Source organism: Arthrobacter sp. P1_D4 (genome assembly GCF_056406115.1).
On record NZ_JBFUAU010000013.1, the window covers coordinates 1 to 55,316 of the forward strand.

General features: G+C 67.2%; 54 protein-coding genes, 1 tRNA gene, 1 other RNA gene and 1 riboswitch (1 of these 57 running past the window's edge). Of the genes, 30 read left to right on the forward strand and 26 right to left on the reverse strand.

Annotated features, from left to right (window positions below):
• The first annotated feature begins 110 nt into the window (after positions 1-110).
• The 3 genes from AC1D0A_RS13390 (at position 111) to AC1D0A_RS13400 (ending at position 1,859) form a co-directional block, all read left to right on the forward strand.
• Positions 111-365: a hypothetical protein gene (locus tag AC1D0A_RS13390; protein WP_476946015.1), complete on the forward strand. Its 255-nt coding sequence runs from the start codon at positions 111-113 to the stop codon at positions 363-365.
• A gap of 130 nt (positions 366-495) precedes the next feature.
• Positions 496-1,044 carry an RNA polymerase sigma factor gene (locus tag AC1D0A_RS13395; RefSeq protein WP_476946016.1) on the forward strand — a complete coding sequence of 183 codons (549 nt, stop codon included), beginning with the start codon at positions 496-498 and terminating at the stop codon, positions 1,042-1,044.
• Entirely contained in the window at positions 1,041-1,859 is an 819-nt protein-coding gene (locus AC1D0A_RS13400) for a hypothetical protein (protein ID WP_476946017.1), read from the forward strand. Before AC1D0A_RS13395 ends, AC1D0A_RS13400 begins: the two co-directional genes overlap by 4 nt.
• Before the next feature lie 108 nt (positions 1,860-1,967).
• Here the strand turns inward: AC1D0A_RS13400 and AC1D0A_RS13405 are convergent, their stop codons facing one another.
• The 4 genes from AC1D0A_RS13405 to acs are packed head-to-tail and all read right to left on the reverse strand — an operon-like array spanning position 1,968 to position 7,231.
• On the reverse strand, positions 1,968-2,462 hold the full coding sequence (locus AC1D0A_RS13405) for a CoA-binding protein (RefSeq protein ID WP_018776128.1): 495 nt from the start codon (positions 2,460-2,462) through the stop codon (positions 1,968-1,970).
• Positions 2,462-3,802 (reverse strand): O-acetylhomoserine aminocarboxypropyltransferase/cysteine synthase family protein, encoded by a 1,341-nt coding sequence (locus AC1D0A_RS13410; RefSeq protein WP_476946018.1) that lies wholly within the window; start codon positions 3,800-3,802, stop codon positions 2,462-2,464. Before AC1D0A_RS13410 ends, AC1D0A_RS13405 begins: the two co-directional genes overlap by 1 nt.
• Complete coding sequence (gene sfnG, locus AC1D0A_RS13415; protein ID WP_476946019.1) at positions 3,802-4,995, reverse strand: dimethylsulfone monooxygenase SfnG; 1,194 nt, start codon at positions 4,993-4,995, stop codon at positions 3,802-3,804. The genes AC1D0A_RS13410 and sfnG overlap by 1 nt, the downstream gene beginning before the upstream one ends.
• Positions 4,996-5,005: 10 nt before the next feature.
• Complete coding sequence (gene acs, locus AC1D0A_RS13420; protein ID WP_476943341.1) at positions 5,006-7,231, reverse strand: acetate--CoA ligase; 2,226 nt, start codon at positions 7,229-7,231, stop codon at positions 5,006-5,008.
• Positions 7,232-7,539: 308 nt separating this feature from the next.
• Between acs and AC1D0A_RS13425 the strand changes: the two genes are divergently transcribed.
• The 12 genes from AC1D0A_RS13425 (at position 7,540) to AC1D0A_RS13480 (ending at position 16,994) form a co-directional block, all read left to right on the forward strand.
• Positions 7,540-7,965: a CoA-binding protein gene (locus AC1D0A_RS13425; protein ID WP_028277991.1), complete on the forward strand. Its 426-nt coding sequence runs from the start codon at positions 7,540-7,542 to the stop codon at positions 7,963-7,965.
• A 97-nt stretch (positions 7,966-8,062) separates the two neighbouring features.
• A riboswitch (SAM riboswitch) is annotated at positions 8,063-8,153 on the forward strand.
• A 139-nt stretch (positions 8,154-8,292) separates the two neighbouring features.
• A complete protein-coding gene (locus AC1D0A_RS13430; protein ID WP_308197249.1) occupies positions 8,293-9,102 on the forward strand; it encodes a methionine ABC transporter ATP-binding protein in 810 nt (269 codons plus the stop codon).
• Positions 9,095-9,760 carry a methionine ABC transporter permease gene (locus tag AC1D0A_RS13435; protein ID WP_018776122.1) on the forward strand — a complete coding sequence of 222 codons (666 nt, stop codon included), beginning with the start codon at positions 9,095-9,097 and terminating at the stop codon, positions 9,758-9,760. The genes AC1D0A_RS13430 and AC1D0A_RS13435 overlap by 8 nt, the downstream gene beginning before the upstream one ends.
• A 46-nt stretch (positions 9,761-9,806) precedes the next feature.
• On the forward strand, positions 9,807-11,249 hold the full coding sequence (locus tag AC1D0A_RS13440; protein ID WP_476946020.1) for an LLM class flavin-dependent oxidoreductase: 1,443 nt from the start codon (positions 9,807-9,809) through the stop codon (positions 11,247-11,249).
• A 32-nt stretch (positions 11,250-11,281) separates the two neighbouring features.
• Entirely contained in the window at positions 11,282-12,151 is an 870-nt protein-coding gene (locus AC1D0A_RS13445) for a MetQ/NlpA family ABC transporter substrate-binding protein (protein WP_223914529.1), read from the forward strand.
• Positions 12,152-12,178: 27 nt separating this feature from the next.
• Positions 12,179-13,441, forward strand: coding sequence for an acyl-CoA dehydrogenase family protein (locus AC1D0A_RS13450; protein WP_476946021.1), 1,263 nt, complete (start codon positions 12,179-12,181; stop codon positions 13,439-13,441).
• 61 nt (positions 13,442-13,502) lie between these two features.
• Positions 13,503-13,913: an MmcQ/YjbR family DNA-binding protein gene (locus AC1D0A_RS13455; protein ID WP_243181448.1), complete on the forward strand. Its 411-nt coding sequence runs from the start codon at positions 13,503-13,505 to the stop codon at positions 13,911-13,913.
• Complete coding sequence (locus AC1D0A_RS13460) at positions 13,910-14,464, forward strand: DUF1990 family protein (RefSeq protein ID WP_476946022.1); 555 nt, start codon at positions 13,910-13,912, stop codon at positions 14,462-14,464. Before AC1D0A_RS13455 ends, AC1D0A_RS13460 begins: the two co-directional genes overlap by 4 nt.
• 14 nt (positions 14,465-14,478) lie before the next feature.
• Positions 14,479-15,081 carry a tetratricopeptide repeat protein gene (locus tag AC1D0A_RS13465; protein WP_243181450.1) on the forward strand — a complete coding sequence of 201 codons (603 nt, stop codon included), beginning with the start codon at positions 14,479-14,481 and terminating at the stop codon, positions 15,079-15,081.
• 79 nt (positions 15,082-15,160) lie between these two features.
• Positions 15,161-15,478 (forward strand): putative quinol monooxygenase, encoded by a 318-nt coding sequence (locus AC1D0A_RS13470; protein WP_079555298.1) that lies wholly within the window; start codon positions 15,161-15,163, stop codon positions 15,476-15,478.
• Between the two features lie 141 nt (positions 15,479-15,619).
• Positions 15,620-15,913 (forward strand): DUF503 domain-containing protein, encoded by a 294-nt coding sequence (locus AC1D0A_RS13475; RefSeq protein WP_028277999.1) that lies wholly within the window; start codon positions 15,620-15,622, stop codon positions 15,911-15,913.
• A gap of 139 nt (positions 15,914-16,052) precedes the next feature.
• Entirely contained in the window at positions 16,053-16,994 is a 942-nt protein-coding gene (locus AC1D0A_RS13480) for a hypothetical protein (protein WP_476944387.1), read from the forward strand.
• Between the two features lie 141 nt (positions 16,995-17,135).
• On the opposite strand, the gene purL is transcribed toward AC1D0A_RS13480, so the two are convergent.
• The 3 genes from purL to purS are packed head-to-tail and all read right to left on the reverse strand — an operon-like array spanning position 17,136 to position 20,477.
• On the reverse strand, positions 17,136-19,469 hold the full coding sequence (gene purL, locus AC1D0A_RS13485) for a phosphoribosylformylglycinamidine synthase subunit PurL (RefSeq protein WP_243181452.1): 2,334 nt from the start codon (positions 19,467-19,469) through the stop codon (positions 17,136-17,138).
• A complete protein-coding gene (gene purQ / locus AC1D0A_RS13490; protein WP_026539321.1) occupies positions 19,466-20,224 on the reverse strand; it encodes a phosphoribosylformylglycinamidine synthase subunit PurQ in 759 nt (252 codons plus the stop codon). The genes purL and purQ overlap by 4 nt, the downstream gene beginning before the upstream one ends.
• A gap of 1 nt (position 20,225) precedes the next feature.
• The gene (purS, locus tag AC1D0A_RS13495) at positions 20,226-20,477 is read right to left on the reverse strand and encodes a phosphoribosylformylglycinamidine synthase subunit PurS (RefSeq protein WP_018776110.1); all 252 of its coding nucleotides are present in this window, start codon (positions 20,475-20,477) and stop codon (positions 20,226-20,228) included.
• 275 nt (positions 20,478-20,752) lie between these two features.
• Here purS and AC1D0A_RS13500 point away from each other — a divergent pair, with 275 nt between their 5' ends.
• Together AC1D0A_RS13500 and AC1D0A_RS13505 are read left to right on the forward strand one after the other, a co-directional pair.
• Positions 20,753-20,938: a hypothetical protein gene (locus AC1D0A_RS13500; RefSeq protein WP_028278002.1), complete on the forward strand. Its 186-nt coding sequence runs from the start codon at positions 20,753-20,755 to the stop codon at positions 20,936-20,938.
• A gap of 330 nt (positions 20,939-21,268) precedes the next feature.
• Complete coding sequence (locus tag AC1D0A_RS13505; RefSeq protein WP_476946023.1) at positions 21,269-24,385, forward strand: S8 family serine peptidase; 3,117 nt, start codon at positions 21,269-21,271, stop codon at positions 24,383-24,385.
• Between the two features lie 111 nt (positions 24,386-24,496).
• On the opposite strand, the gene AC1D0A_RS13510 is transcribed toward AC1D0A_RS13505, so the two are convergent.
• Genes AC1D0A_RS13510 through AC1D0A_RS13525 form a run of 4 tightly spaced genes read right to left on the reverse strand, consistent with a single transcriptional unit; the run spans position 24,497 to position 26,920 of the window.
• The gene (locus AC1D0A_RS13510) at positions 24,497-24,877 is read right to left on the reverse strand and encodes a serine protease inhibitor (protein ID WP_476946024.1); all 381 of its coding nucleotides are present in this window, start codon (positions 24,875-24,877) and stop codon (positions 24,497-24,499) included.
• Positions 24,874-25,854: a 3-methyladenine DNA glycosylase gene (locus tag AC1D0A_RS13515; protein WP_476946025.1), complete on the reverse strand. Its 981-nt coding sequence runs from the start codon at positions 25,852-25,854 to the stop codon at positions 24,874-24,876. Before AC1D0A_RS13515 ends, AC1D0A_RS13510 begins: the two co-directional genes overlap by 4 nt.
• The gene (locus AC1D0A_RS13520; RefSeq protein WP_243181456.1) at positions 25,823-26,404 is read right to left on the reverse strand and encodes an SSI family serine proteinase inhibitor; all 582 of its coding nucleotides are present in this window, start codon (positions 26,402-26,404) and stop codon (positions 25,823-25,825) included. The genes AC1D0A_RS13515 and AC1D0A_RS13520 overlap by 32 nt, the downstream gene beginning before the upstream one ends.
• Positions 26,405-26,431: 27 nt before the next feature.
• Complete coding sequence (locus tag AC1D0A_RS13525; protein WP_243181530.1) at positions 26,432-26,920, reverse strand: MarR family winged helix-turn-helix transcriptional regulator; 489 nt, start codon at positions 26,918-26,920, stop codon at positions 26,432-26,434.
• Between the two features lie 118 nt (positions 26,921-27,038).
• On the opposite strand from AC1D0A_RS13525, the gene AC1D0A_RS13530 reads away from it, so the two are divergent.
• Both AC1D0A_RS13530 and AC1D0A_RS13535 read left to right on the forward strand, forming a co-directional pair.
• Entirely contained in the window at positions 27,039-27,263 is a 225-nt protein-coding gene (locus AC1D0A_RS13530; protein ID WP_028278007.1) for a hypothetical protein, read from the forward strand.
• A 143-nt stretch (positions 27,264-27,406) separates the two neighbouring features.
• The gene (locus AC1D0A_RS13535; RefSeq protein WP_476946026.1) at positions 27,407-27,601 is read left to right on the forward strand and encodes a hypothetical protein; all 195 of its coding nucleotides are present in this window, start codon (positions 27,407-27,409) and stop codon (positions 27,599-27,601) included.
• A gap of 162 nt (positions 27,602-27,763) precedes the next feature.
• Here AC1D0A_RS13535 and AC1D0A_RS13540 read toward each other — a convergent pair whose 3' ends face one another.
• The 4 genes from AC1D0A_RS13540 to ffs all read right to left on the reverse strand — a co-directional run bounded on the left by AC1D0A_RS13540 (position 27,764) and on the right by ffs (position 33,388).
• The gene (locus tag AC1D0A_RS13540; protein ID WP_476946027.1) at positions 27,764-29,065 is read right to left on the reverse strand and encodes an aspartate kinase; all 1,302 of its coding nucleotides are present in this window, start codon (positions 29,063-29,065) and stop codon (positions 27,764-27,766) included.
• Positions 29,066-29,539: 474 nt separating this feature from the next.
• Positions 29,540-30,139: a recombination mediator RecR gene (gene recR / locus AC1D0A_RS13545; RefSeq protein ID WP_018774392.1), complete on the reverse strand. Its 600-nt coding sequence runs from the start codon at positions 30,137-30,139 to the stop codon at positions 29,540-29,542.
• 50 nt (positions 30,140-30,189) lie between these two features.
• Positions 30,190-33,264 carry a DNA polymerase III subunit gamma and tau gene (locus tag AC1D0A_RS13550; RefSeq protein WP_476946028.1) on the reverse strand — a complete coding sequence of 1,025 codons (3,075 nt, stop codon included), beginning with the start codon at positions 33,262-33,264 and terminating at the stop codon, positions 30,190-30,192.
• Between the two features lie 27 nt (positions 33,265-33,291).
• Positions 33,292-33,388: signal recognition particle sRNA small type (ffs, locus tag AC1D0A_RS13555), an RNA gene on the reverse strand.
• Positions 33,389-33,841: 453 nt separating this feature from the next.
• On the opposite strand from ffs, the gene AC1D0A_RS13560 reads away from it, so the two are divergent.
• Positions 33,842-33,926: transfer RNA gene (locus AC1D0A_RS13560), tRNA-Ser, on the forward strand.
• A gap of 281 nt (positions 33,927-34,207) precedes the next feature.
• Here AC1D0A_RS13560 and AC1D0A_RS13565 read toward each other — a convergent pair.
• Positions 34,208-35,119, reverse strand: coding sequence for an oxygenase MpaB family protein (locus tag AC1D0A_RS13565; protein WP_243181458.1), 912 nt, complete (start codon positions 35,117-35,119; stop codon positions 34,208-34,210).
• Positions 35,120-35,335: 216 nt separating this feature from the next.
• Between AC1D0A_RS13565 and AC1D0A_RS13570 the strand changes: the two genes are divergently transcribed.
• From AC1D0A_RS13570 to AC1D0A_RS13585, 4 genes are all read left to right on the forward strand, one after another.
• Positions 35,336-36,838, forward strand: a complete 1,503-nt coding sequence (locus AC1D0A_RS13570; protein ID WP_476946029.1) for a M23 family metallopeptidase — start codon at positions 35,336-35,338, stop codon at positions 36,836-36,838.
• 137 nt (positions 36,839-36,975) lie between these two features.
• Complete coding sequence (locus tag AC1D0A_RS13575) at positions 36,976-37,461, forward strand: glutathione peroxidase (RefSeq protein WP_028278012.1); 486 nt, start codon at positions 36,976-36,978, stop codon at positions 37,459-37,461.
• Positions 37,462-37,681: 220 nt separating this feature from the next.
• Complete coding sequence (fdhA, locus tag AC1D0A_RS13580) at positions 37,682-38,893, forward strand: formaldehyde dehydrogenase, glutathione-independent (protein ID WP_028278013.1); 1,212 nt, start codon at positions 37,682-37,684, stop codon at positions 38,891-38,893.
• 243 nt (positions 38,894-39,136) lie between these two features.
• A complete protein-coding gene (locus AC1D0A_RS13585) occupies positions 39,137-40,078 on the forward strand; it encodes a phosphodiesterase (protein WP_243181460.1) in 942 nt (313 codons plus the stop codon).
• 43 nt (positions 40,079-40,121) lie between these two features.
• Here AC1D0A_RS13585 and AC1D0A_RS13590 read toward each other — a convergent pair whose 3' ends face one another.
• Both AC1D0A_RS13590 and AC1D0A_RS13595 read right to left on the reverse strand, forming a co-directional pair.
• Positions 40,122-41,660, reverse strand: a complete 1,539-nt coding sequence (locus tag AC1D0A_RS13590) for a stealth family protein (protein WP_243181461.1) — start codon at positions 41,658-41,660, stop codon at positions 40,122-40,124.
• Positions 41,661-41,849: 189 nt separating this feature from the next.
• Positions 41,850-42,764 carry a Cof-type HAD-IIB family hydrolase gene (locus AC1D0A_RS13595; RefSeq protein ID WP_476943188.1) on the reverse strand — a complete coding sequence of 305 codons (915 nt, stop codon included), beginning with the start codon at positions 42,762-42,764 and terminating at the stop codon, positions 41,850-41,852.
• Between the two features lie 195 nt (positions 42,765-42,959).
• Between AC1D0A_RS13595 and AC1D0A_RS13600 the strand changes: the two genes are divergently transcribed.
• Positions 42,960-43,259: a type II toxin-antitoxin system VapB family antitoxin gene (locus AC1D0A_RS13600; protein WP_026266597.1), complete on the forward strand. Its 300-nt coding sequence runs from the start codon at positions 42,960-42,962 to the stop codon at positions 43,257-43,259.
• Positions 43,252-43,929, forward strand: coding sequence for a LytR C-terminal domain-containing protein (locus AC1D0A_RS13605; protein WP_243181463.1), 678 nt, complete (start codon positions 43,252-43,254; stop codon positions 43,927-43,929). Before AC1D0A_RS13600 ends, AC1D0A_RS13605 begins: the two co-directional genes overlap by 8 nt.
• A gap of 33 nt (positions 43,930-43,962) precedes the next feature.
• Here the strand turns inward: AC1D0A_RS13605 and AC1D0A_RS13610 are convergent, their stop codons facing one another.
• A complete protein-coding gene (locus tag AC1D0A_RS13610) occupies positions 43,963-44,601 on the reverse strand; it encodes a TetR/AcrR family transcriptional regulator (RefSeq protein ID WP_476946030.1) in 639 nt (212 codons plus the stop codon).
• Positions 44,602-44,771: 170 nt separating this feature from the next.
• Between AC1D0A_RS13610 and AC1D0A_RS13615 the strand changes: the two genes are divergently transcribed.
• From AC1D0A_RS13615 to AC1D0A_RS13625, 3 genes are all read left to right on the forward strand, one after another.
• A complete protein-coding gene (locus AC1D0A_RS13615; RefSeq protein ID WP_476946031.1) occupies positions 44,772-45,740 on the forward strand; it encodes a helix-turn-helix transcriptional regulator in 969 nt (322 codons plus the stop codon).
• The gene (locus tag AC1D0A_RS13620) at positions 45,733-46,596 is read left to right on the forward strand and encodes an SDR family oxidoreductase (RefSeq protein WP_476946032.1); all 864 of its coding nucleotides are present in this window, start codon (positions 45,733-45,735) and stop codon (positions 46,594-46,596) included. The genes AC1D0A_RS13615 and AC1D0A_RS13620 overlap by 8 nt, the downstream gene beginning before the upstream one ends.
• 187 nt (positions 46,597-46,783) lie before the next feature.
• Positions 46,784-47,764 carry an aldo/keto reductase gene (locus tag AC1D0A_RS13625; protein WP_476946033.1) on the forward strand — a complete coding sequence of 327 codons (981 nt, stop codon included), beginning with the start codon at positions 46,784-46,786 and terminating at the stop codon, positions 47,762-47,764.
• A 56-nt stretch (positions 47,765-47,820) separates the two neighbouring features.
• On the opposite strand, the gene AC1D0A_RS13630 is transcribed toward AC1D0A_RS13625, so the two are convergent.
• Entirely contained in the window at positions 47,821-49,071 is a 1,251-nt protein-coding gene (locus AC1D0A_RS13630) for an MFS transporter (protein WP_476946034.1), read from the reverse strand.
• 74 nt (positions 49,072-49,145) lie between these two features.
• Here AC1D0A_RS13630 and AC1D0A_RS13635 point away from each other — a divergent pair, with 74 nt between their 5' ends.
• Positions 49,146-49,688 (forward strand): ArsR/SmtB family transcription factor, encoded by a 543-nt coding sequence (locus tag AC1D0A_RS13635; protein ID WP_243181468.1) that lies wholly within the window; start codon positions 49,146-49,148, stop codon positions 49,686-49,688.
• A gap of 51 nt (positions 49,689-49,739) precedes the next feature.
• On the opposite strand, the gene AC1D0A_RS13640 is transcribed toward AC1D0A_RS13635, so the two are convergent.
• The 6 genes from AC1D0A_RS13640 to AC1D0A_RS13665 all read right to left on the reverse strand — a co-directional run.
• Positions 49,740-51,062: a nicotinate phosphoribosyltransferase gene (locus tag AC1D0A_RS13640; protein WP_243181469.1), complete on the reverse strand. Its 1,323-nt coding sequence runs from the start codon at positions 51,060-51,062 to the stop codon at positions 49,740-49,742.
• Between the two features lie 130 nt (positions 51,063-51,192).
• Entirely contained in the window at positions 51,193-51,927 is a 735-nt protein-coding gene (locus AC1D0A_RS13645; RefSeq protein ID WP_476943184.1) for a DsbA family oxidoreductase, read from the reverse strand.
• A gap of 55 nt (positions 51,928-51,982) precedes the next feature.
• Entirely contained in the window at positions 51,983-52,519 is a 537-nt protein-coding gene (locus AC1D0A_RS13650; protein WP_243181471.1) for a GNAT family N-acetyltransferase, read from the reverse strand.
• A gap of 121 nt (positions 52,520-52,640) precedes the next feature.
• Entirely contained in the window at positions 52,641-53,489 is an 849-nt protein-coding gene (locus tag AC1D0A_RS13655) for a sugar phosphate isomerase/epimerase family protein (protein ID WP_243181472.1), read from the reverse strand.
• Between the two features lie 91 nt (positions 53,490-53,580).
• Positions 53,581-54,801, reverse strand: coding sequence for a substrate-binding domain-containing protein (locus AC1D0A_RS13660; RefSeq protein ID WP_243181473.1), 1,221 nt, complete (start codon positions 54,799-54,801; stop codon positions 53,581-53,583).
• Positions 54,801-55,316, reverse strand: the 3' portion of a protein-coding gene (locus AC1D0A_RS13665) for an ABC transporter permease (RefSeq protein WP_243181474.1). Its footprint extends 594 nt past the window's final position; only the last 516 of its 1,110 coding nucleotides appear in the window; the start codon falls outside the window, past its right edge — the gene reads right to left on this strand; it ends in the stop codon at positions 54,801-54,803. The genes AC1D0A_RS13660 and AC1D0A_RS13665 overlap by 1 nt, the downstream gene beginning before the upstream one ends.

Below are 55,316 nucleotides of genomic sequence, written 5' to 3' on the forward strand. Positions count from 1 at the left end.
AGAATGGCGGCGCCGACAGCGATCTTGGTGGTCTTGCTAACACTCTTCATTACAGACGTATATCCTTTGTTTTTTTGGTTTGAAGGCGGGCTGAGGCCTCATGGGGGCAGTTGACAGCCCACTCTCGCCAGAAAAGGCTGGCCGGAGCCACCGTCAAGGGCGACGCCAGCGTCAAGGGTGCTGCCGGCGAGGCACGCGCCAACGCCAACATCCACGCCGCAGTTCCGGCGACCCCGGCGACACCTGCCGTCCCCGGCGCCAAGGGCGTTCCGGCAACCCCCGCTATTCCGGCAACCCCGGCTGTTCCGGCCCAGCCGTCCGTTCCGGCCCAGCCGTCCGTCGAGCTGCCCCAGCACGACAAGTAAATTCCGGCTGTTTGGCCTGGACCCGGCATGGGTCTGAAAGCAAGGAGGGAGCCCTCACTTTGGAGGGCTCCGGGGTGCGGCCGCTAGACTTGCGGGGGCCGCACCCCAGCAGTAACGGAAGGACAGCCTCTTGGCACAGCAGCTAAGCGATGACGAATTGTCAGCCGCCTTAGCTGGTGACCCTTCAGGTTTCAGCGCGGTGTACACGGTTATTTCCCCGGCCGTGCTGGGCTACTTCCGGGCCCGGGGCGTGGACGACGCCGAGGCCCTGACCCAGGATGTGTTCGTGGACGTCCTGCCAAAGCTGGCCAGCGTCAGCGGCGGCCACGCAGGTCTAAGGACCTTCATTTTCTCCGTCGCCCACGCGCGGCTGGTCGACTACAGGCGGCGGGCAGAACGCACTCCGCATTTGGCCGAATACGATCCCCTGAACGACGCCCGGTACTCGGCATCCGCCGAGGACGAAGTGCTCGGATCCCTGGGCGGTATCTCGGACACTCTCGCGAGGCTCAATGAGGAGCAGCGCGAAGTTCTGGTCCTGCGGATCGTCGCGGACCTTTCCATCGAACAGGTGGCCGGCATCATGGACAAGACGCCGGGTGCCATCAAGCAGCTTCAGCGCCGCGGGCTCAGTGCCCTGCGCGAACTCGTAACCGAAAAGGACCACGCAGCATCATGACCGGCACCCGCGACCCCCAGCAGGATGGCACCATCCAGGCGATGCTGGGCGACTCCGGCCTCGAATCCGCGGCCGAGCTTCGGAGCGCGCTGGAACAGCTCCGCGCCGTGGTCCCGGATGCGGCTCCCGCGCCCCGCGCCGACCTCGCGGCCCTGCTCGCGGCAGGGACAGCCGGAGCAGCCGGTCTTGCCGCCGCCCCTGACACAGCCACGACGACGGCGCTGCCCACCGTCGCGTCCGCGAAGAATGACGCCGACGAATCGCTGCCGGCCGGGGTCACCAGCTTGGCCGAGCGCCGCCGCCGGAAGCGCCGGCTGGCAATCGTCGGTGGCGCCGTCGTGGGTGCCATGACCCTTGGCGCCGGCGCCGTGGCGGCATCCAGCGAGGACTTCCGGCACAGCGTCAGCCACACCGTCGGGGTCATCTTCCAGACTCCGGGCCACGGTACACCGGTCCCCGAGCATGTCCAGCCGTCGCCGTCCACCATCCCCGCCCTTCCCGCGCCCGCCGCCACGCCGGGTCACGGCACGTCCGGAACACCGGGTGCTGACCAGTCCGGAGCATCGACACCCACCATCTCCAGCGCCCCGGGCGCCCCGGCGGCCGGACACGCGCCCCCTGCCACACCGCCCGCCGTCGGCCGCGACGGCATCCTGCCGACCCCCGGGCAGCGGCCCGGGGCGCCGGGGCTGCCCGGATCACCCGATCTTCCGGGCGGCGGCGGAAACGCAGGCAAGGATCTGCCGCGCGTTCCGGGCCACATCACGCCAACCCTGCCGGGCGTCGTTCCGACCAAGGCCCCCGGCCAGCCATAAGCCGCCCTTGAATTCCTTTGTTAACCCGGTTGCGCTATCACTTAGGGCGGTTCTGAGCGCTCAGAACGACCCAAAGTGATAGCGCAACGGGTTGGTTGGCGGCTGGAGTTAGGCCAGGACCTGCCGCTTGGAAGAGATGACGCCAGTGTCGAACCCGGCCAGGTGCAGGCCGCCGTGGAACCGGGCATGCTCAATCTTCACGCAGCGGTCCATCACGACGTCGAGTCCGGCGGCCTCGGCCTCCTTGGCAACGTCCTCGTGCCAGGAGCCCAGTTGCAGCCAGAGGGTCTTGGCGCCGGCGGCGATGGCCTCGTCCAGGACGCCGGGCAAGTCGCCGTGCTTGCGGAACACGTCCACAATGTCCGGGCTTTCCGGCAGGTCCGCGAGCGACGCATACGTCGGCTGACCCAGGATTTCCTTCACCACAGGGTTCACGAAATAGACCTTGTACCGGGTGGAGGACTGCAGATAGGTGGCCACGAAATAGCTCGCGCGCGAGGGCTTGTCGGATGCTCCCACAATCGCGATCGACTTCGCCTGCCGCAGCAGGTTCAGGCGCTCCGGCGCCGAGGGGCCGGTCCAGGTCCGTTCTTCAACACTCATCAGTTCGCTCCGATCGTGCAGGCTTCAGCCTCTGCGGATGCATCCGGGGCTGCTGCTTCCGAGGCGGCGTCCAGCGCCTGGTCCAGGTCCCAGAGGATGTCATCGATGTCCTCGAGGCCCACGGAGATGCGGACAAGGTCCTCGGGGACACCTGCCGACTCGAGCTGTTCGGGGCTCAGTTGCTGGTGGGTGGTGGACCCGGGGTGGATGACCAGGGTCCGGGAGTCGCCCACATTGGCCAGGTGTGAGGCCAGCTGCAGGGACTCGATGAACTTCTGCCCCGCGGTCCGGCCGCCCTTGACGCCGAAGGAGAACACCGAGCCCGGACCCAGCGGCAGGTACTTCTGCGCCCGCTCGAAGTGCGGGTGCGAGGGCAGTCCGGAGAAGTTCACGTAGGCCACGCGCTCGTCCGCTTCCAGCCATTCGGCCACGGCCTGGGCGTTCTTCAGGTGCTCGTCGAGGCGCTGGGGGAGCGTTTCCACGCCCTGCAGCAGCTGGAACGCCGACTGCGGGGACAGCGCCGGTCCGATGTCGCGCAACTGTTCGCAGCGCAGCTTAGTGAGGAACCCGTACTCGCCGAAGTTCCCCCACCAGGAGACGTTGCCGTAGGAGGCCACGGGCTCGGTCATGGTCGGGAAGTTGCCGTTGCCCCAGTCGAAGCGGCCGCTTTCGACGATCACGCCGCCGAGGGTGGTGCCGTGGCCGCCGAGGAACTTGGTGGCGGAGTGGATCACGATGTCCGCCCCGTGCTCGATCGGCCGCACGAGGTAGGGCGTGCTCAGGGTGGCGTCGACGACGAGCGGGACGCCGGCGTCGTGCGCCACCTTCGCGAGGGCCGCAAGGTCCTGGACCTCCGAGGACGGGTTGGCCACCACCTCCACGAAGATCGCCTTGGTGTTCCCGCGCACCGCGGCAGCGTAGTCCGCCGGATCGGTGCCGGCGACGAATGTGGTGTCCACGCCGAAGCGGCGCAGTGTGACGTCCAGCTGGGTCACCGTGCCGCCGTAGAGCTGGGAGGCGGCCACGATGTGGTCCCCGGCCTGGGTCAGCGCGGCAAAGGTGATGAACTCCGCCGCCATCCCCGACGACGTCGCCACGGCGCCGATTCCGCCCTCCAGGGACGCGATGCGCTCCTCGAACGCGGCCACGGTGGGGTTGCCGATCCGGGAATAGATGTTGCCGTATTTCTGCAGCGCGAAGAGGTTCGCGGCGTCCTGGGTGTCCTTGAACACGAAGGAGGTGGTCTGGTAGATCGGCACGGCGCGGGCGCCGTGCTCGGCGTCGGGGGTGCCGCCGGCGTGCAGCGCACGGGTGCGGAAACCGAACTTGCGGTCGGCCATTAGGCAGCCACCTCAACGTTTGCCACCGGGGTCCGGGACAGGTCCAGTTCGGTGCCGTTCTTCCGGGCCAGATCCGCCTCGAGTTCGCGGACGATCGGCAGGATGTCCTGGCCGAACGCGGCGACTTCCTCCTGGAAGTGCAGGTAGCCGGTCAGGAACAGGTTCACGCCGATCTTCTTGTACGCCACGATCCGCTCGGCGATCTGCTCCGGGGTGCCGATCAGCTGCGTCTTGAAGCCGTCGTTGTACTGGACCAGGTCCTCGAAGCTCGAGTCGGCCCACATGCCCTTGCCGTCCTTGGTGGACGCCCCGGCTTCCTGGACGGCGGCGCGGAACCCCTCCACGGCGGGCTTGTGCGCCTTCTCGACGATCTCGCGGAGGGTGTCGCGGGCTTCCTTCTCGGATTCCCGGGCGATCACGAAGCCGTTCAGGCCAAACTTGGGGGAGGGGAGGGCACCTTCCGGGCCGCGACCGGCGGCACCTGACGCCGCCACCACACCGGCGATGTTCTCCTTGAACCCGTCGAGGTCCTTGCCGTTGGAGAAGTACCAGTCAGCCACCCGTCCGGCGGTGGCCTGCGCGGCCGTGGAGTTGCCGCCGAAGAAGATCTCCGGGTGCGCCCGGTCCGGCACGTCCACCGGTGCCGGGTTCAGGGTGAAGTCGGTGATGTTGTAGTACTTGCCGGACTGGCTGTAGTCCTGCTCGGTCCAGAGCCCGCGGAGGACCTTGATGAATTCCTCGGTGCGGACGTAGCGCTCGTCGTGTTCGAGCCATTCGAGGCCGAAGTTGGTGAATTCGTCCTTGAGCCAGCCGGAGACGATGTTCACGGCGGCGCGGCCGTTGGAGATGTGGTCCGCGGTGATGATGTACTTCGCCAGCACGCCGGGGTGCCACATGCCCGGATGGACGGCGGAGATCACCTTGAGGCGCTCGGTGGCGGCCAGCAGCGCCAGGCTGAACGAGGTGGCCTCGTGCTGCTTGTCCGCGCCGTAGGAGGCGGCGTACCGGGTCTGGGTCAGGGCGTATTCGAAACCGGAGTTCTCCGCGATCCTGGCCAGCTTCTTGTTGTATTCGAAGTCCCAGCCGGTGCGCTGTTCGATGGTGGACACCACCAGGCCGCCGGAGACGTTGGGGACCCAGTAGGCGAACTTGAGCGGTTCGGACAGACGGGCGACGTTGCTGATCTCAGTCATGGGTGTTCCTTTACTTCCGGGTGGGGCTTGCTGTTGCCAGGAATTCCGCGGCGCGGTCGCGCAGCACATCCTGGATGCCCGCGATGGATGGTTCGTTCTGCAGCGAGGTGGTGTCGCCGAGCGTTGTGCCTTCGAACAGCTGGGTCAGCAGCCGGCGCATGATCTTGCCGCTGCGGGTTTTCGGCACGTCGGGAACGACGACGACGTCCCGCGGCTTGGCGATCGGCCCGATCTGCTTCGCGACGTGCGCCTTCAGCACACCCTGGATGTCGGGGGTGGCCGCCGAATCCTTCAGCACCACGAACGCGACGATCGCGTGGCCGGTCTTCGGGTCCGCGACCGGGCAGACGCCGGCCTCCACCACGTCCGGGTGGGTGACGAGCGCCGATTCGACCTCGATGGTGGAGAGCAGGTGTCCGGAGACGTTGAGGGTGTCGTCCACCCGCCCGAGGATCCAGATGTCGCCGTCGTCGTCATACTTGGCGCCGTCACCGGCGAGGAACCAGCCCTGCTCGGCGTATTGGCGCCAGTACGAATCGAAGTAGCGGCGCGGGTTGCCCCAGACCGTCCGGGCGATCGCCGGGCCGGGGGAGTCCACCACGATGAAACCCTGGACGCCGGGCGGCACCGTATTGCCGGCGTCGTCCACGATGCGCGTGCTGACGCCGGGCAGCGGGCGGGCCGCGCAGCCGGGCTTGAACGCGGCGTCCGTCGGTGCCGGGGAGAGGATGGTGGCGCCGGTTTCGGACTGCCACCACGTGTCCACCACGGGGGCGGTGCCGGCGCCGATATTGGTCCGGAACCAGCGCCAGGCCTCGGGGTTGATGGCCTCGCCCACCGTGCCGAGGAGACGGATGGAGGAGAGGTCGTACGTGTCCGGGACGCCGTCCGGGAACCAGCCCATGAGGGAGCGGACCAGGGTGGGCGCGGTGTAATACTGCGTGACCCCGTACCGTTCGATGATCTCAAAGTGCCGGCCCGGGTGCGGGGTGTTGGGCGTGCCCTCGAAGATGACCTGCGTGGCGCCGTTGGAGAGCGGGCCGTAGAGCTCGTAGGTGTGCGCGGTGACCCAGGCGAGGTCGGCCGTGCACCAGTGCACGTCCTTCTCCCGCAGCGCAGGGTCGGGGTTGCTGAACAGGTGCTCGAAGCTCCATGACGCCTGTGTGAGGTACCCGCCGGAGGTGTGGACCAGGCCCTTGGGCTTGCCGGTGGTGCCGGAGGTGTACATGATGAACAGCGGCGTCTCGGCGTCGAACGCCTCGGCTTCGTGAGTCTCGGAGGCCCGCCCGACGGCGTCGTGCCACCACACGTCGCGGCCGGCGGTCATCGGGACGGTGTCCAGCTCGTCCGCGGGAGTGGTCCGGTTGACCACCAGGACGTGTTCGATGGCGTTGTCGCCGGCGACGGCGGCGTCCGCGTTGTCCTTGACCGGCACGGCGGTGCCGCGGCGGAACTGGCCGTCGGTGGTGACCAGGAGCTTGGCGCCGGTGTCCTCCACCCGGAACTTCAGGGCCTCGGCGGAGAACCCGCCGAAGACCAAGGAATGGATCGCGCCGATCCGGGCCACTGCGAGGGTGATGATCACGGTTTCGGGGATGACGGGGAGGTAGATGACCACCCGGTCGCCCTTGGTGATACCGAGATCCAGGAGGGCATTGGCGGCTTTGGAAACCTCGCGCTGGAGTTCGGCGTAGGTGACGGCGCGGCGGTCGCCGGGCTCGCCCTCAAAGTGCAGGGCCACCTTGTCTCCACGCCCCGCCGCTACGTGGCGGTCGACGCAGTTGTAGGCGACATTGAGCCTGCCCCCTTCGAACCAGGTGATCTGCGGTCCGGTGCCGGCCACGACGTCGGCAGGGACCCGGCGGTGCGCGGTGTGCCAGGGCTTGGTTTGCTCCGTTGCGCCGCCAGGCAGGTCCGCCCAGTCGAGGCGGAGAGCCTGGGTTTCCCAGAACGCAACCGTCTCTGCCTGGACAGTACCCGCGGTCGCGGCGGCGCCGTGCCGGGGAGGGTGGTCTCCGGAGGTGGTGCTGCGGTGACGCGCCGGCCCGTCGGCGGGGACGCCGTGCACTGCGCCGTCCGTGGGCTCGTTCAGGGACCATCCCGAAGAGCCGCGAGAGGAGCCGGGCGCGTCACGCAGCCCTGCTTCGTTCGCCGTCGCGTCCGAAGTGGTTTGTGGGAATGCCTCGGACGCAGTCCGGGCAAAGGTGGGCAGAGCGGAAGAATTCTCAGGGGTCATTGCTGCACTCCATCGGTCCTGGCAGTAGCACCCCTTGGTTGCTCCGGCGCCCTCGAATATCACCGAAGGAGGGCGGAGCGGTTGCGTGGGAATGGTCGTCTCACGTCACCGGGGGGTTGCTGCGGCGTCATCGATCCAGGTCTCTCGGCCGCTCGGGATGGTCACTACCTACTAGAACTTCAGATGCACGATTCCGCAAAATCGGCGTGCGGGAGCGCCGTAATATTCGTTCACCCGGCATGCGTCCGGCCCAAATCATTCATTTATTCGGCAATTGTCCGGAAAGGTCGCAGGAGTATGGTTGATGCATGGCCCATGTTAACGATCCGGCAGTCATTGACCGCCTCATGCGAACCAAAGGCACGTGGGCGGTGGTCGGCCTCACCACCAACGAATGGCGCTCGGCGTATGAGGTCTCCCTCTATGTCCGGGACCGGATGGGCATGGAAATCATCCCGGTCAACCTGCCCGGCGACGACGTCCACGGCGAGAAGGGGTACCGTTCCCTGACTGACATCCCGGCGGAGAAGCACCCGATCGACGTCGTGGACTGCTTCGTCAACTCCCACAGGGTGGGCGCAGTCATAGACGAGGCCATCGCGGTAGGTGCCAAGGCCGTCTGGCTGCAGCTGGGCGTCTTCGATGACGCCGCGACGGACCGCGCGAAGGCCGCCGGGCTGGACGTCGTCGTGAACGCGTGCCCCGCCCGCGAAGGCTGGCGCGTGGGCATCTGACGGCCCGGGAATGACGATCAACAGATCGGGAAGAGTCGGTTACAAAATGTGACCGGCTTTTTCCGTATCCGGCCTCATGCCGTGTGAGATGGACTCGTAACCATCCCGAGCGGCTGAGAGATCTGGCTCCGTGACGCCGCAGCAACCCCCTCCTTTGAGGACGGTGCTACCGCCAGGACCGATGGAGAACCACTGTGTTCTGAGGCTCCCCGGCTTCGCTCAGCGCTGCCCGGAAGCCAGGACCCAGGGCTTTCCTCGGGCGAGCCCGGAGGAAATCATGAACACGCAGACAGCGGCAGCGCCGCGGCCCCGAGCAGGTGGGGGCCTGTGATCGAGATCCAGAACGTCAGCACGTCATTCGCCTCGGCCGCGGGACCTTTCACGGCCGTCGATGACGTCAGCCTGCACATCAGGCGGGGCACCATCCAGGGCATCATCGGGTTCTCCGGCGCCGGCAAATCCACGCTGCTGCGCAACATCAACCTCCTCGAGCGCCCGACGTCGGGCCGCGTCCTGGTGGACGGCGTGGACCTGGTGACCCTGTCCGACGCCGAGCTGCGGACCAAGCGGCACGACATCGGCATGATTTTCCAGCACTTCAATCTCCTCAACAACCTCACAGCCCAGGAAAATGTGGAGCTGTCCCTGAAGTTCGCCGGCGTGGGGAAGGCGGAACGCCGGCGGCGGGCCGCCGAAACCCTGGAAATCGTGGACCTCGCCGACAAAGCGGGAACGTATCCGGCCAAACTCTCCGGGGGCCAGAAACAGCGGGTGGCGATCGCCCGCGCCCTCGCCACCGGGCCCAAAGTGCTGCTCTGCGACGAGCCGACGTCGGCCGTGGATCCCCGGACGACGTCATCGGTCCTGCAGTACCTGGCCGACGTCAACGCCGAATTCGGCATCACAATCGTGGTGGTCACCCACGAGATGAATGTCATCAAGGCCATCGCGGACAACGTCGCGGTCATGGAAGAAGGCCGGGTCGTGGAGCAGTTCGACCTCGCCGAACTCCAACGCCCCGGCTTCCACCCGGCGACGTCGATCGGCCGCTACCTGGTCTCCGATGAGATCCAGCTGGACCGCTCCGGGAGGGGCGCCCACACCACAGCCGCGTCGGAGGGCCTGATCAATGTTTGACCGCATCCTGGAAGTCCTGCCCGAAATCGGCGTCGCCATGGGGCAGACCCTCACCATGCTGCTGGTGGCCATCCCGCTGGCGGTGCTGCTCGGGACACCGCTGGGTGTCCTGCTCTACACCATCGGTCCCAACGGGCTCAAGCACAGGCCAAAGCTGCACCGGGTCCTGGACGGGCTGGTCAACCTGCTCCGCTCGTTCCCGTTCCTGATCCTGCTGATCGCAATCATTCCCGTGACTAGGTTCATTGTCGGCACGACCATCGGCACGGCCGCCGTCATTGTCCCGCTGACCCTCAACGCCATTCCGTATTTCGCCCGCTTCGTGGAACAGAACCTGAGCCAGCTCGGCGGCGGAGTGGTCGAAGCGGCACGGTCCATGGGCGCCAGCCGGTCCCAGATCGTCCGGGACGTCCTGATTGTGGAGGCGAAGCCCGGACTCGTCAGCTCCATCACCATCATGACCGTCAGCTTCATCTCCTACTCGGCGATGGCCGGCCTGGTGGGCGGCGGCGGAATCGGCGACTTCGCCATCCGGTACGGCTATTACCGCTACGAGACACCGCTCATGATCACCGCCATAGTCCTGATGATCCTGCTGGTCACCATCGTTCAGCTGGGCGGATCCTATGTTGCCCGGCGCCTGGACAAGCGCCTCTGAGCGCCGGCAGCACCATCGTCCCACCTCCCACAGCGGAAAGCACCCCATGACTTCAACACCCAGTACCCGTTTCGACGGACCCCGCCCCCGCCTGCTGATCAGCGCCTTCGTGATGAACACGTCCAGCCACATCATGGGCGGCCAGTGGCGGCGCCCGGAAGCCCAGCAGCACCGGTTCAACGAACTCCAGCTCTGGATCGACCTGGCCCGCCAGCTCGAAGACGCCAAGTTTGACGCGATCTTCTTCGCCGACGTCGTCGGTCTCTACGGCGACTACGACGGCGGGTGGGCATCGCTGCTGAAAAAGGGCCTGCAGGTGCCGTCCAACGACCCCCTTATCCTGCTCTCCGCGCTCGCGACCGGAACGCGGGAGATCGGACTGGCCGCGACGTCGTCGGTGATTCAGAGCCACCCGTTCCAGTTCGCCCGGCAGATGTCCACCCTGGATCACATCAGCGACGGCCGGGTGGCCTGGAACATCGTCACCAGCGTGCTGGAAAACGCGCACCGGAACTTCAACGCCACCGAGCTGACCAGGCATGACGAACGCTACGACTGGGCGGACGAATACGTCGAGGCCGCCTACAAATTGTGGGAAGGATCCTGGGAGGACGACGCGCTGCTCCGGGACAAGGCGACCGGAGTCCACGCGGACCCGGAGAAAGTCAGCAAGATCTACCACCGCGGACCCCGGTACTCGATCGACGGACCCCACCTCGCGGCCCCTTCGCCGCAACGCACCCCGGTGCTTTTCCAGGCCGGGAGCTCCGGCCGCGGCCAGCAGTTCTGCGCCGCCAACGCCGAGGCCACCTTCACCCTCGCGCCGAGCACCGAGGTGGCCGCGAAGTACACCGCGGCAGTCCGGGAACAGGCCGTTGCCGCCGGCCGCCATCCGGATGACGTGAAGTTCCTCCAGGGCATGCACTTCGTGGTGGGCGGCACCGAAGCCGAGGCGCACCGCAAGGCCGATGAGCTCGAGGACAGCCTGGACATTGAGGCCCTGCTGGCCCACGTGGGCGGCGGGTTCGGCGTCGACCTCGGCGGCCTGCCGCTGGACACCCCGCTCGGGGACCTTGAAACGGAAGGCAGCCAGGGACATCTCACGGCCATCCGCGCCTCCGTCCGCGGCGGCAACCCCACCCTCCGCGACATTGCGCTCTACCGCAGCCGGGCCAACCGGGTGGTGGGAACGCCGGACCAGATTGCCGACCGTCTCGAGCAGTGGCAGGACGCCGGAATCGACGGCATCAACATCATCAACCAGACCATCCCCGGCTCCTACACGGACTTCATCGACGGGGTGCTGCCGGAACTGCGCAGCCGCGGCCTCGCCCAGACCGGCTACGCGCCGGGAACCCTGCGCGAGAAGCTCTTCGGCGCCGGGCCGCGGCTCAACGGACGCCACCCCGCCGCGGCCTTCCGGGGAGCCTTCACCGAATTCTCCGCGGCGGCCGAAAACCAGCCCGCCAGCGTTACCGCCCAGTCATAGCTCAGCGCGAACCACCACAAAGGACCAAGACCATGCAGCGTAGAAATTTCCTCAAATATGCCCTCGCCGGCGCCGGTGCGGTCTCCGCCGCGGCACTGACCGGCTGCGGCCTCACCAACCCCGGCGGTGCCGGCGCCAGCGGCGGCAAGACGATCAAGATTATCGTCACCGAGTCCGCCCCGTACCAGGAACCGACCAAGCTGGCCCAGAAGCTGCTCGCGGCCCAGGGCTGGACCCTGGAGCCCACGTACGTCACGGACATCATCCAGCCCAACCTGGCCGTGGCCAACGGCGAATTCGACGCCAACTTCTTCCAGCACAACGCCTACCTGAAACAGTTCAACCAGGACAAGGGCCTGGAGAACGTGGGACTGTTCTACGTCTACAGCGCCCCGGGCGGCATCTGGTCTGACAAGTACAAGTCCCTGAACGAGCTCCCGGACGGCGCCAAGATCGGCATTCCCGTGGACCCGGCGAACAACGGCCGTGCCCTGTTCATGCTGCGCGACGCCGGGCTGCTGGAGCTCTCCGACGCCACCGTGATCCACACCTCGCAAAAGAACATCACGGCCAACCCGAAGAAGCTGCAGTTCGTGGAAGTGGACCAGCAGTCGCTCGCCAAGACCCTTCCCGATGTCGATGCAGGCTTCCTGGTCGCCCGGATGGCCGCCGATGCCGGGCACAGCAAGGACGACGCACTGGCCTTCGAAACGGATGCGGATCAGGTCCCGTTCCGGATCGTGGTTGCCGGGCGGAAGGATTTTGCCGGGTCGGAGAAGGCCGCGGCCCTCAAGGCCGCCTTCCAGTCCCCGGAGGTCAAGGCCTGGTTTGCCAGCTACCAGAAGGGCATCCTGCCCACCCCCTGGGACCAGGACCCCGCCGCCGACGCCGCCAAGCTCTAGCCCGGCCACCAGCAACCAAGGGAACGCATGTCCTACGCAGCAGAGACCACAGCCCCCGCAGCACACTCAGCACCACCAGCACCGTCGGCCGAAGCCGCCTACGAGAGGTTGGCGCGGCGTTTCCGGCCCGTCTTTGCCCGGATCGCGGAGGGCGCGCTGGCCCGCGAACAGGACCGGGTCCTGCCCTTCGAACAGGTCCGCTGGCTGAACGAGGAAGGCTTCGGCCGGCTGCGGGTGCCCACGGAACACGGCGGCGACGGCATCGGCTTCGAGCCCTTCTTCCGGCTGCTCATCGAACTCGCCGAGGCGGATTCCTCCGTGGCCCACCTCTACCGCTCGCACTTCGCGTTCGTGGAAACCGTCGGCCTGGAATCCGAGGGCTTCCGGAACCGCTGGTACCCGAAAGTGGTGGCCGGCGAGATCTTTGGAAACGCCGCCACGGAGAAATCCGGCAATGTCCTCGGCACCACCGGAACCAAGCTGACGCGCCACGGCGGGGACTGGCTCCTGAACGGCAGGAAGTACTACACCACCGGCACCATCTTCGCCGAGTGGATTGCCGTCATGGCCAGCACCGAGGGCGTGGAGGGCCGCCAGTACGCTGTGGTCAGCACCACCCAGCCCGGAGTGGAAATCCTCGACGACTGGGACGGGTTCGGCCAGCAGCTGACCGGCACCGGCACCACGATTTTCCGGGACGCCGTGGTGCCGGACACCAACATCATCCGGCGTTCGGAATCCACCACGCACGAGCCGGCCTTCTTCCAGCTGGTCCTGCTCGCCGTCCTGGCGGGCATCGGCCGGGCGGCGCTGGCCGACGCGCGGGCGCTGGTCCGCGACCGCAAGCGCACCTTCAACACCGGCTCCGGCGAACTGTTCCGCCACGACCCGCTGATCCTGCAGCTCGTCGGCCAGCTCTCGGCCAAGGTCTTCGCGGCGCAATCCGTGGTGCTGGCCGCCGCCCGGGAGCTCGACGCCGGCGCGGACCAGAACATGGACCTCACCCCGGAACAACGCTACGTCCGCGGCGAGATCGCGGTGGAAAAGGCGCAGCTGCTGGTGCCCGAACTCGTCCAGTCCGCGGCCCAGCAGCTCTTCGACGCCACCGGGGCATCCGCCACGTCGAAGTCGAAATCGCTGGACCGGCACTGGCGCAACGCCCGGACCGTTTCCACCCACAACCCCGCCGTGTTCAAGGCCCGCACCGTGGGCGACTACGAAGTCAACGGCACCACTCCCGAAGGGCTGCACAGCATCGGCGACGCCCGCACCGCCGCGCAGGCAGGGTGAGGCAGGCCGCAGCCGGATAGCCCGCGCGGCCGGGCAGGCCGCAGCCGGATAGGCTCGTGCCATGGACGTTGCCACCCTCCGCGAGATCTGCCTGAGCTTCCCCGGTGCGTTTGAGGACTTTCCTTTCGGCCCGGAGACATCGGTTTTCAAGGTGCGGGCACGGATAGCCGGCGGCACGAGGCAGGACGCCAAGATGTTCGCGGCGTCGGCCATGGACCCGGCCGACTGGTCCGTCAGCCTCAAATGCGAGCCGGCCCTGGCCGAACAGCTGCGGGCCATCCATCCGGAAATCACCGGCGCCTGGCATATGAACAAAACGCACTGGAACGGGGTCCGGCTGGACGGATCGTTGCCGGACGACATGATCCGGGACATGGTGGAGGATTCGTACGACCTGGTGGTCGCCTCGTTCAGCCGGAAGCAGCGGGAACAGCTGGGCTGGGCGGGACTCGCCAGGGGCGAGGACGCATGAGCGGTGATCCCGGTGCCGGCGCGCGGGACGGGCTGAACTATCCGCGCATTGGCTCCACTGAGCACGGCCAGGCGCCGGCGGGCTTTCCCTGCCTGGTGTCCCGGGCATACCTCGGCGACGGCCCGGCTTTGTACCGGAGGGTGGCGCAGGGGATACTGACCTGGCAGCTGCAGAAACGCTCCGGGCTGCGCGTCCACACCGACTCCGACGCCGTCGCGCCTGGCGCGCGCGTGGTGAGCGGATTCGGCGTCGGACCCTTCCGGATCAACGCGCCCTGCGAGGTGGTGTGGGTACGCCGGCCCGTGCCCGGCGACGGGCCGCAACGAGCCGGGTTCGGGTACGGCACACTGCCCGGTCATCCCGTGCGGGGCGAGGAGGCCTTCGAAGTGGAGATCGACGCCGCCGGGCGGGTGTTCCTGAAAATCACGGCCTTCAGCCGGCCGTCCAACTGGTTCTACGCGACCGGCCGCGCCCTCACGGGACGGGCACAACGGCATGTCACTTCCCGCTACATTGGGAGTGCACACGAACTGGCCGCAGGTGAAAGCTGATCAGGAGCCGAAGGATGCTGGAACAGAAAACCCTTGACCAATTGTGGAACTTCGACGACCCCGCCGGGTCCGAAGCCCGGTTCCGGGCGGCGGCCGCAGATGAACGCTACGACGCCGACGAACGTGCCGAGCTCACTACGCAGCTGGGACGGGCCATCGGGCTACAGGGCCGCTACGAGGAAGCCGACGCCTTGCTGGATGCGGTCGATGCCGACGAGCCCACCGTGGCCGTCAGGGTGCTGCTGGAACGCGGCCGGGTGCTCAATTCCAGCGGCCACCCCGAGATGGCCGTGCCGCTGTTTGAACAGGCGGCCGAACTGGCTGACTACCTGGTCGAGGAATTCCTGGCCGTTGACGCGCTGCACATGCTCGCCATCGCCGACTCCGCCCACGCCGAGACCTGGACCAGAAGCGCGCTGGAGTACGCCTCCACGGTCCACGATGAGCGGACCAAACGGTGGGTGGTTTCGCTGCACAACAACCTCGGCTGGACGCTGCATGACGCCGGCCGGTGCACCGAGGCGATGGTGGAGTTCCAGCTCGCCGAACAGTGGGCCGACCGGATCGGCACGCCGCGGCAGCAGGAACTGGCCCGCGAGGCCATCAAGGCCTGTTGACGCGCCAACTGCCATGTGACCCGGCATTGTCATGCTGGAAGAATGGAACCTCCGGAAAACCAACGAAAGGCTTCAGCCCATGATCTTCATCGTCGTCAAATTCAAGGTCAAGCCGGACTGGTCGGAGCGCTGGCTGGGACTCGTGAACGATTTCACCCAGGCCACCCGCCAGGAGCCAGGCAACCTGTGGTTCGACTGGTCCCGCAGTGTGGAGGACCCCAACGAATTCGTCCTGGTTGAGGCCTTCAAGGATGACGCCGCCGGGGCCCACGTGAACAGCGCCCACTTCAAGCAGGCCATGGCGGACATGCCTCAGGCCCTGGCCGAGACGCCCCGGATCATCAGCCGGCAGCTCGACGGCGACGGCTGGGACCGGATGGGCGAGCTCACCATCTAACCCCGTCTCACCCCGTCGATTGCTCCGTAACGGCCCTTTTGAGGCCTCAAAACGGCCGCTACGGAGCAATCGACGGCAGGGTTCCCTGGCCGAGCTTGCGAGGCGAGGGGGCCGGTGGCGAGCAATGGATAGGCTTATGGCATGTGGATCGGCTGGATTGAGTTCGACATCCTTCTGGGCGACGTTCACAGCCTGAAGGAGAAGCGCTCTGTGGTGCGCCCGCTCCTGGCGGAGCTGAAGCGCCGCTTTGATGTCTCCGTGGCCGAGGTCGGCGATCATGAGCAGCACCGGCGCACGCAGTTGGGCGCCGGCCTGGTGGCAGCAGACCGGGCACACGTCGTGGAGGTGCTGACCGGCGTCGAACGCTTCGTGGCGGCCCGGCCCGAACTCGAACTCCTCAGCGCACGGCAACGGGAGCTCCGCAGCGACGACTGACCCCGCGGATTGCTCCGCCAACCCCCGTCGATTGCTCCGTAGTCGCCCTTTTGAGGCTCCATAACGGCACTTATGGAGCAGTCGATGGGCGTTGTGGATAACTTCTGCAGCGTCGACGCCGAACTGGTCTGATGAAGCCATGAAGACCGCGCGTCCGCTGCCGGACGATTTCCAGCGACGACCCTTTACCGTCGTCGAAGCGGCAGCGGCTGGTGTGTCACTAAAAAGGCTCCGCCACCAGTCCCTGGCCGCGCTGGGCCGGGGAATCCGTGTGCAAAGCCCGACGCCGGGGCTTCCCTTGTGCGTGCGAGTGCGGCCTTTCATTGAGGTCAATGAGCGATGCGCCGCGTCGCACCTCACCGCGGCGGAGCTTGGTTCGCTTCCGGTGCGGCAGCAGAAGGAGGCACCACCGATGTACCACGTGATCAGGCCCGAGGGCGCGGCCCATCTCAACCGGCCACACGTCATCGTCCACCGCATGAAGCTCTACGACGACGAAATCACGCTGCTGGACGGGATCCCCATCACCACCCCGGAGCGGACATGGCTGGATCTAGCCGAAATGTTGACCGTAGACCAACTCGTTGTGGCCGGCGACAGCTGCGTTCGGATGCCCAGACCTGAGCTCGAGGGCAGGGAGGCGCCGCTCTGCAGCCTTCAGGACTTGCAGCGGATGATCGACCGCCACAAGGGAAAACGCGGAATCCGCAAGGCGAAGGAAGCCATCGCCCTCATTCGCGTGGGCTCCGATTCGCCGCAGGAGTCGTTGCTGAGGCTGGCCATAGTCCGGGCCGGCCTTCCGGAACCAGAGCTGAACGTTCCGATCATCGACGATGCAGGAACCCGGCACCACGAACCCGACCTGTCCTATCGGAAATACAGAATCGGCGTCGAGTACGAGGGCGAACTCCACGGTGAGGAGGGCCAGATCGTCCGGGACATCGCCCGTTCGGAGAAGTACACGGCCCTCGGTTGGACCGAGGTCCGGATCTCCAAGCGGCATATGCACGATGATGCCAAGGCCGCGGTGGCCAAGGTCCGTGCCGCACTCCTGCAGGCGGGCTGGCGGCCCGGCCGTTAACGAACGATTGCTCCGCAACTGCAGTTTTGAGGGTTCAAAAGGGCAGCTGCGGAGCAATCGATGGAACTAGGGTGGCGGTGGGTGGGCCCACGCCGCCAGGGTTCCCTGGCCGAGCTTGCGAGGCTAGGGTGGCGGTGGGGACTAGCCGAAGTACTTCGGCAGGGTCGCCTCGTGGGCTTCGCGGAGCGCGTCGAGGCTCATGGTCTCGACGCCGTTGATCTCCAGCGTGCCGCCCTCGGCGTCCACCACACCGATCCGGACGTGCGCGAAGCCGCGGGCGGTGCACATGTCCGTGAAGCGGATTTCCTCCGAGCGGGGCACAGCGACGACGGCGCGGCCCTGGGTTTCGGAGAACAGCGCCGTGAACAGGTCCACGCCGTCGCGGTCCAGGACGTCCTGCAGGGCGATCCGGGCGCCCACGCCGTAGCGCAGGGACGACTCCACGAGGGCCGCGGCGAGGCCGCCTTCGGAGAGGTCGTGGGCGGAATCCACCATGCCGTCGCGGGAGGCGTTGATCAGGATCTGGCCCAGTTCGCGCTCGGCGTCGAGGTCAACCTTCGGCGGCAGGCCGCCCAGGTGTCCGCGCATGTTCGACCATTCCGAACCGTCCAGCTCTGCCGCCGTCGTGCCCAGCAGGTAGATGGCCTGGCCGTCTTCCTTCCAGCCCGACGGCGTGCGGCGGGCGACGTCGTCGAACTTGCCCAGCACAGCCACCACGGGGGAGGGGTGGATGGGGGTGGTCCCGGTCTGGTTGTACAGCGAGACGTTGCCGCCGGTGACCGGGATGCCGAGGACCATGCAGGCGTCGGACAGGCCGCGGATGGCTTCGGCCAGCTGCCACATGACGTCGGGGTCCTCGGGGGAGCCGAAGTTCAGGCAGTCGCTGACGGCCATCGGCACGGCGCCTGAGGTGGCGACGTTGCGGTAGGCCTCGGCCAGGGCCAGCTGAGCGCCGTGGTACGGGTCCAGGTAGGTGTAGCGGCCGTTGGCGTCGGTGGCCAGGGCCACGCCCAGGCCGGTTTCCTCGTCCACCCGGACCACGCCGGCGTCGTCCGGGAACGCCATGGCGGTGTTGCCGCCGACGTAGCGGTCGTACTGCTTGGTGATCCAGGACTTGTCGCACATGTTCGGGGAGGCGACGAGTTCGGTGATGGCGGCGGCCAGGTCCGCCGGGGCGGAGGGACGGCCAGCGTCCTGCACGGACCCGGTGAAGGAGTCGGCCTGGACGGCGTCCTGCCATTCGGGGCGGGCATAGGGTCGGTCGTAGACCGGGCCGTCGTGGGCCACGGTGCGCGGGTCGACGTCGACAATGACCTCGCCTTCCCACGTGATGATGAGGCGGCCGGTGTCGGTCACCTCGCCCAGCCAGGAGTACTCCACCGCCCACTTGTCCATGACCGCTTCAAACGCGGCGATGTTCTCGGGGGTAACCACGGCCATCATGCGTTCCTGCGACTCGGACATCAGGATTTCGCCCGGGGTCAGGGTGGGGTCGCGGAGCAGGACGGAGGTCAGCTCGACTTCCATGCCGCCGTCGCCGTTGGAGGCGAGCTCGGAGGTGGCGCAGGAAATGCCGGCGGCGCCGAGGTCCTGGATGCCCTCCACCAGGGATCCCTTGAACAGCTCCAGGCAGCACTCGATCAGGACCTTCTCGGCGAACGGGTCGCCCACCTGGACCGCGGGGCGCTTGGACGGCTTGGTGTCATCGAAGGACTCCGAGGCCAGCACGGAGGCGCCGCCGATGCCGTCGCCGCCGGTGCGGGCACCGAACAGCACCACCTTGTTGCCCTTGCCGGAGGCGTTGGCGAGGCGGATGTCCTCGTGGCGCATCACGCCGACGGCCAGCGCGTTCACCAGCGGGTTGCCCTGGTACACGGAGTCGAAGACCATTTCGCCGCCGATGTTGGGCAGGCCCAGCGAGTTGCCGTAGCCGCCGATCCCCGCCACGGCGCCGTGCATGACGCGGGCGGTGTCCGGGTGGTCAATGGCGCCGAAGCGCAGCGGATCCATCACCGCTACCGGGCGGGCGCCCATGGAGATGATGTCGCGGACAATGCCGCCGATGCCGGTTGCGGCGCCCTGGTAGGGCTCCACGAACGACGGCGAGTTGTGGGACTCGATCTTGAACGTCACGGCCCAGCCGTCGCCCAGGTTGGTGACACCGGCGTTTTCGCCGATGCCCACGAGCATGTCCTTCTTCATTTCCTCGGTCACCTTGTCGCCGAACTGGCGCAGGTGGTTCTTCGAGGACTTGTAGGAGCAGTGTTCGCTCCACATCACCGAGTACATGGCGAGTTCCGCGCCGGTGGGGCGGCGGCCCAGGACTTTGACGACCTCGTCGAACTCGTTCTGCTTCAGGCCCAGTTCGGCCCAGGGGAGTTCGGTGTCCGGGGTCTTGGCCGCGTTCTCGACGGTGTCGATGTTGAACTTCCGGGCGGTCTCCGCGGGTGCCGCCACTGCGGGTGTCTCCGTCATTTGTTGTCTCCCACGATCTTGTTCAGGACAGAGGTGAAGAACCCGAGGCCCTCGGTGCCGGAGCCGAGCTCGGGACCGAAGCCGGCCTCCACGGCGTGCTCAGGGTGCGGCATGAGGCCCACCACGTTGCCCGCGGCGTTGGAAATGCCGGCGATGTCGCGGCGGGAGCCGTTCGGGTTGAAGCCGACGTAGCGGAACACAACGCGGCCTTCGGCCTCGAGCGCGTCCAGGGTCTTCTCGTCGGCGATGTACTGGCCGTCCTGGTTCTTCAGCGGCACGGTGATTTCCTGGCCGGCGGCATAGTCCCCGGTCCAGGCGGTGGTGTTGTTCTCCACGCGCAGGACCTGGTCGCGGCACATGAACTTCAGGTGGTCGTTCTTGATCATGGAGCCGGGCAGCAGGTGCGACTCGGTCAGGATCTGGAAGCCGTTGCAGATGCCCAGCACGGGCAGCTTGGCCTCGGAATTGGCGGCGTCGATGATCTTGGACATCAGCGGCGCGAAACGGGCGATCGCGCCGGCGCGGAGGTAATCGCCGTACGAGAACCCGCCGGGAATCACGACGGCGTCAACGTCACCCAGGGTGGTGCCGGCGTGCCAGAGCTCCACCGGGGTGGCGCCGGCCAGACGGACCGCACGGGCGGCGTCGCGGTCGTCGAGGGTGCCGGGGAAGGTGACGACGCCGATCTTCGCACCAGCGAGCCTGGGGTTGGCGGCGACGGCGACGGCCTCGCCGATCAGGGGGAGTTCAGTCATTTCAGGCCTCAACGACCTCGACGTTGACGACGTCCTCGATGACCGGGTTGGACAGCAGGGTCTCCGCGGCGTCGCGGGCCTGGGCCAGGATCTCCTCGGTCACCTCGCCGTCGACCGTGAGTTCAAAGCGCTTGCCCTGGCGGACAGAGCTGAAAGCGGTGAAGCCCAGCCGGGGCAGAGCACCGACGATGGCCTTCCCCTGCGGGTCCAGAATCTCGGGCTTGGGCATGACGTCGACAACGATCCGGGGCATCCGGCAACTCCTGTGCGTGAGCGTTGGGTAAGGGCGCAGCGGAGTGGTGCCGTCTCACGCCGATCCGCTGTGTGTTGGACTGCCTGGTGAATGCAGCGTGAAAGGGCGCTCCGCGAGCTTGCATGCCCATTCTACCGGCCACCGCGCGTCCGGCCGTATTCGCAGCCGGGAGTGTGAACGCGGCCTCCCCGGCGGGTCCTTGAGCTGGAGAAATGGTGTCGCGGGGGCGGCTGCGCCCTATGGTCGGGGCTGCCGCGGGTCAGTAGGATGTGCGCATGGCTGAGAAACCGAAATCCGTGGTGTTGTCTGTTGTGGCCGTCGCAGTGTTCGCCGGGCTGGGCCGGATGGTCCTGCAGAAGATCAAGGCCGACCGCGCGGCGAAGGCGACCAAGGTGGCCGGGCCCCTGGATGAGAAGACCCGCGCATGGATCAGCGACGTGGTCCGGACTCCGCGAAAGTAGGCCGCCAGTAAGCCAGTGTTGGGCCCGCGGTGGGCCCGCGGACCATGACGGGCCGGGTCCCCCCGCGCTGAGGTACCGCAGGGGTACGGCCGCGCGGGCCGGAAGTACCAATTGACGCAGTTCAGCGACGTCCCCATCGCGTTGTGTCGTATTGCGTGACAAATTTTAAATACCCCTCAGTGACCTATGTCATATCTCGCTCTCAGTCTGTACTGTATGAATCGGCTGGTATCCGTGGGGCTGGCCGGGCGACCGCCCGGTGAGTTCCCGCCAGTCCGTTGGGCCCGGCCTTGAAGCCGGGCCGTTCCTTTACGAAAGGTTCGAACACTCGTGACATCACCAGGAAAGAGCTTCCTTCGAAGCGGGGGACTCCGGAGGGCCGCGGCACTGACCCTGGGCTTGCCGGTTCTTCTGTCCAGCATCGCGATCGCCCCCGCCAATGCGGCCCCGGGGCAAGGCCTGGCCGTAGCCGGCGTCGCACAGAAGAATGTTGATCCGAATAACTACAAGGACGGCCGCTACATCGTTGTCCTGACCGAGAAAGCGGCAGCCACGTATGACGGCGGGACGGCCGGCATGCCGGCCACCAAGCCTGCGCCCGGCAAGAAGCTGGATGCCAACAAAGCTGAAGTGAAGAAGTACCAGGCACACCTGCAGCAGAAGCAGGCCCAGGTGGCCGGCAAGCAGGGCGTCAAGATCAATCGGCAGTTCACCGCCGCCCTCAACGGATTCAGCGCACACCTCACCGCGGATCAGGCCATCAAACTGGCCAAGGACCCCGGCGTGCTGACGGTTGCCCCTGACACGGAAAACGCTCCGGACTACTCCAGCACCGATTTCCTGAAGCTCAGCGGGGCCAACGGAACCTGGAACACGAAGTTCGGCGGCCAGAACGGCGCCGGCAAGGGCGTCGTCGTCGGCGTCATCGACACCGGATACACCCCGTCCAGTGCGTTTTTCGCCGGGGAAGAGGTCAAGCCCCTCGTCGGCCAGCCTGTCGTCGGTGTGCCGTACAGGACGGCGGACGGCAAGATCGCAATGCTCAAGTCCGACGGCGACACTTTTATCGGTGAGTGCCAGAAGGGCCAGGACTTCGACGGTTCTGCCTGTAACTCCAAGGTCCTGAGCGCTCACTACTTCGCCGAGGACTTCCTGCAGTTCGTGCCCCCGGCCGAGCGTGCTCCGGAAGAACTGCTGTCCCCGGTCGATGTCGCCAGCCACGGCACCCACACGGCCAGCACCTCGGCGGGCAACGCCAACGTCGAGACCTTCGTCGACGGGCGCAGCTTCGGCCTGACCAGCGGCATCGCGCCGGCCGCCAAGCTCTCCGTTTACAAGGTCTGCTGGGAAGACACCGACCCCAACACGGGCGGCTGCTACAGCTCCTCGTCCGTTGCCGCCGTCGAACAGGCCATCAAGGACGGCGTCGACGTACTGAACTACTCGATCTCCGGTTCTGCGACTTCAGTTATCGACCCGGTCTCGATTGCCTTCCTGAACGCTGCCTCCGCAGGCATCTTCGTCGCAGCATCGGCCGGAAACTCCGGTCCGACGGCGAGCACCGTCAACCACGGCGGCCCCTGGGTCACCACGGTTGCGGCCAGCAGCTTCTCCCAGGAGCTTCAGGGCACTGTTGAATTCGCAGACGGAACCAAGTTCCGCGGCGCCAGCATCATGAACAAGGAAGTCAAGGACGCCGGCGTGGTGCTGGCTGCCAACGCTGCCGCGGCGACCCCGCCGTCGAACCCCGCACTGTGCGGGCCCGGCACCCTGGACCCGGCGAAGGTCGCCGGCAAGGTCGTCGTCTGCGACCGCGGCGTTGTCGACCGCGTCGCCAAGAGCGCCGAGGTTGCCCGTGGTGGCGGCGTCGGCATGATCCTGGTGAACCTGAGCAATTCCTCGCTGGACACCGATCAGCACGCCGTCCCGACCGTCCACGTGAACCCGCCGGCCACCGCGGCCATCAAGGCCAAGGTAACCGCCGCCCCGGACATCAAGGTGTCCCTTGTTAACAAGGACACGACCGGACTGCCGCTGGAGGCGCAGCCGCAGATTGCCGGCTTCTCCTCCCGGGGCCCGCTGCTGGCCACCGACTCGGACCTGCTGAAGCCGGACGTCACTGCGCCGGGTGTTGCAGTCCTGGCCGGTGTGTCGCCGATTGGCGCTGACGGTGCAAAGTTCGGATTCCTGTCCGGCACCTCCATGGCGGCACCGCACGTTGCCGGTTTCGGCGCGTTGCTCCTGGGCAAGAACCCGAACTGGTCCCCTGCAATGGTCAAATCCGCCATGATGACCACGGCAGGCAATGTGGTGAACGCCGACGGCTCCAAGAACACCGATGTCCTCGCCACCGGTGCCGGCCAGGTGGATCCGGCACGCATGGTCGATCCGGGTCTTGCCTACGACGCCAACGAAGAGGACTACTGGAAATTCATACAGGGTACGGGAATCAACCTAGGCCTGCCGTCCAGCATCCTGCCGCGGGACATGAACGTCCCGTCCTTCTCGCTGGGCAACCTCACCGGCAAGATCACCGTGACCCGGACCCTGACCGCTCTGACTCCGGGCGTCTACAAAGTCAAAGCCAATGTGCCCGGAATTCAGGTCAATGTGGCTCCGGCGGCCCTGAACTTCAAGGCCGCTGGCGAGAAGAAGACCGTCAAGGTCAGCTTTGAGAACAAGAGCGCTGCCCTGGGCAAGTTCGCCATGGGCTCACTGAGCTGGGAGGGTGCAGGCAAGACCGTCACCTCGCCGATCGCAGTCCGGCCGCAGTCTGTCGTCGCCGCGAAGGATGTCTTCCTTAGCACCGAATCCGGCACGGGCTCGGGCGACATCAGCGTTGTGTCGGGCACCAACTCGCCCGTCAACATGACGCTGGACGGCCTGTCCAAGGCGGATTCTTCTGCCGTGGAACTGGTTCCCGGCCCGTTCGCGGGCCGTGCCGATGCCTCGACGTTCGTCAAGACTGTGAACGTCCCGGCGGGTGCTCCGCTGGCCAAGTTCTCGGTCATCTCCTCTGACCCGGCCTCGGACTTCGACATGTGGGTGGTCACGCCACAGGGCGTCGAGCAGGTGGCGACGTCGTCGTCCAGCGAGACGCTCTCGATTGCTGATCCCGTTGCAGGCTCGTACACGATCTACGCGAACCTGTACTCCAGCCCGGGCGGCAAGGCCACGAAGGCAAGCGTTGATGCCGCGGTTCTCGGTGCCAACGAGAACAATGCGACCATCACGCCGAACCCTCTGGTGCTGCCGAACGGTGAAACAGGCAAGATCACGCTGAACTGGACCGGCCTGAAGCCCGGCTCCTACATTGGACGGATCACCTTTGCCGGTGCCAGCGAGCCGACGTTCGTCACCGTCGTCGTGAACGCTGCAGGAGCTGCCTCGGTGGCGCCGACCTCGGAACGCGGCCGCGCAGTCCAAGTTCCAGCACCCGGAGCTTGAGCCCCCAACAACGCCATCTAGGCGCGGCTCAACCCGATAGCAGAGGCAATGGCCGGCGGTTCGCACCGCCGGCCATTGCTGTCTCGTGACGCCTGCGAGGTTCCGCGTGGCTCAGATTGCGCCGGTGGAGCCTGCAACCCCGCCCAGCAGCGGCGCCATGGCACGCCAGCGGGCGATCTCGCAGCCATCGGTGCGGCTGAACGTGCTGTGGACTTCCCGGCCCAGGAACCAGCCGGTCACCACGGCGACCTGCGGACCCCCGTACTGCTGCGTGCACATCTTCGGCGGTCCCGGCTTGGGAAAGAAGATGTCCTCGCCGTGCTGCGTAACCGCCGCGAGGGCGGCCGCCGAATCCGGCAGCGTGGACGCGGGGGCGACGCTGCCGCCGTCGGCCGCCAGGCGGAAGGTGTACTCCGGCGCTTCCGGGGCCTCCGTCAGCCGGACGGTGAGATCGATGTCGTGGTGGCTGTGACGCTCGTGAGTGGCGGTCATTGCTGTCCTTCCGTGCGTTCGGGGGCAGGGCCGGAACCAATCGACTGGAACAGGGGAGCGAGCTCCTGCAACAGCCGCTGCCGCAGTACTTGTGATTCGGCTGAAAAAGCCCGCTGGTGCTCAACATACGCCGCTTTGCCCTCGGGCGTTTCGATCCTGATGGCGGGATAACCCCACTCTTGCAAGTCGTACGGCGACGCCCGCATGTCCATGGCCCGGATCCGCCACGATAGTTCGAAACAGTCCACGACGAGCTCGCTGGGCAGCAACGGGGACAGCTTGTAGGCCCACTTGTAAAGGTCCATGTTGGCGTGCAGGCAACCCGGCTGCTCCATGGCGCGCTGGTTCTCCCGGCTGGGAACCATACTGTTCAGCGGAACGGCGTCCGGGGTGTAGAAGCGGAAGGCGTCGAAGTGCGAGCACCGGATCCGGTTCTCCTCCACCACCTCGTCGGTGCGCCCGGACCCCAGCCGCAGCTGCAGGTACTCGTGCCGGAGATCGAACTTGTCCTGCCGGTAGACCATTGCCCACTCGTGCAGCCCGAAGCAGCCGAACTGGGCCGGCCGCGCGGCAGTCCCGGCCAGGATGACCCCTGCGAACTGCAGTGCCTCCCGGCGCTCCCTCAGGAAGGCGTCGGCGTCGACCGTCACAGCCGGCGACTCCGCCGGCAGCCCGGCGGCCGCGAGTTCTGCGGCGTCGGCCGCGCGGTAATACTTCCACCCGGTCCGCGCCTCAGCCTCGGGGCCGGAGAGCACGACGCCGGCGCCCGGGTGCCAGCGCAGCAGCTGTCCGGGCTTCTGGGTGTAGTAGGTGAAGAGGAAGTCCTCCACCGGGTGCTTCCGGCCGGCGGAGCGCCGCTCAAGGTAGGGGTCCGCGTAGCGGCGGACACGTTGGACGTGGGCCGCCTGGCGCGGCAGCCACTCTTCCTGCTGGAGGTGCAAGGGCTTAGCTCGCCCCGCCGGATGAGCCCAGAACATCTTTGGCGGCGTTCCAGGCGGCGATTTCACAGCCGTTTGTCAGGCTGAAGCTCGCCTGAACCGCCCTGCCATCCACGACGCCGGTGACGGTGGCCACCTGCGGGCCGCCGTACTGCTGGGTGCAGGTCTGGTTCTTGGCGGGCGGGGCGGGGCTGAGGATGGCCGGGTTGTTCTTGATGGCGATGCATGCGGCGGCGGCGTTGGGGTGCTGGCTTTCGGCCGCAGGAACCCCGTTTTGGCAGACCAGCGTGAAGTTGGCCGCGGTGCCGGTTTCGTTCGGCTTGACCATGATGGCGAGTTCGGCGTTGCCCTTGCCCGGTCCGGACGGCAGCGGGACCGCGGAGGGCGACGGGGCCGGTGACGTCGTCTCCGTCTCCGGCGACGGCGAGCCCGACGGCGCTGTGGGTGACGGGCTGGAGGGGGTGCCCGACGTCGTGCTGGGGGAGGGGGAAGGTGTGGGCCCGCCATTCGGCGTGCAGGCGGCCAATCCGGCCACGGCCATCAGGACGGCCGCCAGGACAAGTGCCGGGCGGCCCGATTGCGTGCGCATCAGCAGTCCTCCTCTGTTTTGCCCAGTCTACCGCCGGGGCACGTCGTCCGGGCCGGGCCGTGTGGCGGCGATCAGGTCCATCATGGTGGCGTGCAGCTGGCCGACCTGTTCACGCGTCAGGCCCAGCCGGGCCATCATAATGCCCGGGACTTCTGTGGCCTGCTCCCGAAGGGCGGCCCCGCGCGGCGTCAGCCGGACATCCAGGGTGCGCTCGTTGCCTTCCATCCGCTGGCGGGTGATGAAGCCTGCCGTCTCGAGCCGGCGCAGCAGCGGCGAGATGGTTGCCGGCTCCTGGGCCAGGGCGTCGCTGATGTCGCGGACCGACCGCGGGCTCGCTTCCCACAGGCACAACATGACGAGGTACTGCGGGTGGGTCAGGCCGAGCCTGTCGAGGACGGGCTTGTAAGCGCCCACGACGCTTCGGGAGGCCACCGTCAGGGCGAAGCAGAGCTGCTGTTCCAGCAGGAGGTCGTCCTGTGCTGCCTGGGAGTCCTGGGCTCCATGCGCTCCCGGCATGACGTGCCTGTCCTGGATTGCTGGGGTTCCTTCGGTCACACCGACTCCTTCGAATGATTAGTGCACTAATGATTAGCGTACACTGGGAGCATTGTCTTGCTCCCACGAAAGGATAGCCATGGCCAAGGAAAATGCCGTCGAGCGGTTCATGCGGGCCACCGGGAAGTTCCGGGCCGTGTTCGGGCCGGCCAACCGCAGTTCACTCGGCCACGAGATGACCGACCAGAACAGGCGGCTGCTGGCGGCGCGGCAGGCTGAAACTGAACAGTGGGAGACCTTGCACCGGCCCGACGGCAGCACTTATGTGGTGCCTCGAAACCCTGACGACAAATCCCTGCGCTAGGTCCCTTTTAGCGCCACCCCACCCGGGCCATTTCCCGCTGCCGGGCGTAAAATGAGGGCACTGACACACCGCTGTGCAGCATCCTGAACCATCCGGGACGAGGAAAGGGGGTGGGACTAGTGACACGTGCTGTCAGAGCTTTCATGGAAAAGACCGACAAGCTGAGGCTGCTGTTCGGGCCCGCAAATCGAGGCGACACCGCGGCGCCTGTAGTTCACAAGCACGACGACTTCGAGCACGCCTCGGAAGACGACCTGGCAGGTTTCGAAGTCGAGACGGACGACCGCGGACACCACTACGCTGTCCGGAAAACGGATCTCGGGAAAGAAGAGGTCTGACGAGGCCCGCTTCGCCGGTTCCGACGGTTCCGGGGGACCCCGGATGCCGGGGGCATCCTGGGCGGCCGCGTGGTACGCGGCCGGAAACGTGGGAATGCGGCCGGAGCTGTGGGGAAGCGGCCGACGACGGGCGGAGACGGGGAAGGGAGCGGCASSTGCCGCTCACGCCCTGTGGATGGCGCGGACGGCGTCGTCGAGCAGATCCGCGTGGGTCACCACGGAGATCCGGATCTCCGAGGTGGAGATCATGTTGATGTTGATGCCGGCCTCGGAGAGGGCCGCGAAGAAGCGGGCGGACACACCCGGGTGCGAGCGCATGCCGGCGCCGATCAGCGAAAGCTTGCCGATCTTCTCGTTATATTCGATGCTCTCAAAGCCGATCCGGTCCTGCGCGGCGTGCAGGGCGGCCAGGGCCTCGGCGCCCTCGACGATCGGGAGCGTGAAGGAGATATCGGTCCGGCCCGTACCGTGGGTGGAGACGTTCTGGACGATCATGTCGATGTTCGAGTGGGCGTCCGCGATGACCTGGAAGATCGCCGCTGCCTTGCCGGGGATGTCAGGTACACCGACAACCGTGACCTTGGCTTCGGACCGATCGTGTGCCACACCGGAGATGATTGGCTGCTCCAAGGCAACTCCCTCTTGAGTCGTGATCTTGTCGTCGGCGCCGGGCAGAACCCAGGTGCCTTCGTTCTGGCTGAATGAGGAACGGACGTGCAGGGGTACCCCAAAGCGGCGGGCGTATTCAACACAGCGCAGGTGCAGAATCTTAGCGCCGGACGCGGCCAGTTCCAGCATTTCCTCGCTGGAGATGCGGTCGATCTTCCGGGCCGAGGCGACCACCCGCGGATCGGCCGTGTAGACGCCGTCGACGTCGGTGAAGATCTCGCAGACATCGGCGTCGAGCGCCGCGGCGAGGGCCACAGCCGTCGTGTCCGACCCGCCGCGCCCGAGCGTCGTGATCTCGTTCGTCGTGTGGCTCATACCCTGGAACCCGGCCACGATCGCGATGTGCCCCTTGTCCAGGGCGGTGCGGATGCGGTGCGGGTCAACGTCGATGATCCGGGCCTTGCCGTGGATGCCGTCGGTGATCATGCCGGCCTGGGACCCGGTGAAGGACTGGGCCGAGGCGCCGAACTTGTTGATGGCCATGGCCAGCAGCGCCATGGAGATTCGTTCGCCGGCGGAGAGTAGCATGTCCATCTCGCGGGCGGGCGCGGAATCGGTGACCTGGCCGGCGAGGTCAAGGAGCTCATCGGTGGTGTCGCCCATGGCGGAAACCACCACGACGACCTCGTCGCCGGCGTTTTGGGCGTCCACGACCCGCCGGGCGACGCGCTTGATGCCTTCTGCGTCAGCCACCGAGGAACCGCCAAATTTCTTCACGACAAGGTGCTTGGTGGCGGCGGCCGAGACGGGCAACGTCTGCGATCCGGGCTGGACTTCGGTAGTGGGCAAACTCATTCGCGCACCCTCACTGGATCATCGGGGTTCTGGGCCAGGCAACCAAACGGCGCGACGGCGTAACTTCTTACCCCAGTTTATCGCCGTGCCGCCCGCGCCGTTGAATTGTGACCGAATGGCAGACACCCCGGGTTTGTCTCCACCGGACATGCCCAGTGCTGCGGGCCGGGAGTGGACATGGTCTCCCGTTCCGTGGACATGCTCAGTGCTTCCGCGGGACATGCTCATTCTTGGTGGCCTGGAGTGGGCATGAGGGCATTGTGTCCATTCCTGGGCGTGGGCGCTGGACATGTCCGCCGGGCCGGATGGTGGGCCAGGTGCGGGCATGCTCAGTGCTGCCGTGGGACATGCTCATTCTTGGCGGGCTGGAGTGGGCGTGAGGGCATTGTGTCCATTTCCGGGCGTGGGCGCTGGACATGTCCGCCGGGCCGGATGGTGGGCCGGGGTGTCGCTGCCGCGGCGGCCACTAGTGCGTCAGCTCAGGGCGTTGCGGCGGCCCTCGAAGGCCCTGCCGAGCGTGACTTCGTCGGCGTATTCCAGGTCCCCGCCCACGGGCAGGCCGGACGCCAGCCGGGTGACGGCGATGCCAATCGACTTGAGCATCCGGGCCAGATACGTCGCCGTGGCCTCGCCCTCGAGGTTGGGGTCGGTGGCGATGATGATTTCCTGGATGGCGCCGTCGTTGAGCCGGGTCAGCAGCTCACGGATCCGGAGCTGTTCCGGGCCGATCCCGGCGATCGGATTAATCGCGCCGCCCAGCACGTGGTACCTGCCGCGGAAGGACCGCGTGCGTTCCACCGCCAGGACGTCCTTGGATTCTTCGACGACGCAGATAACCGTGGGGTCCCGGCGCGGGTCGCGGCAGATGTTGCACAGTTCCTGCTCGGTCACGTTCCCGCAAACCGTGCAGAACTTGACCCGTTCCTTCACGGTGGTGATGGCATCGACAAGCCGCTTCATGTCCTGCGGATCGGCCTCGAGGATGTGGAAGGCCAGCCGCTGGGCTGACTTGGGCCCCACTCCGGGAAGGCGTCCGAGCTCGTCGATCAGCTCTTGAACTGCGCCTTCGTACACAATGTCCTCGTTCGTTTGGAGTGGGGCCGGGGCCAGCCGGCAGGGGTCTGCTAGAAGCGGGGCGGCAGCGGGCTTCCATCCAGGGAGCGCTCTTCCACCAGTTTCCCGCCCAGAATACGCTCGACGGCGGCCCGGCCGAAGACGCCCGATTCCTCGATCGTTTCGTCGTCGGCGCTGGGGATGTCCTGTACGTAGACGGTGGTCGCGGCGGCGGCTCGGGCGGGGGCCTTCGCCCGCCCGGCCTCGGCCTCGGGACTGTTCGACAGCCGCTGGTACAGGCTTTGCCGGCCTGCCGGAGCGGCAGCGTCGGGAACGGCAGTGACCGCAACAGCCTCCGCGACGGCAGCTACGGCAGCGGCGGCCACACGCGGCGCAACAGACTCCGCAACCGCCGGCGCCGGAGCCGCTTCGGCCCGGGCCTGGTGGTCCGAGGCCAGTCCGGACGGCGCGGACACGACACCCGCGTACTCCGGGATCTGTGCCGCCGCCGGCTCGTAGTGCACAGGCTTCGGCTCGGGCTCGGACGCAGCGGGCTCGACATCCGGGCTCGTGTACCGGCCGAGGTTCGAATCTGTGCCGACCGTCCAGACGCCGGGTGACTGCTCGACGGCGCGGGCCCACGCGTCATCCGACGCGTCCGGGTCTGCGCCCGGTGTCCCGGCCGGGGAACCGGCGGTTTTGGATGCCGGCGCGGCAGGGGACTTGCGGGCCGGAGCGGTAGCGACAGCCGCGGGCTCGGGGCGGCGCAGCGTGGCTACGGGCGAGGGGTCCCAATCCAGGGGTGGTTCCTCGTCCAGCGGAGGGGCGTCCTCGTCCCGGGGCGGTCCCCAGTCGTCATCGGCGTAGGACCCGGAAGGCTCCGAAGGGCCATCCGAGCCGGCTGCTGGCTCGGCTGCGCTGACCTGAGATTGGATCGCTGGGGCAGGCGCCTGCGGTTCCGCTGCCGGCTCGGCTGCGCGGACCTGAGCCTGGGCCGCGGGGGCCGGAGTGGGTTGCGTCGAAGGCATTGAGGCGGCGGGAACGTGCGCCGCGGCCACCCGCGAGGGGACGGCTTCAGCGGCATCGTTGGCCGGAGATGGGGCCTGCTGGGGAGCCGGGCTCAGGCCCCAGGCGACGTCGGCCGATGTCGCCTGGCTTGCGGACGATGCCGGGGTCTCCGGGCTAGCCGGCGGCGCTTTTGGGTTTGGCTCAGAGCTCGCTGGGCTGTTGCTGCTGCCGGCCACGGCCCGGATCTGGCAATCGATGCCGATGGTCTTGTGGATCGCCTGCCGGAGGTTCTCGGCGTGGTCGGCCCGGCCGAAGGCGCCCGCCAGCCCCGTGGTGGTGAACGCGAGGGTCAGGACGTGGTCCTCGAAGTGGCCGACCTGGGCGTTGGGTTCCACCAGTGCCCAGGTGCTGCGTTTGATCTTGGTGAGCGTTTGCAGGATTTCGGGCCAGGCGCGGCGCAAAACCTCCACGTCGGCTCCGGGGCCGGCGGCAGACCCGGGAGCAGCGGCAGGCGCCCTGCCGGGCTCGGCCGGCTCGGGGCGCGCAGGGACGGAAGGTGCTGGGGTAGATGCCGCGGGGGCGGACGGTGCGGGGGCGGATGGGGCAGCCGCTGAGGCAGTCTCTGACGCGGGCAGGGACGGAGGCGCGGCGGCGGGACCTGCGGCCGGGGCGGGCCGGCTGGCCGCCGCGGATTCGTCCACAGGCCAGTCGCTGGTGCTGACCCGTGGCGCCGTCAGCGGTTCTCGGACGGGCTCGTCCTGCCTGGCGGGCGCGGAGACTGTGGCCGGCGGCTGCTCGCCCTGACGCGGGGCGGAGGGGGCGGTGGTTGTGGCAGCCGGCGCGGCGTGCGAGGGTGCGGCGGGCACGTCCGCTGCCGGCAACTGTGGCGCGGCTGCCTGCTCCGTGCGTGCAGGCGAAACGGCAACAGGTGCGGGAGCGGCGGCGAGGGGGGCTCCGACGTCGTTCCCGGCGTAGTTCAAACGCCGCTCGACGCGGTCGATCCGGGCTGCGATGCCGCGCTCGGTCTGCTCGGAGCTGGGCAGCAGGATGCGGGCGCACAGCAGTTCCAGGTGCAGGCGCGGCGAGGTGGCCCCGGTCATGTCGGTGAGAGCGGTATTGGTGACGTCAGCGGCGCGGGAGAGCTCGGCCGCCCCGAGGTTGTGCGCCTGGTTCTGCAGGCGGGCAATCTGGTCCGCCGGCATGCCGCGGAGGATGGACTGGGCGCTTTCGGGCATCGCCTGGACGATGATGAGGTCGCGGAAGCGTTCGAGCAGGTCCTCGACGAAGCGCCTAGGATCGTGCCCGGTCTGGATGACGCGGTCCACAGCGCGGAACACTGTGGCGGCATCCGACGCCGCGACGGCTTCGACGACGTCATCGAGCAGGGAGGCGTGCGTGTAGCCCAGGAGGGCGACCGCGAGTTCGTAGTCCAGGCCGTTTGGTCCGGCGCCGGCCATGAGCTGGTCGAGCACGGAGAGGGAGTCGCGGACCGAACCGCCGCCCGCGCGGATGACGAGCGAGAGCACCCCGGGCGCCACGGGGACGTTCTCCTGGGTGCAGAGCAGCTCCAGATACGCCATGAGAGGCTCCGGCGGCACCAGCCGGAAAGGGTAGTGGTGCGTGCGGGAACGGATGGTGCCGATGACTTTGTCCGGCTCCGTGGTGGCGAAGATGAACTTGATGTGTTCCGGCGGTTCTTCGACGATCTTGAGCAGGGCGTTGAACCCGGCCGACGTGACCATGTGGGCTTCGTCGATGATGAAGATCTTGTAGCGGTCCCGGACGGGGGCGTAGGTGGCCCGTTCCCGGAGGTCGCGGGCGTCGTCCACACCGCCGTGGCTGGCGGCGTCGATCTCGATGACGTCCAGGGAGCCGGAGCCGCCGCGGGCGAGTTCCACGCAGCTGGGGCACTTGCCGCAGGGGGTGTCCGTGGGGCCCTCGGCGCAGTTCAGGCAGCGGGCCAGGATGCGGGCGGAGGTGGTTTTGCCACAGCCGCGGGGGCCCGAAAAGAGATAGGCGTGGTTGACGCGGTTCTTGCGCAGGGCCGTCATGAGAGGCTCGGTGACGTGCTCCTGCCCGATAACGTCCGCGAACGAATCGGGGCGGTATCGACGGTAGAGGGCGGTAGTAACAGTCACAGATAAACCCTACCAATCGGCACAGACATAAAAGACCCCTCATGCACCCGCCAGAGCCCGTTTACCCTTGCTACCTTCCGGTCCTGGGGGAGTTCAACAGGATGACGCCACATGAGGGGCCGTCAGCAAGTTTACCTGACGATTGGGTGTGCCCCGAATTGGCCCGGTTTGGCCCTTAATCCTCGACGGGAGATGCCCATTCTTGGCGAGAAGGAGTGGGCTGCAGGAGTGGGCGCGGTGGGACTATGTCCAGCGGTCGGGCGGACCGCTGGGCATGTCCAAGTGGCGGGAGTGGGCAGTGTGTGGCATGCCCATTCTTGGCGGGAAGGAGTGGGCTGGTCGAGATTATGTCCAGCGCTCCGGCGGGCTGGGGGACATGTCCGGTCCCGGGAGTGGGCAGTGTGGGGCATGCCCATTCTTGGCGGGAAGGAGTGGGCATTTTGGGGCTATGTCCAGCCCTCAAGTGGGCCGCGGGGCATGTCCCGCGGAGGAGCCGCAGGCCGGGGCGGGGAGGCCCAATTGGGCGAAGCTGGAAAGTTCAGGTATTCTAGTATCTGCTTTTGATTCAGAAGCAACTGGAGAATTCGCCTAGCGGCCTATGGCGCACGCCTGGAACGCGTGTTGGGTTAACGCCCTCGGGGGTTCAAATCCCCCATTCTCCGCGGTTGGCCCCGGTCCTCGGACCGGGGCCTTTTTGCGTCTCCGGGCCGTTCGTGTCCCCGGCATTTCTATTCTCGTGAGGTTCTCGTGAGGTTCTGGCCAAGGTTGCGTCCTCCGGCAGTACCGGCACCGATTCATCCGCCAAGTCGGCTTGGAGGCCGGGCCGCCCCGTGCCCCAGCCGCACTGCGCCCCCCGGGGCCGCCCCGTGCCTTAGCCGCCCCCGTGCCCCAGCCGGCCCGCCACAAACCAGCAAAACCACCGCAGCCGCCCGCCGGCCCAGACTCAGGCCCGGTAGCCCAGCCGGCGCAGCCTGGCGCGGGCAGCTTGCTCGCTCGGGCCCATCCGGCCGAGGGCCACATGCACCACGCCGAGCGTGACCCGGGTGGCCAGGGTTACCGGCAGCGGTATCGGGCCCAGCCGCGCGGTCCGCAGGCCCAGAAGCTCCCGGTACTTGGGCTCGAGGCTTGCCACGGCGGCCGCGAACAGCACCCGGTAGCCAGGCCTGAGCGCGGGGTGCAGGGGCGGGTCGCGAATGAACGCCACCGTTTCGGTGACCCGTTCGTCACAGCGGAGCTCGCCGTCGTCGTACCAGCGGTCCAACTGCTGGCGCATTTCCGCTTCGCTCAGCGGTGGTGCCTCGACGCCCATCAGCCGGCCGGCCTGGGCCCACTCACGGACGTAGGCATCAGGTCCGCCAGGAATCGGCCGCCCCCACAGTTTGTGGGCAGAGAGGAAAGCGTCTGTGAAGGCAATGTGAACCCACCGGAGCAGCTCGGGATCATTGGCCGCGTAACTGCGCCTGATGCCGTGGCCGTCCACAAATTCTCCCCGCACCGTCCGGTGCAGCCGAAGAACCCAGTCCGATGCCGCCTTCGCCGTATCCGTGGAGCCATACGTCACGGTGAAGATCCAGCGGATCGTGCCAGCCAGCCGGCCCAGCGGGTCTTCGCGGAAACGGGAGTGATCGTGGACTCCGGCCAACGCGCCGGGATGGAGCGCCTGCATCAGCAGTGCCCGGATTCCCGCCACGATGGTTGGCATGTCCCCGTGCACGGCCCAGACGGCCGAGCCGGGCAAGTGGTACCCGGCGTCGTCCCCCTCGGCCAGGCCCGGCACCCACTCGGGCACCGAATCGCGCGTCCCCGTGAACGTCTGTTTGAGTTCCGCCTGCCATTCCCTGAGGACATTTCGCATCCTTCATTCTTACCCGTCCCGGCGGCGTGCGGCACCTGCAATTGTGCGGAGAACTACTGGGGCGCCGCCGGCAAGCTACTGGGGACATCCGCGGATCTCCGATTGGTCCCGCAAAAGGAGCGCGCTGACGGTTCACAGACCCGGCCGTCTGTGGTCACATAGGGAGGTAAGTCCGTGAAGATTGGGGTCTGGCGGACATATAGCGGGAGTCATTTCGTGGGAAAACACTGGGGAAACTCATCGAGTGAGCAGTCAGCGAGGGCACGGACCATTGCCGTGCGCTGCGTGTCCGGAGGCCTGTGCCTGTCCCTGGCCGTGCTGGCATTCAGCGGCTTTCAGGGACTGAGCGCCTTTGCGACCTACGGCGCGCCCACCGCCGTCCCGACGGCCGCCATGCCTCCCTCCGGCGACGTGGGACCGGAAGCCCTGGACCCGCTGGCCCACTCCGCCGCGACCGCGCCCGCGGGGACTCCCGGCACCGGCGCTGTCACCGCCGATGCCCAGGCGCTCGTGGCCTTCAGCCGGAGCACGGTGGACACGGCCACCCGGGCAGGGGTGCGTGGCGAGCTCAATGTGGCCTCGGCGGCCCTGCACCGGCCCGCACCGGGTTTCCTCATGGCCCCGCTGGAATCACTGGTGCCCTCGTCCCCGTTCGGGCTGCGCACCAGCCCCCTGACGGGATTCGCGGGCGAATTCCACTGGGGCCAGGACTTCGCGGCCCCCTGCGGCACCCGGGTCTACTCCGCCGACGCCGGTGTGGTGCGGGCCGTCGGGTGGCACCCGTGGGGCGGCGGAAACCGGGTGGAAATCGACCACGGCAACGGTCTCATCACCACGTACAACCATCTGGAGGCGATCGCGGTCAAGAAGGGCGACTCCGTGCGGGTGGGGGAAATTATTGCCCGGGTTGGTACCACCGGATCCTCCACCGGCTGCCACCTTCACTTCGAAACCATCCTCAACGGCTCCCACACTGATCCGCGCGATTGGACATTTCTGCCCATCAAGCAGGTGGATCAACTCGGCCCGATCGACATGACCAGTTACGCACCCGACGCCGGTAAGGCAACCAATGCGGGGATTGGCTGGGCGATTCCTGTCCGGGAAGACCTGACCCATGTGGTGGCCGGCGGCGTTCAGGAGCAGCCTGCCGCGGTGGCCGCCAAGCCGTCGGCGAGTGCCTCGCCTGCGGCTACTGAAGCCGCCGCCGACAAACCCTCCCCAACGCCTTCCGTCACCTCTAAGCCGTCGCCCACGGGCACTGCCTCCGCGACGCCGACGCCGACGCCGACCGGCACTGCCTCCGCGACCCCGACGCCGACTGGGACTGCCACGACGACCACGCCTGCCGCGCCCACCCCGACCCCGTCGGCAACTGCGACCCCGACCCCGTCGGCGACCCCCACCCCGACGCCGACGGCGACCCCCACCCCGACGCCGGCGCCAACCCAGACGGGAACAGCCTCCGCCAAGCCATCAGCACCGGTATCGGTCCCGCCGCCGGTGGCACCGCCGTCCTCCGCGCCTGCGCCGTCCTCCGCAACCGCGACGGAGGCTGCCGCCAAGACGGCCACCCCCGTGCCGGCCCCGCTCACTGTGGAGCCGGACCCAATCACCGCGCCGGCCGATACGCCGAAGCCACGGGCGGCCACGCAGTCGGCCACGACGGCAGTGACAACAGAACCCTCAGCGACGCCTTCAGCGACGCCCGGCGGCTAGCCCCGCCGCGCCCCATGGCATTGTTCCGGCGTCATGTCCGGGAGGCACACCCATACCCGCAGCCCCCGGTGCCGAATAATGGAGTGACCAGTTCAGATTCCCTGCTCCGGACCATCGACAACGCAAGGACGCGCCCCATGACAGCTCTGCACTCCATTCCCCTGACCCTCATCGACGGGACCGAGACCGATTTTGGCCGATTCAAGGGCGAGGTGGTTCTGGTGGTCAACGTGGCGTCCCAGTGCGGTTTCACGCCCCAGTACGCTGGACTCGAGGCGCTGCACAACAAGTTCCGGGGCCAGGGCTTCCAGGTCCTGGGCGTGCCCTGCAACCAGTTCGCCGGGCAGGAGCCCGGCGGCGAGGCCGAGATTGCCGAGTTCTGCCAGCGCAATTTCGGGGTGACCTTCCCGCTGACGGTCAAGGCCAACGTCCGGGGAAAGAACCAGCACCCGCTCTACGCCGAGCTCACCAAATTCAAGACCGGCATCCTGCCCGGCCTCGTGAAGTGGAACTTCGAGAAGTTCCTCGTGAACCGCGACGGCGAAGTCATCGCCCGCTTTGCGCCCACCGTTGAGCCTGACGCGCCGGAGATCATCGAAGCCGTTCAGTCCGCCCTCGACTGACCCGACCGGCCCGGGGTCCAGAGGAACTCAGCCCTATCCCTAAGCATGCTTAGCGCCTAGACTGGCCGGACCCTCCAACATTCCGGACTTCCCCGCGGCGCAAGCAACTCTGGCAGCCGTCGGCAGTGTGGCCGGGTGTTCCTGTGGAGGGCGCATCAAAGAACTTCGTGAATCACACCAGGGCGCCCACCACGGGGCCCGTGAAAGCAGGAGGAAATAGATGACAGGGAACAAAGCCGTTGCCTACAAGGGGCCTGGCAAGGTCGAACTGATCGACATTGACTACCCCACCTTCGAACTCAAGGACGGCCCGGGGGTCAACCCCGCCAACGTGGGCCGGCAGGTGCGCCACGGCGTAATCCTCAAAACCGTGGCCACGAATATTTGCGGCTCGGACCAGCACATGGTCCGGGGGCGCACCACGGCACCCGCCGACCTGGTGCTCGGCCACGAGATCACCGGCGAGGTGGTCGAAGTGGGCCCGGATGTTGAATTCATCAAAGTGGGGGACATCTGTTCCGTCCCCTTCAATATCGCCTGCGGGCGCTGCCGGAACTGCAAGGAGCGCAAGACCGGCATCTGCCTGAACGTCAACCCCGACCGGCCGGGCAGCGCCTACGGCTATGTGGACATGGGCGGCTGGGTAGGCGGCCAGGCCAACTACGTCCTGGTGCCGTATGCCGATTGGAACCTGTTGAAGTTCCCGGACAAAGACCAGGCCCTCGAAAAGATGATGGACCTGACGATGCTCTCGGACATCTTCCCGACCGGATTCCATGGTGCGGTCACCGCAGGCGTCGGCGTCGGGTCCACCGTCTACGTGGCAGGCGCAGGGCCCGTGGGCCTGGCCGCGGCGACCAGTGCCCAGCTCCTGGGTGCCGCCGTCGTGATTGTGGGTGACATGAACGCGGACCGCCTGGCGCAGGCGCGCAGCTTCGGCTGCGAGACCATCGACCTGAGTAAGGGCGGCCCGGCCGAACAGATCGAGCAACTCCTGGGCGTCCCGGAAGTCGATTGCGGCGTGGATGCCGTGGGATTTGAGGCCAAGGGGCACGGGGCCGGAGCCCACGAGGCCCCCGCCACCGTCCTGAACTCGCTGATGGAGGTAACGGCCGCCGGCGGTGCCCTGGGCATCCCCGGGCTCTACGTCACCGGGGACCCGGGTGGCGTGGACGAGGCCGCGAAGAAAGGTTCGCTCTCACTCAGCCTCGGAACGGGTTGGGCAAAGTCGCTCAGCTTCACCACGGGACAGTGTCCGGTCATGAAGTACAACCGGCAGCTGATGATGGCGATCCTGCATGACAGGGTGCATATCGCCAAGAACGTCAACGCGAAGGCGATTACCCTGGAGGACGCGCCGAAGGGCTACGCGGAATTCGACGCCGGCGCGGCGACGAAGTTCGTGCTTAACCCGAACGGCTACCTGAGCTAGCGGAAACCGTAAACCCGGCGGCACTGTCCGTCCCGCCCCGAAGCCCCGGGGTTTCGGGAGTGCCGCCGGGCCTCCCCGCCCCGTATATGCCGGAAAGGGCATGTGAGGGCACGCCACCTGTTAACGCCCATTTTTCCAATATGCCTGTCCCAGTTTTTACATTGTTTGCCCAATGTCTGGTTGGATAGTTCTTACTGAGAGGGACCCTGGAAGCACCGCTTCCACCCAACCAAGAAGGCAGCAATGGAGCGCATCGAGGCCGAACACCCCCGGCCACGTCATTTCCTACTTCACCTGAGCGACCCCCACCTGCTGGGGGGTCCGCAACCCCTGCACGGCGTCGTGGACAGCGAAGCCCTGCTCAGGCAACTCTTCGAGGAGGTCCACGCCTCCGGAGCCCGCCCCGAAGCCGTAATCTTCACGGGCGACCTGGCTGACCTGGGCGAACCCGAGGCGTATGCCAAGCTCCGCGCCATCGTGGACCCGGCGTGCGAGGCCTTGGGGGCCAAGGTCATCTGGGCGATGGGCAACCACGACAACCGGGCCAATTTCCGGGCCGGGCTCCTGGACCAGGCCGACAATGACGCGCCCGTGGACCACAGCTACTTCGTCAACGGGCTGCGCATCATCACTTTGGACACCTCCGTGCCCGGCTTCCACCACGGTGAATTGAGCCACGACCAGCTGGACTGGCTCGCTGCTGAACTGGCCACCCCGGCCCCGGACGGGACCATCCTTGCCCTGCACCACCCGCCGGTACCGTCCGTGCTGGACCTTGCCGTGCTCGTGGAGCTCCGGGGCCAGCCGGCGCTTGCCGGCGTCCTGCGCAACTCCGATGTCCGCGCCATCCTGGGCGGCCACCTGCACTACTCGACCACCGCAACGTTCGCGGGCATCCCTGTGTCCGTGGCTTCGGCCACCTGCTACACGCAGGATCTGAACGTTCCGGTCGGCGGCACCCGAGGCCGCGACGGAGGGCAGGCGTTCAACCTGGTCCACGTCTACGAACACACGATCGTGCACTCCGTGGTGCTGCTCGGCGACTCGCCGGCGGTGGGGGAGCTGGTCTCCCCGGAGGAAGTCCAGCGCCGGCTCGCGGCCGCAGGGATCCATGTCCCTGAGAAGGCCAAGCTCGAGGCCCCGTCCCGGACGCCGGCGAACCGCAGGTACACCACCCTGAACTGATTCACTCCCCGGCCGACGCGGCGCCCGTTTTGGTCACGGTCCGTTACTTCTCCCAGGGCGCCTTGATGGGGTAGTACTTCTCCAGGAAGTCCGTGACCAGTTCGGCCCGCTCTTCCGCCGGGACCTCGGGGAAGCTGCCGTCGTTGAGGCAGAAGAAGTCCATGTTCCGCTTGGCCAGGAGTTTGGGCAGGTAGTTCAGGCCGGCCCGCGCCGTGGTGTCCACATACCTCACCTTGGCAGCTGTCTGGGTTACGGCCCGGCCCGTGAGCAGCGCGTAGTAGTGGTAGAACGAGTTGGTCACGGAGATGTTGTCCGCTGCCCGGAAGGTACTCGCGGCGGTCTTGGCAAACTCGGCCGGGAACTCCTGCTCCATCTGCTCGACCACGCTGCGCCGCAACGGGGCCGCCGTGTGCTCAAGGTGCCGGGTGGTGATGCGGCCGAAGCGGTTCCGGAGCAGCTTGCGGTTCACCCGGGCGGCGTTCTCAAAGCCGCTGCGTTCGGCGTCGTTGTCGCCCAGGCCGATCCGGGTTTCGGCCTCGATGAACTTCGTGATGCCGCCCGGAGTGAAGAACATGTCCGGGCCCACGGCGCGGCCGAAGAACATGTCGTCGTTCGAATACAGGAAGTGCTCGGAGAGCCCCTCGATGTGGTGCAGCTGACACTCCACGGCCTGCGAATTGTGCGTGGGCAGAACCGACGTGTCGGCGAAAAACTCTTCGCTCCGGACGATCGTCACACTCGGGTGGTCGGCCAGCCATGACGGCGCGGGGGAGTCCGTGGCGATGAAGATCCGGCGGATCCACGGCGCAAACATGTACACCGAGCGAAGGGCGTACTTGAGCTCATCGATCTGGCGGAAGCGGGCCTCGTGGTCATCGCCCTCGCCCACCACCACGCCGGCCATGCGGGCGCGGCGGGCCGCGATGTACTCGGGGGAGCTGCCGTCAACCCATGAGAAGACCAGGTCGACGTCGAAGCTGATGTCGCTGGCGTGGTCCGCGAACATGTTCTCGATGGTGGGCCACGTGTGGCCGTAGCGTTCCACCGTGCCGCGCACTGCGTCCTGGGCCAGCATGGTGCGGCGCGTCAGGGAGTTCTCGATCGGCAGGATCAGCTGATCGCCTTCGAAGCTCCACAGCTCCAGCTGGACGCCGGCGGAAGCCCCGAATTCAAAACCGCCCTCGGGTTCGACCCTGGGCCGGTAAAGCCGGAAGATCCGGGCCTGGCGGTTCGGCGACAGCTCGCCGTCGGCCACCAGCACGGACGACTTCTTCTTTGCGTCCACGCTCATGGAATACATCGGCTCGTCGCGGCACGCCTCCACGAGGGCGTCGCGGAGTTCCTTGCGGTCCTTCCAGTCGACGGCGACCACAGGGCGATGGTTGTTGCCGCGGACCAGCAGGTAGCCGATACCGGCGCCGGCCAGGACGGAACGCAGGAACATCAGGTCCTCGACCATGGCCTGGTACGGCGTGCGGTTTTCGTTGATCAGCGCATAGCGGCCGCGGTGGCGGACAACATCGGAGCGGGTCCGGAATCTGGCGACTGCGGCCGCCGACGTGACCTCGGCGTGGGCGTCCACAGATGCCTGGCTGCCATAGTAAATCTCGTCTTGGATCGCTGCTTCTGTAATGTCTGAGCTCCCGCTTCTTTGAGTGCGTTGGTGTCTACTTGCATGATAACGCGGGCCTCAAAATTGCCGCGGAAAACCGGCCGCCGCGCGGCGTGCGTGACGACGAAATGTGACCGACCGTAACGGCGGAGCGGGGGCTCAGCCGGTGACGATGGCCAGCCAGTGGTGCAGGAAGGCGGCACCGGCGTCGTCGTGGATCACGTCTTCGCCGAGCCCCAGATCGGCGGCGGTGAGAACCTCGTAGGGTTTGACGGGGATACCGTCCGCGGGCCGGACGTCGACGTGCTTCACGGCGTGGTCGTTGTGGTGCAGCCAGTCGGCCATGGCGTAGTCCGTGCGGGAATCGCCCACCGTGCGCCAAGCCTGCGGCGTGATCCCCTGCGCGGCCAGGAACTCCACGGCCCGGCTCGCGCCCAGGTCCTTGCCCAGCCGGACCGATTCGATATCGGTGGAGATGATGGTCGGATCGACGCGGAAGTCGACCTGGTCATCCGAATCGGGGACGTGGTGGTCCAGCCGCACCACACCGAGCCCGTGCCGGGCCATGATGCCCATGGCGTCGGCGTCGAAGAGTTCCTGCTCGGCCCGGTAGTCGGGGTTGGGGACGGCAATGTGCTGCTCCACGGAGACCATGGCCCGCTTGGTTTCGTCGTAGAACATGTGGGCGGAGTAGTCCTCAGCCACCAGGCGGCGCACGTCATCGCCGAAGGCCTGCGGAATGGCGAGCTCGTGGTCCATGTGGACCGGGCCGGGGCCCTCCGCCGTGTAGCTGAACCAGACGGCGCCCTTCTCGCAAATGGCGTGGATGAGGGTGCCGGCGGGCATCCCGGCGGCGATCATCGGTTCCATGACCTGCTCGCGGATGAACGCGTCCGACCGGCCGGTGTTGAAGATGACCGGCACGCCGGCGGCGGCCAGGGCCACCAAGTCGGCGATGATGCCGGGCTGCACCTCGCGGGTGACCGGGCTCGCGACCGGACCGTCGACGTCGAGCAGCAGCGCCAGCACGGGGGCCGACGACGACGGAACAGGGGCAGTCTCGGGTGAAGTCATACGGCCATTCTGTCAGCCGCACGGGACGTTTGGGTGAGCCGCGCAGCAGATCGACGGCCCTGCGCTGGATGTGACAGGCGGCAGGCGCTGGTCGTGTCAACGCGTCGTGTGACAAATGGTTACCGTTTGGCCACAACCTCACGCCGCCGGGGGACATTCGTTCCTTCGGGCGTCGAAGTTCCCTAGGCTGGCAAGGTGATATTCAAAGCTGTGGGCGAGGGCCGCCCGTACCCCGACCATGGTTACACCACGCCCAAGGACTGGGCGGCCCTGCCCCCGCGTCCTGTCCGGCTTGATGAGCTGGTGACCACGAAGCGCACACTGGACCTTGAAGCCCTGCTGGCCGAGGACTCCACGTTTTTCGGCGACCTCTTTCCGCACGTCGTGGAATACCGCGGCGTCCTCTACCTTGAAGACGGCCTGCACCGGGCAGTCCGCACCGCGCTGCACCAGCGCACCGCAATTCATGCGCGGGTCCTCGTGATAAATGGCTAGGAAGCCGCCAGACGTCAGAGTCCTGCACGGGCACCGCGTCATCAGTGGCTCCGAGCTGAGGGCCACGTTCGTGGAGCAGGACGATACGGCAAAGAACCCCCACCGGCTGCGGCGCAGGATCCTGCACGGCGTTGTCTTGGTGATGCTTGTCGGCCTCATCGTGGCCGCGATCGTGGTGGCCCTCGCCATCATGAACGGCCAGATCAAGATCCCCGGGGCGGAGCGGAGCAGGGCGGCAGTGTCGGTGTGCCCGGCGGCCACCTACGACTACGCGCCGCCGCAGAAGGTCCACGTCAACATCTACAACTCCACGAGCCGGCCGGGCCTGGCCCGGAGCGTGGCCGACCAGCTCGCCGCCCGGAAGTTCCTGGTGGGTACCGTGGGGAACACGACGTCGAGCTACCGCGGCGTGGCGCTGGTGGTCTCCGGTGCCGCGGGCCAGTCGGCCGCCTTCAGCGTCCAGCGCCACGTGCCCGGCTCGGACTATGTCCAGGACGGCCGCGCGGACGCGAGCGTGGACGTGATCATTACCGGCGACTTCAAGGAACTGGCCAAGCCGGAACTCGTGGACCAGACGCCGGGCCAGCTCAGCTGCCCCCGCGAGAACCGGCGCATCGTGGATGAGGCCACGTTGCCCGCCGTACCCACGGCGACGCCCGGCACGGGCTAAAGGCACAGCTTTCCGGCCTTCCCGGCGCGGGACCTAGCGGATGGTGTGGACCGGCCGGCCGGCGTCGTCAAACCTGGCCCCGGCCCCCAGCTGGACAAACCGCACCGTCCGGGCGAGCCGTGCCTCGGCCTCGGCGTCCTGGCCCGCCCCGTCGCCCCGCGCAGCGCTTGAGGAGAGCGTGCCGTGGATGAGCTGGGCCAGCTGGGCAATGTCCGACTCGGGCAGGTACCCCTGGGCCATGCCGTCGCGCAGGATGCCCCGCAGGAGCACGCTGAGCTCACCCACGTGGTCGGCCAGTTTGGCGAACGACGACGGCGAGAGCACCGCCGCCATGGCCGGGCCCGGCGGCAGGTGGCGCCGGCTCAGGTCCTCCACCTGGGCGCGGACGTAGACGGCCAGGCGCTCCACCGGGTTCTCCAGTGCATCGAGGGATTCGCGCAGATCGAGCAGGAACCGCTCGGTCTCATCCAGCGCGTAGGCGATGAGGAGCTCTTCGATATCCGCGTAGTAGTTGTAGACGGCGGTCCGGCCGATCTGGGCATGGCGCGCGACGTCCGTCATCGTCAGGCCGGGGAGCCCGTGGGTGAAGAGGAGTTCCCCGAACGCGGTCAGGATGCGGCGCTGGGTCTCGGCACGTTGGGCGGCGTTGCTCGCGGCCGAAATCCTAGGCATACGCACACTTTAGCGCGATCTGTCACCAAAGCAGCCGGGCGGCGGACTGTGACACGGCCAGGCTATGAACATCGACCGGTTCTGAGGGGCCACACCTGTATCCACCGCCTCAACTGGGGGTGTCTGATAGACACTGCCACCGCCCGTCCGGCCTGCGTAGCGTGGTGGATGTGGACAGAAAAGATGAAATCCGAGACTTCCTGATCTCGCGCCGGGCGAAGATCACCCCGGATCGGGCCGGCCTCCCCAACTATGGCGGGCTGCGCCGCGTGCCGGGGCTGCGTCGGGAGGAAGTCGCCCAGCTCGCCGGGGTAAGCACGGACTACTACACGCGGCTGGAACGCGGCAGCATCCGCGGTGTCTCGGACTCGGTCCTCGACGCTGTGGCCTCCGCCCTTCAGCTGGATGAGGCAGAGCGGACGCATCTGATGGACTTGGCCAGGACGGCCGACACGCCGTCCTCCCGGCGGCCGGTGCGCCGGCCACCGCAGCAGAGGGTCCGTCCCGGAGTAGTGCGTTTGCTGGACAGGATGACCGGAGCGGTGGCCCTGGTGCAGAACGGACGCTCGGACGTGCTGGCCGCCAACTCCTTGGGGCGCGCGCTGTACGGGCCGATGTTCGAGTCCACAGCAGCCGCTGGCCCGGAGGCTCCGGGCCAGCTGCCGAACCAGGCACGGTACCTCTTCCTCGATCCGGGGGCAGGGGACTTCTACCCCGATTGGTCCGCAATCGCCGCCACCACGGTGGCGATGCTCCGATCGGAAGCGGGACGGAATCCCCATGACCGCGCATTGAACGAACTGGTCGGCGAGTTGACCACACGCAGCGGGCACTTCGCCGCATTGTGGGCCGGCCATGACGTGCGGATCCACACCACGGGAACCAAGCGCTTCCACCATCCGGTCGCCGGCGACGTGTCGCTGCAGTTCGAGACGCTCGACCTTCCCGGCGATGAGGGACAAAGCCTGTACACCTTCACTGCGGAGCCGGGGTCCGCGTCCGAAAACGCGCTGGCGTTCCTTGCCAGCTGGGCGGCATCGCCTCCGGCGCAAACCACACCCGGCGACTCTTCCATCCCGGATCTGCGCTCCCACGCGTGGCCCGGAACACTTAACCCAGGAAAGACAGAACATGACTGAGCAAAACGACGCCAAGACCGGGCAGAAAGTCTGGTTTATCACCGGGGCAGGCCGCGGTTTGGGCATTGACATCGCCACGGCCGCCCTGGCCGCAGGCCACGCAGTCGTCGCCACCGGCCGCAACCCCGACAAGGCCGCCCTGGCAGTCGGCGAGAACGAGAACCTGCTGGCCGTAAAACTCGACGTCACCAACCCCGCCGACGCCACCGCCGCCATCGCCGCCGCCGTGGACCGGTTCGGCCGGATCGACGTGCTCGTAAACAATGCCGGCAACTTCTACGCCGGGTTCTTCGAGGAAATCTCCCCGGAGGACTTCCGGGCCCAGATCGAAACCACCATGTTCGGACCCATAAACGTCACCCGTGCGGCCCTGCCCGTCCTGCGGGCCCAGCGCTCTGGCCTGCTGGTCACAATCTCCTCGACCGCCGGCATCGCCGGCGGGGAGTTCCTTTCCGCATATGCCGCCTCGAAGTTCGGTGTCGAGGGCTGGGCCGAATCCCTGGCCCCCGAAGTCGCCCCGTTCGGCATCCGCACCATGATCGTTGAGCCGGGATTCTTCCGCACCGAGCTCCTCACCCCGGAATCCACCAGCTACGCGGCATCCACTATCGGGGACTATTCCGAGCGGACCGAGCAGACAGTCACCGCGTGGAAAGGGATGAACGGCCTTCAGGGCGGGGACCCGGCCAGGCTCGCCGTCGCCCTCGTCCAACTGGCGGAGCTGGATGAACCGCCGCTGCGCTTCGCCGCCGGAGCGGACGCCGTTGGAGTCTTTGAGGCCCGGGCCAAGGAACTCCAGGTCCAGGCCGACGCCCACCGCGAGCTCTCCAGCAACCTGGCCCACGACGACGCCTGACACCGACGCCTGACGACGACGCCTGACACCGACGCAAACTGACGACGTCGGGAGCGTCCCGTCGTCGTCCACCCAGTCTCGACATATCCGCTGGACGCCAATGGCTACCGGCCGCCCAAAACCCTTGCCACGCTGTGGGCAGTGCCCGCATTCCAGGCCGGGGAACCACACCCAAAGGAAATACACCATGAAGAACGCACTCCTCGGAAGCCTGGAAGTCTCCCGCGTCGGACTCGGCGCCATGACCATGGCCGGCACCTACACCAGTGAGGGCGCCCTGGATAACGCGGAGTCGATCCGGACGATCCACCGCGCCCTTGACCTCGGGGTCACCCACATCGACACCGCGGAGATCTACGGGCCGTTCCTGAGCGAGGAGATCGTCGGCCAAGCCGTCAAGGGACGCCGCGATCAGGTCAGGATTGCAACGAAGTTCGGCCTGGTCTCCCATTCCGGGGGCGGCCCCGGCGTGGTCGACAGCAGCGCGGCGAACGTGAGGGCCGCCGTCGAGGGCTCCCTCAAGCGCCTGGGCACCGACCACATCGACCTGTACTACCAGCACCGGATCGACCGGAACACCCCGATCGAGGAGACGGCCGGCGCGGTTGCTGACCTGATCACCGAGGGCAAGGTGCTGCACTTCGGGCTGTCCGAGGCCTCCCCGGAAACCATCCGCCGGGCACACGCCGTGCAGCCGGTCTCGGCATTGCAGACGGAGTACTCGCTGTGGACCCGGGACGTGGAGGCGGAGATCCTGCCGCTGCTGCGCGGCCTCGGAATTGGGTTCGTTCCGTATTCGCCGCTCGGACACGGGCTGCTGACGGGCCAGATCCGCTCCGTCGATGACTTCGCCGACGACGACTGGCGCAAGACCAACCCCCGGTTCACGGGTGGGAACTTCCGCCGCAACCTCGCGATCGTCGACGAGGTAGAGGCCATCGGCGCCGAGATCGGCGCGACCCCCGCGCAGACCGCCCTCGCGTGGCTGCTGACCCGCGGGATCGACATCGCCCCGATCCCCGGCACCCGCCGGGTCTCCCGGGTCGAGGAAAACACCGCGGCCGACGGGATCGAACTCACCGGTGACCAGCTGGAGCGGCTGAACTCGCTCCGGCCCGCCGCGGGGGAACGCCACGACGAGGCCAACATGGCCTCGATCGACAGCTGACAGCCACCCGGCGCCAAACGTGGGGCGGATGCCCGATCCGCGCCCCTGGCAGCAACTTAGGATTCGACGTCGGCCGCGGCCATTGCCTTGTTCGTGAGGACGGGCATCATCCCCAGTAGCGCGAGCGTCAGCACTCCCATGATGCCGAACATGACCTGCAGCCCCAGCCATTGGGCCAGCAGACCGCCGGCTGCTGCACCAAGCGGCATGGTGCCCCACGCCAGCAGGCGGTAGGCGCTGTTGACTCTGCCCAGCAGGCGGTTGGGAGTAATGCGCTGGCGCAGGGATACGGTGATGACATTCCAAAGCACGATCAGCATGCCGCCCACAAAGAAGATTGGGCCAAGAACATAGGGGTTGTCGGTCAGGGCGGGCGCACCTACGAACAGCGCGGCCCCGAAGATCGTGAGCATCAGGGACGTCGACCGGCCGAGCCTGGCCTCCACCCGCTCGGACATGAACGAGCCAACGAAGGCGCCGAGAGCGGAGGTGGTCAACAGCAGGCCGAACCCCACTTCGGACAGCCCCATCTGTGAAGCCGGGCCCACGGCAAACAGCACCAAGACCGCGACAGCCGCGCTGGATGCGAAGTTGAACACCCCGGTCATCACCGCGAGTGTGCGCAGGATCTTCTGGTTCCAGAGGAACCGCAGCCCCTCAGCAATGTCGAATCGCAGTGTCGTCTTCTGCTCACGTTCTGTGCGAAATGCCCCCGGGACCAGGAGCAGGCCGCCAACGGCCGCAAGCCACAGGGCCGCCGGCACGGCAACGCCCGCAACCAGACCCATGGCCACCAGCAGCCCGCCCAGCGGGGGACCAATGAACTGGTTGGTGGTGAGCTCGACGGCGTAGAGCCGGCCGTTGGCGCGCGAGAGCTGATCCCTGCGCACCAGCTGCGGCATGATCGACTGCGCGGAGGTGTCGTAAAGCGTCTCAGCCACACCCACCATCAGTGCGACAACGTACAGCGCCCAAATGGAGCCCACATCCAGCAACACGACGGCGGCCAGCAGGGCGGGCAGCACCGCCCGGCTGAGGTTGGCCCACAACATGAGCTTGCGCCGGTCCAGCCGGTCGGCCAGCGCGCCGGCAGTGAGGGCGAAGAGGAGCCAGGGAAGCGTCGCTGCGACGCTCAGCCCGGCAACCAGGGTGGGTGACTGGGTGAACTGAATGGCCAGCAGCGGCAGCGCGATCTTGAAGACCCCGTCCGCGAGGTTGGAGAGCCCGGAGGAGGTCCACAGCTTCCAGTAGGACGCACCCAGCGGCGCACGATGCCGTTCCTTCACCTGCGCAGCGTGACTAGTCATAGGTGGACCATTCCACAGTGATTGAGGAAATTCAAGGTGATTGAATCCAGTACATCGGATTGTAGGATTGGGACATGACGGACCCAGAGCAGTCGAGGGCGGACCAAAAAAGACCCGTCGCGAGCGCCCGGGAAATTAAGGCGCTGGCCCATCCGCTGCGCCTGAGGATCCTGCGCCTGTGCGGGCTCCACGAACTGACCAACAAACAACTCGCCGACCGGCTGGGCCAGGATCCCGGAACGGTGCTTTATCACGTGCGGCAGTTGCTCTCAACGGGGTTCCTTGAACCTGCCGGGGTCCGCACGGGCGAGAGTGGCGCGCTGGAGAAGCCGTATCGTTCCACGGGGCGGTCCTGGAAGCTCGACACCGCACTGAGTGAAGCCGGTCCCGCCGGTCCGCTGGCCCCGCTCGAGGCGTTCCGGGAAGAGCTGACAGAAGCAGGACCGGAAGCGCTCGCCAGCCTCTCACGCTTCGTTCTGCACCTCTCCGAGGAAGATGCTGAGGACCTCACCACCCGCATCCACGCTGTGCTGAGTGAATACACCGACAGCGACCGGCAGCGCTTGGACCAGCCCGCCTACGGCGGCATCTTTGTCCTGCACCGGACGTCAGACTAGGTCGCCGTCCTCCCCGAACGGACTTTGGGTCTTGCGTCGCCTTAGCGGGCTTTATTCGTAGATAGTGGGGATGGCCGGCTCGCCGGGCTGCAGCCTGTCCACCACCCGGGGCAGCTCCGCCATGGAAGCCGTGTGCCGGTCCCGGGCCCGCCCCACCGCGTCCGGGCCCGTCCAGCCGGGCTGGATTTCGCCGTCTTTCATGAACTGCTGCAGGAGGGGGCGTCCGTTTCTTCCGGCGGCCGGCGGGTGGTCCACGCCGAGGACCTCGTGGGTGGCGGTGCCGCGGTCGTCGAGGCGGCGCACGGCGAATTTGCGCCCGCCCATGTTGATCTTGTCCTTCGAGGTCTTCGCCACAGCAGCCAGCTCACCGGAGTCACCAGCCCGGCTCACCAGCTTGTAGACCATCCCGGCCGTTGGCGCCCCAGATCCGGTCACCAGGGACGTGCCGATGCCATAGGAATCGGCCGGGGCGGAGCGGAGCGCGGCGACGGCGAATTCGTCCAGGTCCGAGGTCACCACGATCCTGGTGTGCACGTTGCCGAGGCTGTCCAGGAGTTCGCGGACCCACCGTGCCTGGGCCACGAGGTCTCCGGAGTCCAGCCGGATGGCCCCAAGTTTGTCTCCGGCGAGGTCGACGGCGGTGCGGACGGCCGCTTCGACGTCGTACGTGTCCACGAGCAGCGTGGTGCCGGACCCGAGCGAGGCAAGCTGCGCCGCGAAGGCGTCGCGCTCGGAGTCGTGGAGCAGGGTGAAGGAGTGGGCCGCGGTGCCGATGGTCCGCAGGCCGTAACGCCGTCCGGCGGCCAGGTTGGACGTGCCGGAAAAGCCCGCGATGACAGCCGCGCGGGCCGCCGCGGCGGCCGCTTCCTCGTGCGTGCGGCGGGAGCCCATCTCAATGCAGGGCCTGCCGCCGGCGGCGCTGGTCATCCGGGATGCGGCCGAGGCGATAGCGCTGTCATGGTTCAGCACTGACAGGACGTAGGTCTCCAGGACGCAGGCCTCGGCGAACGTCGATTCGACGATCAGGACGGGGGAGTGCGGGAAGTAGGCCTCGCCCTCCGGATAACCCCAGATGTCGCCGGAGAACCGGAAGGCGGCCAGGTGCTCCAGGGTGTCCTCGTGGACCACGCCGGTGGCGGCCAGGAAGGCGAGGTCGTCCTCGTCGAAGCGGAAGTTCGCGATCCCCTCGAGGAGCCGGCCGGTGCCGGCCACGATGCCGTACCGGCGCCCGGCCGGCAGTCCCCGGGCGAAGGCCTGGAAGACGGACCGGCGGTGCGCGGCCCCGGAGTGGAGGGCCGCCTGGAACATGGTCAGCTCATAGTGGTCGGTAAAAAGGGAGGTCCGGGGTCCGTCCGGTCCGGCCGAAGTGTCCATGATCAACTCTAGGCCGGGCCGCCCGAAGCCGCAGGATGCCGCCAGTGCCGGGAGTTCGCCGGAAACGCCCCGAGTCGCCGGAAACTTCCGGCGAGTCCGGGAGTCTCCGGCGACTTCGACGATGCCGGGCTCAGACGGGGCAGCCGTCCGGGCCGCAGGCGCCGGATTCCGCGTGGGAATCGGTGGTGGCATCCGCAGCTTCCGCGCCGGCGCCCACCATGACCAGCGGGTGGCTGTCCTGCCACGCCTGCTCGAGGGCGGCGGTGAAGGTTTCGGCGGGCTGGGCGCCGGAGAGTCCGAACTTCCGGTCGATCACGAAGAACGGGACGCCGCTGATGCCCAGGGCGCGGGCCTCGGCGATGTCGTTGCGGACGGCGTCGGCGTAGGTGTCCGTGCTGAACAGTTCGGCCAGGTCGCCGGCGTCGAGTCCGAGGTCAAGGCCCAGAGCGGTCAGGTACTCCTGGCTGCCGATGTCTTTGCCGTGCTCGAAGTGGTCGCTGAGCAGGCGTTCCTTCGCAGCGTCCTGCTTGCCATGGGCGGCCGCGAGGTGGATCAGCCGGTGGGCCGTGAAGCTGTTGGCGACCACGACGGCGTCGAACCGGTAGTTCAGCCCTTCGCCCTTGGCCTGGGCCGCAACGTGCTCGAACATCTGCGATACCTGCGCCGGAGCCATGCCCTTGCGCGTGCTGAGATAGTCCAGTTCGGTTCCGTCGTAGTGCTCCGGGAGCGTGGGGTCCAGCTGGTAGCTGCGCCACTGCACCTCCACGGAATCACGGTGCGGGAAGGCCGCGAGGGCGGTTTCGAAACGGCGTTTGCCGATGTAGCACCAGGGGCAGGCGACGTCGGACCAGATCTCAATCTTCATGCCCGCAACAACCGCGCCGCCGCCGGGTCCATTCCCCGGCGGCCTGTCGGCTTCGTCACGACGCAACCGGGCGCTCCATCACGAAGTCGTGTTCCACGGTGGTGCCCAGTTGGAAGGACTTGGTGCCGACCTTGCGGAAGCCGGACTTTTCGTAGAACCGGATGGCCCGGGCATTCTGGCTGTTGACGCCGAGCCAGAGCCCGCGGGCGCCGGCCGCCGCGGCCGCGCCGATGCTTGCATGCATCAGTTCGGCCGCGGCGCCGAGCCCGTGGTGCTCCGGGTGGACGTAGCACTTGCTGAGCTCGGTGCACGGCAGTTCACTCAGGACCGCGGCCACCTCCGGGTCCCGGGCGGGGCGGGCCACCAGCAGGCTGTAGCCGCGGAGGTCGCCGTCGGCGTCGATCACCAGCACCGTGACCGCCGGATCTGCCAGATAAGCCCGGAAGTTGGCCTCGCTCAGGGTATTGGCGAGGTGCGCCGCGATGTCCTCCGGCCGGGATTCCGGCGGGCACGCCAGCGGGAAGGTGACGGCCGCAAGCGCTGCCAGCCTCCCGGCGTCGTCCGCGGTGGCTGTTCGGAGTATGTGGGTCATGGGGGATCTCCCGGCAGATGGTGAATTTCTCTCCGGCCAACGCCGTCAAACGGCGCATCCAGCGGCGTTGGCTGTCCCTAGAAGACTCTAGCGGTGGTGGTCGCCATGCCCTGCAGCGCACTCACAGGCTGCGCAGGAAAGCCAGGCCACTTTCAGCCAACTCGTCCTGGCTTGGAGCCAGGGGACGCCAGATCGACGCCGCGACGGCAATGGCGGCATTGTCGACCGTGAAACTTTCAATGTTGAGGGGCCCCGTGTAGCCCACTTCATTCAGGACCTGCAGGAAGCCTTTCCAATCGGTCTGGTCCCCACCGGGCGCGCCGCGGTCGTTGCCGCAGACTTGCACGTGCACCAGATGCTCTCCGGCGGTCCGGACCGCCGCGGCCACCGAACGCTCCTCGATGTGAAGGTGGTAGCTGTCCAACGCGAGGCCGACTCCGTTCCCGAGCAGCGGTCCAAGGGCCTCAAGTGCCTGGTCCACCGTGTTAATCAGCGATGTTTCATACCTGTTCAAGGGTTCGATGCCAAGCACCACGCCCGCCTCTTGAGCCCGGGCCGCGACCGGCTGGAGGTTTCGGCGCAGCTCCGCGTAGGCGTCCCGTCGCTGCTCCCGCGACATTCGCCAGACCCGGCCAGTTCGGGAGTAGAACGGCCCACAGACAGTAGGCGAACCGATGCTGCTGGCCATGGTGATGCAGGCTGACAGGTAGGCCTGGGTCCTTTCCACGGCAGCCTGATCCGCCGCCACCAGGTCTCGCCCCGGTGCCATGGCCCCCACCACGAACGGTTTCAGCCCGTTTCTCTCGAGGGATTCCACCACTGCTGCGGACGTGAAATCGCCCTCGTTTTCCAGCGGCAGTTCGACGGCGTCAAACCCTATGGTGGCGATTTTCGCCAACAGCCCGGGAAGGTTGGAGTCGGTCAAGGGGGATTCCCAGACCCAGGTGCTGATTCCGGTCAGACGCTCCAAGCTGTCTCCTTCCATCTGTTTGTCCTGCCGACTGTTCCAGACGCGGCGGTCCCGCGGGGAGGGGGTATATCGCGGGACCGCGGGGGCTGCGTCAGGGAATCTGCCGTTTCTGCCAGACCTCCGGGTAGCCGGCCAGGTCCTCGCCGCCGAACTTGGCGTAGTGCCCGCTGGGCATGCCCTGGTTACGCTGTAGCCACTGGTCCAGTTCGTCCTTGAGGATGGGCTTCTGCGGCAGGACCCATTCGGCCGGAATCGGCTCGCCCTTGAAGACCTTTTCCAAGGCCAGCAGCGGGGTCCGCCATTGGAAGTTGGAATAGACCGGGGCCATGGCGTCGATCCCGGTTTGCTTCCACTTGGTCAGGAAGCTCATCTCATCTTCGCCGGTCATCACGGGCAGCTTCTTGCCGGCATCCTCAAAGGCCTCGAGGGCAGCCACCGCACCGTCTCCGGCGTCCATCCACACGCCCTTGACGTCACCTGTGGCCAATTCATCGGAGATGATGTTCTTGATCTTCGTGGGGTCGGCGCCGGTGAAGTAGTCCTTGGCCTGAATTCCCTTTTCCTCGAAGATCTTCTTGGCCGCCGCCCAGCGGTGCTCCAGGACATCCACACCCGGGAGGATGCGAAGGGCAACCACCTTGTCCCCGGACTGAAGCCTTTCACTCAGGAAAGTGGCGGTGTCGATGCCCCAGGCGAACCCACCGATCGGGTGGATGAACGTGGTGGCGCAGTCAGTCTCTACACCGCGGTCAAACACCACCACGGGTTTGCCTGTCTCGCAGGCACGTTCAACGGCTTGGGTGAGGGCGGCCGTGGAATTAGGTGAAATGACGAACGCATCGCATTTGCCCTCGGCGATGAAATAGTCAATGTCGGCAATTTGGGTGTTGTCATTGTCCTTGGCGTCCCGGGTCTCCATTTCAGAAATGACGCCGGTGCCCTGGAGTGCCTTGAGCTGCTGGTTCATGGTGATCCACCCGGTTTGCCGCCAGGGGTTGGAGATGGAGGCGTTGGCGAAGCAGACCTTGTGCGCTCCCGGGGCCTTGAACTTGGACGTGTCCCTCATCGGGCCCGCGATGTACTGCAGATAGGGCTGCTCCGGGTTCCCTTCAAAGGTTGCCGACCGCTGCTGGTTCTGTGTGTCGTAGAGCGACTGGTCAAACCAGTCTTTGCTTGCCGGACTGGATGCCGCCGCAGAGCCGGTGCCAGTCCCTGTCGTTTGGGTGGCGGATGGTTCGGTGGTACATCCGGTCAGGGCCACCAGCGGCAATGCTGCGGCAAGGGCGATCGCGCGGACAGAGTTATTGCGCATCAGACTCTTCCTCCTTGTTCGGTGCCCTCGGCGGGCGTGGGTGCTGCGGCCAATTGGTGCTGTTCGTCATGGGCAGCGGAACTGGCCCCCTTGCGCTTGCGCTGCCACGACCTGGATGCTGCGGCCACGGCGATGATGATGATTGCTCCTTGGACCGTGTCCCGCCACGTCGCCTGGAGACCCATGAAGTTCAGAAGGGTAAACAAGGACTCGAGGGCGAACGCCCCCGCCGCGGCGGACAGGACCCAGCCGCGCCCCCCGCCCAGCACAACGCCCCCGAGGACGACGGCGGTAATCGCCGTGAACTCGTACCCGCGCCCAACCGACGGATGCACGCCCGCGTAACCCACGAGCAGGATGCCGGCCACGGTGGCCGACAGCGAAGACATCATGAAGGCCCGCGTCCGCACCCACCAGACGCGCGAGCCGGCGAGTGCGGCCGCCGAAGGATTGTCCCCGACCGCGATAAGCATGCGGCCGTAGGGGCGGCGCATCAGGACGAACCCCGCGACCGC

Bases quoted from the DNA above. Each gene is read 5' to 3' on its own strand.
- AC1D0A_RS13400 (WP_476946017.1), top strand. From the start codon at position 1,041: ATGACCGGCACCCGCGACCCCCAGCAGGATGGCACCATCCAGGCGATG.
- AC1D0A_RS13405 (WP_018776128.1), bottom strand. From the start codon at position 2,462: ATGAGTGTTGAAGAACGGACCTGGACCGGCCCCTCGGCGCCGGAGCGC.
- AC1D0A_RS13410 (WP_476946018.1), bottom strand. From the start codon at position 3,802: ATGGCCGACCGCAAGTTCGGTTTCCGCACCCGTGCGCTGCACGCCGGC.
- sfnG (WP_476946019.1), bottom strand. From the start codon at position 4,995: ATGACTGAGATCAGCAACGTCGCCCGTCTGTCCGAACCGCTCAAGTTC.
- acs (WP_476943341.1), bottom strand. From the start codon at position 7,231: ATGACCCCTGAGAATTCTTCCGCTCTGCCCACCTTTGCCCGGACTGCG.
- AC1D0A_RS13425 (WP_028277991.1), top strand. From the start codon at position 7,540: ATGGCCCATGTTAACGATCCGGCAGTCATTGACCGCCTCATGCGAACC.
- AC1D0A_RS13435 (WP_018776122.1), top strand. From the start codon at position 9,095: ATGTTTGACCGCATCCTGGAAGTCCTGCCCGAAATCGGCGTCGCCATG.
- AC1D0A_RS13440 (WP_476946020.1), top strand. From the start codon at position 9,807: ATGACTTCAACACCCAGTACCCGTTTCGACGGACCCCGCCCCCGCCTG.
- AC1D0A_RS13445 (WP_223914529.1), top strand. From the start codon at position 11,282: ATGCAGCGTAGAAATTTCCTCAAATATGCCCTCGCCGGCGCCGGTGCG.
- AC1D0A_RS13450 (WP_476946021.1), top strand. From the start codon at position 12,179: ATGTCCTACGCAGCAGAGACCACAGCCCCCGCAGCACACTCAGCACCA.
- AC1D0A_RS13455 (WP_243181448.1), top strand. From the start codon at position 13,503: ATGGACGTTGCCACCCTCCGCGAGATCTGCCTGAGCTTCCCCGGTGCG.
- AC1D0A_RS13460 (WP_476946022.1), top strand. From the start codon at position 13,910: ATGAGCGGTGATCCCGGTGCCGGCGCGCGGGACGGGCTGAACTATCCG.
- AC1D0A_RS13465 (WP_243181450.1), top strand. From the start codon at position 14,479: ATGCTGGAACAGAAAACCCTTGACCAATTGTGGAACTTCGACGACCCC.
- AC1D0A_RS13470 (WP_079555298.1), top strand. From the start codon at position 15,161: ATGATCTTCATCGTCGTCAAATTCAAGGTCAAGCCGGACTGGTCGGAG.
- AC1D0A_RS13475 (WP_028277999.1), top strand. From the start codon at position 15,620: ATGTGGATCGGCTGGATTGAGTTCGACATCCTTCTGGGCGACGTTCAC.
- AC1D0A_RS13480 (WP_476944387.1), top strand. From the start codon at position 16,053: ATGAAGACCGCGCGTCCGCTGCCGGACGATTTCCAGCGACGACCCTTT.
- purL (WP_243181452.1), bottom strand. From the start codon at position 19,469: ATGACGGAGACACCCGCAGTGGCGGCACCCGCGGAGACCGCCCGGAAG.
- purQ (WP_026539321.1), bottom strand. From the start codon at position 20,224: ATGACTGAACTCCCCCTGATCGGCGAGGCCGTCGCCGTCGCCGCCAAC.
- purS (WP_018776110.1), bottom strand. From the start codon at position 20,477: ATGCCCCGGATCGTTGTCGACGTCATGCCCAAGCCCGAGATTCTGGAC.
- AC1D0A_RS13500 (WP_028278002.1), top strand. From the start codon at position 20,753: ATGGCTGAGAAACCGAAATCCGTGGTGTTGTCTGTTGTGGCCGTCGCA.
- AC1D0A_RS13510 (WP_476946024.1), bottom strand. From the start codon at position 24,877: ATGACCGCCACTCACGAGCGTCACAGCCACCACGACATCGATCTCACC.
- AC1D0A_RS13515 (WP_476946025.1), bottom strand. From the start codon at position 25,854: ATGTTCTGGGCTCATCCGGCGGGGCGAGCTAAGCCCTTGCACCTCCAG.
- AC1D0A_RS13520 (WP_243181456.1), bottom strand. From the start codon at position 26,404: ATGCGCACGCAATCGGGCCGCCCGGCACTTGTCCTGGCGGCCGTCCTG.
- AC1D0A_RS13525 (WP_243181530.1), bottom strand. From the start codon at position 26,920: ATGCCGGGAGCGCATGGAGCCCAGGACTCCCAGGCAGCACAGGACGAC.
- AC1D0A_RS13530 (WP_028278007.1), top strand. From the start codon at position 27,039: ATGGCCAAGGAAAATGCCGTCGAGCGGTTCATGCGGGCCACCGGGAAG.
- AC1D0A_RS13535 (WP_476946026.1), top strand. From the start codon at position 27,407: ATGGAAAAGACCGACAAGCTGAGGCTGCTGTTCGGGCCCGCAAATCGA.
- AC1D0A_RS13540 (WP_476946027.1), bottom strand. From the start codon at position 29,065: ATGAGTTTGCCCACTACCGAAGTCCAGCCCGGATCGCAGACGTTGCCC.
- AC1D0A_RS13565 (WP_243181458.1), bottom strand. From the start codon at position 35,119: ATGCGAAATGTCCTCAGGGAATGGCAGGCGGAACTCAAACAGACGTTC.
- AC1D0A_RS13575 (WP_028278012.1), top strand. From the start codon at position 36,976: ATGACAGCTCTGCACTCCATTCCCCTGACCCTCATCGACGGGACCGAG.
- fdhA (WP_028278013.1), top strand. From the start codon at position 37,682: ATGACAGGGAACAAAGCCGTTGCCTACAAGGGGCCTGGCAAGGTCGAA.
- AC1D0A_RS13585 (WP_243181460.1), top strand. From the start codon at position 39,137: ATGGAGCGCATCGAGGCCGAACACCCCCGGCCACGTCATTTCCTACTT.
- AC1D0A_RS13595 (WP_476943188.1), bottom strand. From the start codon at position 42,764: ATGACTTCACCCGAGACTGCCCCTGTTCCGTCGTCGTCGGCCCCCGTG.
- AC1D0A_RS13605 (WP_243181463.1), top strand. From the start codon at position 43,252: ATGGCTAGGAAGCCGCCAGACGTCAGAGTCCTGCACGGGCACCGCGTC.
- AC1D0A_RS13610 (WP_476946030.1), bottom strand. From the start codon at position 44,601: ATGCCTAGGATTTCGGCCGCGAGCAACGCCGCCCAACGTGCCGAGACC.
- AC1D0A_RS13620 (WP_476946032.1), top strand. From the start codon at position 45,733: ATGACTGAGCAAAACGACGCCAAGACCGGGCAGAAAGTCTGGTTTATC.
- AC1D0A_RS13625 (WP_476946033.1), top strand. From the start codon at position 46,784: ATGAAGAACGCACTCCTCGGAAGCCTGGAAGTCTCCCGCGTCGGACTC.
- AC1D0A_RS13630 (WP_476946034.1), bottom strand. From the start codon at position 49,071: ATGACTAGTCACGCTGCGCAGGTGAAGGAACGGCATCGTGCGCCGCTG.
- AC1D0A_RS13635 (WP_243181468.1), top strand. From the start codon at position 49,146: ATGACGGACCCAGAGCAGTCGAGGGCGGACCAAAAAAGACCCGTCGCG.
- AC1D0A_RS13640 (WP_243181469.1), bottom strand. From the start codon at position 51,062: ATGGACACTTCGGCCGGACCGGACGGACCCCGGACCTCCCTTTTTACC.
- AC1D0A_RS13645 (WP_476943184.1), bottom strand. From the start codon at position 51,927: ATGAAGATTGAGATCTGGTCCGACGTCGCCTGCCCCTGGTGCTACATC.
- AC1D0A_RS13650 (WP_243181471.1), bottom strand. From the start codon at position 52,519: ATGACCCACATACTCCGAACAGCCACCGCGGACGACGCCGGGAGGCTG.
- AC1D0A_RS13660 (WP_243181473.1), bottom strand. From the start codon at position 54,801: ATGCGCAATAACTCTGTCCGCGCGATCGCCCTTGCCGCAGCATTGCCG.